This is a genomic window from Anaerocolumna aminovalerica (genome assembly GCF_900115365.1).
Lineage (GTDB): Bacteria > Bacillota > Clostridia > Lachnospirales > Lachnospiraceae > Anaerocolumna > Anaerocolumna aminovalerica.
In genome coordinates this window covers 4048-61718 of the sequence record NZ_FOWD01000005.1, presented here as the reverse complement: position 1 = coordinate 61718, position 57671 = coordinate 4048, and the positions used below count along the sequence as shown (strand labels likewise).

At 36.3% G+C, this 57671-nt stretch carries 48 protein-coding genes, 2 tRNA genes and 1 other annotated feature (1 of these 51 running past the window's edge); of the genes, 43 read left to right on the top strand and 7 right to left on the bottom strand.

Features of this window, described 5'->3' with window-relative positions; translation table 11 throughout:
• Positions 1-142, top strand: partial view of a response regulator transcription factor gene (locus BM183_RS04360; protein ID WP_091684705.1) — the end only. Its footprint begins 566 nt before the window's first position; only the last 142 of its 708 coding nucleotides appear in the window; its start codon lies off the left edge, out of view; the stop codon is at positions 140-142.
• Positions 135-1547 carry an ATP-binding protein gene (locus tag BM183_RS04355; RefSeq protein WP_242960853.1) on the top strand — a complete coding sequence of 471 codons (1413 nt, stop codon included), beginning with the start codon at positions 135-137 and terminating at the stop codon, positions 1545-1547. The genes BM183_RS04360 and BM183_RS04355 overlap by 8 nt, the downstream gene beginning before the upstream one ends.
• Before the next feature lie 402 nt (positions 1548-1949).
• On the opposite strand, the gene abc-f is transcribed toward BM183_RS04355, so the two are convergent.
• Positions 1950-3440 carry a ribosomal protection-like ABC-F family protein gene (abc-f, locus tag BM183_RS04350; RefSeq protein ID WP_091684701.1) on the bottom strand — a complete coding sequence of 497 codons (1491 nt, stop codon included), beginning with the start codon at positions 3438-3440 and terminating at the stop codon, positions 1950-1952.
• A gap of 924 nt (positions 3441-4364) precedes the next feature.
• Here abc-f and BM183_RS04340 point away from each other — a divergent pair.
• From BM183_RS04340 to BM183_RS04305, 9 genes are all read left to right on the top strand, one after another.
• The gene (locus BM183_RS04340) at positions 4365-5363 is read left to right on the top strand and encodes a biotin--[acetyl-CoA-carboxylase] ligase (RefSeq protein WP_242960847.1); all 999 of its coding nucleotides are present in this window, start codon (positions 4365-4367) and stop codon (positions 5361-5363) included.
• A 168-nt stretch (positions 5364-5531) separates the two neighbouring features.
• Positions 5532-6122: a biotin transporter BioY gene (locus BM183_RS04335; RefSeq protein ID WP_091684696.1), complete on the top strand. Its 591-nt coding sequence runs from the start codon at positions 5532-5534 to the stop codon at positions 6120-6122.
• Positions 6123-6693: 571 nt separating this feature from the next.
• The gene (locus tag BM183_RS04330; protein ID WP_091684695.1) at positions 6694-7713 is read left to right on the top strand and encodes a LacI family DNA-binding transcriptional regulator; all 1020 of its coding nucleotides are present in this window, start codon (positions 6694-6696) and stop codon (positions 7711-7713) included.
• A gap of 22 nt (positions 7714-7735) precedes the next feature.
• The gene (locus BM183_RS04325; protein ID WP_091684693.1) at positions 7736-9535 is read left to right on the top strand and encodes an alpha amylase N-terminal ig-like domain-containing protein; all 1800 of its coding nucleotides are present in this window, start codon (positions 7736-7738) and stop codon (positions 9533-9535) included.
• A gap of 1 nt (position 9536) precedes the next feature.
• On the top strand, positions 9537-10850 hold the full coding sequence (locus BM183_RS04320) for an extracellular solute-binding protein (RefSeq protein ID WP_091684691.1): 1314 nt from the start codon (positions 9537-9539) through the stop codon (positions 10848-10850).
• Between the two features lie 49 nt (positions 10851-10899).
• A complete protein-coding gene (locus BM183_RS20670) occupies positions 10900-11067 on the top strand; it encodes a hypothetical protein (protein WP_170847884.1) in 168 nt (55 codons plus the stop codon).
• Positions 11060-11947 carry a carbohydrate ABC transporter permease gene (locus tag BM183_RS04315; RefSeq protein WP_091684690.1) on the top strand — a complete coding sequence of 296 codons (888 nt, stop codon included), beginning with the start codon at positions 11060-11062 and terminating at the stop codon, positions 11945-11947. Before BM183_RS20670 ends, BM183_RS04315 begins: the two co-directional genes overlap by 8 nt.
• Positions 11948-11953: 6 nt before the next feature.
• On the top strand, positions 11954-12805 hold the full coding sequence (locus BM183_RS04310) for a carbohydrate ABC transporter permease (protein ID WP_091684688.1): 852 nt from the start codon (positions 11954-11956) through the stop codon (positions 12803-12805).
• 66 nt (positions 12806-12871) lie between these two features.
• A complete protein-coding gene (locus BM183_RS04305; RefSeq protein WP_091684686.1) occupies positions 12872-14743 on the top strand; it encodes an alpha-amylase family glycosyl hydrolase in 1872 nt (623 codons plus the stop codon).
• A gap of 533 nt (positions 14744-15276) precedes the next feature.
• On the opposite strand, the gene BM183_RS04300 is transcribed toward BM183_RS04305, so the two are convergent.
• The 3 genes from BM183_RS04300 to BM183_RS04290 all read right to left on the bottom strand — a co-directional run bounded on the left by BM183_RS04300 (position 15277) and on the right by BM183_RS04290 (position 19308).
• The gene (locus tag BM183_RS04300; protein ID WP_091684684.1) at positions 15277-16782 is read right to left on the bottom strand and encodes a UxaA family hydrolase; all 1506 of its coding nucleotides are present in this window, start codon (positions 16780-16782) and stop codon (positions 15277-15279) included.
• Positions 16783-16895: 113 nt separating this feature from the next.
• Positions 16896-18371 (bottom strand): tagaturonate reductase, encoded by a 1476-nt coding sequence (locus BM183_RS04295; protein WP_091684683.1) that lies wholly within the window; start codon positions 18369-18371, stop codon positions 16896-16898.
• 262 nt (positions 18372-18633) lie between these two features.
• Positions 18634-19308 (bottom strand): GntR family transcriptional regulator, encoded by a 675-nt coding sequence (locus BM183_RS04290; protein WP_170847883.1) that lies wholly within the window; start codon positions 19306-19308, stop codon positions 18634-18636.
• Positions 19309-19780: 472 nt separating this feature from the next.
• Here BM183_RS04290 and BM183_RS04285 point away from each other — a divergent pair, with 472 nt between their 5' ends.
• The 23 genes from BM183_RS04285 to BM183_RS04175 all read left to right on the top strand — a co-directional run bounded on the left by BM183_RS04285 (position 19781) and on the right by BM183_RS04175 (position 46373).
• Positions 19781-20632, top strand: coding sequence for an AraC family transcriptional regulator (locus BM183_RS04285; protein WP_091684680.1), 852 nt, complete (start codon positions 19781-19783; stop codon positions 20630-20632).
• Between the two features lie 190 nt (positions 20633-20822).
• Positions 20823-22151: an MFS transporter gene (locus BM183_RS04280; protein WP_091684678.1), complete on the top strand. Its 1329-nt coding sequence runs from the start codon at positions 20823-20825 to the stop codon at positions 22149-22151.
• Positions 22144-24162 carry an alpha-glucosidase gene (locus BM183_RS04275; protein ID WP_242960845.1) on the top strand — a complete coding sequence of 673 codons (2019 nt, stop codon included), beginning with the start codon at positions 22144-22146 and terminating at the stop codon, positions 24160-24162. Before BM183_RS04280 ends, BM183_RS04275 begins: the two co-directional genes overlap by 8 nt.
• 692 nt (positions 24163-24854) lie before the next feature.
• Positions 24855-25904, top strand: a complete 1050-nt coding sequence (hydE, locus tag BM183_RS04270) for a [FeFe] hydrogenase H-cluster radical SAM maturase HydE (RefSeq protein WP_091684676.1) — start codon at positions 24855-24857, stop codon at positions 25902-25904.
• Positions 25905-26020: 116 nt separating this feature from the next.
• Positions 26021-27439 (top strand): [FeFe] hydrogenase H-cluster radical SAM maturase HydG, encoded by a 1419-nt coding sequence (hydG, locus tag BM183_RS04265; RefSeq protein ID WP_091684675.1) that lies wholly within the window; start codon positions 26021-26023, stop codon positions 27437-27439.
• A 30-nt stretch (positions 27440-27469) separates the two neighbouring features.
• Positions 27470-28660 (top strand): [FeFe] hydrogenase H-cluster maturation GTPase HydF, encoded by a 1191-nt coding sequence (hydF, locus tag BM183_RS04260; protein ID WP_091684673.1) that lies wholly within the window; start codon positions 27470-27472, stop codon positions 28658-28660.
• A gap of 233 nt (positions 28661-28893) precedes the next feature.
• On the top strand, positions 28894-29946 hold the full coding sequence (locus BM183_RS04255; protein WP_091684672.1) for an inorganic phosphate transporter: 1053 nt from the start codon (positions 28894-28896) through the stop codon (positions 29944-29946).
• A 107-nt stretch (positions 29947-30053) separates the two neighbouring features.
• On the top strand, positions 30054-30677 hold the full coding sequence (locus BM183_RS04250) for a DUF47 domain-containing protein (protein WP_091684670.1): 624 nt from the start codon (positions 30054-30056) through the stop codon (positions 30675-30677).
• Between the two features lie 161 nt (positions 30678-30838).
• Positions 30839-33553, top strand: a complete 2715-nt coding sequence (acnA, locus tag BM183_RS04245; RefSeq protein WP_091684668.1) for an aconitate hydratase AcnA — start codon at positions 30839-30841, stop codon at positions 33551-33553.
• A 194-nt stretch (positions 33554-33747) separates the two neighbouring features.
• Positions 33748-34938: an anaerobic nitric oxide reductase flavorubredoxin gene (locus BM183_RS04240; RefSeq protein WP_091684666.1), complete on the top strand. Its 1191-nt coding sequence runs from the start codon at positions 33748-33750 to the stop codon at positions 34936-34938.
• Positions 34939-35096: 158 nt separating this feature from the next.
• Positions 35097-35816, top strand: a complete 720-nt coding sequence (locus BM183_RS04235; protein WP_091684665.1) for a Crp/Fnr family transcriptional regulator — start codon at positions 35097-35099, stop codon at positions 35814-35816.
• Between the two features lie 295 nt (positions 35817-36111).
• Positions 36112-36801: an iron-sulfur cluster repair di-iron protein gene (ric, locus tag BM183_RS04230; RefSeq protein ID WP_091684663.1), complete on the top strand. Its 690-nt coding sequence runs from the start codon at positions 36112-36114 to the stop codon at positions 36799-36801.
• A 33-nt stretch (positions 36802-36834) separates the two neighbouring features.
• The gene (locus BM183_RS04225; RefSeq protein ID WP_091684662.1) at positions 36835-37065 is read left to right on the top strand and encodes a DUF1858 domain-containing protein; all 231 of its coding nucleotides are present in this window, start codon (positions 36835-36837) and stop codon (positions 37063-37065) included.
• A gap of 11 nt (positions 37066-37076) precedes the next feature.
• Entirely contained in the window at positions 37077-38279 is a 1203-nt protein-coding gene (locus BM183_RS04220) for a DUF438 domain-containing protein (RefSeq protein WP_091684660.1), read from the top strand.
• A gap of 100 nt (positions 38280-38379) precedes the next feature.
• Entirely contained in the window at positions 38380-38736 is a 357-nt protein-coding gene (locus tag BM183_RS04215; protein ID WP_207650128.1) for a YbaN family protein, read from the top strand.
• A 217-nt stretch (positions 38737-38953) separates the two neighbouring features.
• Positions 38954-39823 (top strand): glucose-1-phosphate thymidylyltransferase RfbA, encoded by an 870-nt coding sequence (gene rfbA, locus BM183_RS04210; protein WP_091684656.1) that lies wholly within the window; start codon positions 38954-38956, stop codon positions 39821-39823.
• Positions 39824-39871: 48 nt separating this feature from the next.
• Complete coding sequence (gene rfbC / locus BM183_RS04205) at positions 39872-40417, top strand: dTDP-4-dehydrorhamnose 3,5-epimerase (RefSeq protein ID WP_091684654.1); 546 nt, start codon at positions 39872-39874, stop codon at positions 40415-40417.
• Between the two features lie 13 nt (positions 40418-40430).
• Positions 40431-41306, top strand: a complete 876-nt coding sequence (gene rfbD / locus BM183_RS04200; protein ID WP_091684652.1) for a dTDP-4-dehydrorhamnose reductase — start codon at positions 40431-40433, stop codon at positions 41304-41306.
• Positions 41307-41382: 76 nt separating this feature from the next.
• Positions 41383-42456, top strand: coding sequence for a dTDP-glucose 4,6-dehydratase (rfbB, locus tag BM183_RS04195; protein WP_091684650.1), 1074 nt, complete (start codon positions 41383-41385; stop codon positions 42454-42456).
• 331 nt (positions 42457-42787) lie between these two features.
• On the top strand, positions 42788-43570 hold the full coding sequence (locus BM183_RS20480; RefSeq protein ID WP_139221478.1) for a cell wall hydrolase: 783 nt from the start codon (positions 42788-42790) through the stop codon (positions 43568-43570).
• Between the two features lie 210 nt (positions 43571-43780).
• On the top strand, positions 43781-44386 hold the full coding sequence (locus BM183_RS04185; RefSeq protein WP_091684648.1) for an HAD family hydrolase: 606 nt from the start codon (positions 43781-43783) through the stop codon (positions 44384-44386).
• A 72-nt stretch (positions 44387-44458) separates the two neighbouring features.
• Positions 44459-45466, top strand: coding sequence for a nucleoid-associated protein (locus BM183_RS04180; protein ID WP_091684647.1), 1008 nt, complete (start codon positions 44459-44461; stop codon positions 45464-45466).
• 175 nt (positions 45467-45641) lie between these two features.
• Complete coding sequence (locus tag BM183_RS04175; protein ID WP_091684645.1) at positions 45642-46373, top strand: hypothetical protein; 732 nt, start codon at positions 45642-45644, stop codon at positions 46371-46373.
• A 140-nt stretch (positions 46374-46513) separates the two neighbouring features.
• On the opposite strand, the gene BM183_RS04170 is transcribed toward BM183_RS04175, so the two are convergent.
• The 3 genes from BM183_RS04170 to BM183_RS04160 all read right to left on the bottom strand — a co-directional run bounded on the left by BM183_RS04170 (position 46514) and on the right by BM183_RS04160 (position 50085).
• Entirely contained in the window at positions 46514-47794 is a 1281-nt protein-coding gene (locus tag BM183_RS04170; protein ID WP_091684644.1) for an O-acetylhomoserine aminocarboxypropyltransferase/cysteine synthase family protein, read from the bottom strand.
• A gap of 295 nt (positions 47795-48089) precedes the next feature.
• Positions 48090-48527, bottom strand: coding sequence for an RrF2 family transcriptional regulator (locus BM183_RS04165; protein WP_091684642.1), 438 nt, complete (start codon positions 48525-48527; stop codon positions 48090-48092).
• 151 nt (positions 48528-48678) lie between these two features.
• Positions 48679-50085 (bottom strand): MATE family efflux transporter, encoded by a 1407-nt coding sequence (locus BM183_RS04160; protein ID WP_091684640.1) that lies wholly within the window; start codon positions 50083-50085, stop codon positions 48679-48681.
• A 234-nt stretch (positions 50086-50319) separates the two neighbouring features.
• On the opposite strand from BM183_RS04160, the gene BM183_RS04155 reads away from it, so the two are divergent.
• The 9 genes from BM183_RS04155 to BM183_RS04115 all read left to right on the top strand — a co-directional run bounded on the left by BM183_RS04155 (position 50320) and on the right by BM183_RS04115 (position 57118).
• Positions 50320-50392: transfer RNA gene (locus BM183_RS04155), tRNA-Val, on the top strand.
• A 24-nt stretch (positions 50393-50416) separates the two neighbouring features.
• Positions 50417-50490: transfer RNA gene (locus BM183_RS04150), tRNA-Met, on the top strand.
• 302 nt (positions 50491-50792) lie between these two features.
• Positions 50793-51356 (top strand): 2-C-methyl-D-erythritol 2,4-cyclodiphosphate synthase, encoded by a 564-nt coding sequence (gene ispF / locus BM183_RS04145; protein ID WP_091684639.1) that lies wholly within the window; start codon positions 50793-50795, stop codon positions 51354-51356.
• Between the two features lie 106 nt (positions 51357-51462).
• Positions 51463-52641 carry a GNAT family N-acetyltransferase gene (locus BM183_RS04140; RefSeq protein WP_091684637.1) on the top strand — a complete coding sequence of 393 codons (1179 nt, stop codon included), beginning with the start codon at positions 51463-51465 and terminating at the stop codon, positions 52639-52641.
• Between the two features lie 117 nt (positions 52642-52758).
• Positions 52759-52980 (top strand) — a binding site (T-box leader).
• 102 nt (positions 52981-53082) lie between these two features.
• Positions 53083-53757, top strand: coding sequence for a serine O-acetyltransferase EpsC (epsC, locus tag BM183_RS04135; RefSeq protein ID WP_091684635.1), 675 nt, complete (start codon positions 53083-53085; stop codon positions 53755-53757).
• 186 nt (positions 53758-53943) lie between these two features.
• A complete protein-coding gene (gene cysS, locus BM183_RS04130; protein WP_091684634.1) occupies positions 53944-55341 on the top strand; it encodes a cysteine--tRNA ligase in 1398 nt (465 codons plus the stop codon).
• A gap of 44 nt (positions 55342-55385) precedes the next feature.
• The gene (locus BM183_RS04125; RefSeq protein WP_091684843.1) at positions 55386-55790 is read left to right on the top strand and encodes a Mini-ribonuclease 3; all 405 of its coding nucleotides are present in this window, start codon (positions 55386-55388) and stop codon (positions 55788-55790) included.
• A gap of 20 nt (positions 55791-55810) precedes the next feature.
• Positions 55811-56554: a 23S rRNA (guanosine(2251)-2'-O)-methyltransferase RlmB gene (rlmB, locus tag BM183_RS04120; protein ID WP_091684632.1), complete on the top strand. Its 744-nt coding sequence runs from the start codon at positions 55811-55813 to the stop codon at positions 56552-56554.
• A gap of 42 nt (positions 56555-56596) precedes the next feature.
• Positions 56597-57118 (top strand): NYN domain-containing protein, encoded by a 522-nt coding sequence (locus tag BM183_RS04115; protein ID WP_091684631.1) that lies wholly within the window; start codon positions 56597-56599, stop codon positions 57116-57118.
• Positions 57119-57671 lie beyond the last annotated feature (553 nt).

Below are 57671 nucleotides of genomic sequence, written 5' to 3'. Positions count from 1 at the left end.
TTTTGAGGATGATTATCTGGGATACGACAGAACCATAGACTCTCACATTAAGAATTTACGTGCCAAAATAGAAGATAACTCAAAAGAATGCAGGTATATATTAACTGTACGAGGTATTGGTTATAAATTTGGAGGTGAATAAACTGGGTTTCTCATTAAGAAGTAAGTTAACAATATCCTATATGTTTATTGTGGTTACAGTTGTGGGTCTTATAAGCTTAATGGCCAATATCAGCGTACAGAATAAATTTCAGGATTTTGTAATACACAAACAGAAAAAGCAGACACAGGAGATTCTGGATCTGATTTCTCTAAGCTATGAAGATACTTTGGGCTGGGACACCAATAACATTGGGGTTGTGGGAATGAATGCATTGCAAAACGGTCTGATTATTAAAATCGAGGACGAGAATAATAGGAGCATTTGGTCAGCCAATGAACATAATCATGGCTTGTGTCAAGATATGATAACCAATATGTGGAGTAATATGAACCAATATTCTGGTAAATGGGAAGGCAGGTACCAGGAGAACACCTATCCGATCATCAGTAAAGGAGAACGTATTGGTACCCTAACTACGGGATTTGTAGGACCTTATTATTTTACCGATGAAGAATTAATTTTTATCGAAGCATTGAATCGTCTCTTCATAGGAATTGGAATAGGCTCTTTGGCATTAGCCTTTTGCTTAGGAATACTTATGTCCTATCGGATTAGCAGGCCTCTTAAGAAAGCCGCCAATAAAGCTGTATTATTAGCAGAAGGTAAATACAAGGAAAGGCTGACGGATGCATCCAATACGAAAGAAATATATATTTTAATGGATACCATTAATAATCTGTCCGATGCCTTGGAACATAAAGAGCAGTTACGAAAACAGCTTACTCAGGATGTTGCCCATGAACTACGGACTCCTCTTACTTCTGTACAGGGTACCATGGAAGCTATGCTAGATGGAATATGGGCAATGGATAAAGAAAGATTGGCAAGCTGTTATGATGAAATCATGCGAATCAAACGGTTAATAGGAAGTATTGAAGACTTATCCAAAATGGAAAATGAAAATGTACTTCTGCAAAAAGAGAATTTTGACATATCACATTTAATCATAAGACTGTTAAATAATTTTGAAAGGGAGTTGACTTCCAAGGATATAAGAGTGGATTATGACCGGCAATCTGTATTCCTTTATGGAGATCAGGATAAAATCAGCCAGGTATTCAGTAATCTGATATCCAACGCAATCAAGTATTCTGATAAAGGCGGTAAAATTCATATCCATATTTCAGATTATCCTGAGAAAATTGAAATTAGAGTAAAAAATACAGGAATGGGGATTAGGGAAGAGGATCTTCCCCATATATTTGAACGTTTCTATCGGTCAGATAAATCAAGAAGCAGAGAGACCGGAGGTGTAGGTATAGGTCTAACAATTACTAAAACTATTATTGAAGCTCATGAAGGTAACATATATGCTGAAAGTAGGTTGGGAGAAGGAGCTCAATTTGTCATAGTACTTCCCAAGATCATTCATAAACTAATATAAAATAAATTTAATATAATTCACAAAAACGAAATTGTACGAATGCTCATAAAAATTATTATTTTATAGGGACCGTTTCAAATTCTGTGTCATCATTGAGCCCCAGATGAGATGTTCTGTAAAATGAATTTACACGAAACTATAAACAGACCTATTTTATGTAAAATAGAAATATAATAGATTTGATTTTTTAATTATTTGTATCATAGTTCTTAATATATGTATTTTTAAGGAATATTTCAGGAGATATCCTTTCCTTTTGGTACAGAATATCTCCAGAAAAGTTCCATAAAAGACTTTGCCGGCTTTCAGTCTTCTAGTGGTTCTCTATCCCAATTCATATAGTACACTATCACGTGACGTGAGAGTAAATAATATTTTTAGGTTTTAAAATTTCAGGATTTTTTAAAATTCAACGAATTTCGTTCCAATATTCTCTGTAAAGACTTTATCATGTTCCACTAACAGCATAGTTGGCTGAAATTCATTGATTAGCCGCTCAATTTGCATACGTGAGAAAATGTCTATAAAGTTTAAAGGCTCATCCCATATATACAAATGTGCCTGCTCACAAAGGCTTTTTGCAATTAAGACTTTTTTCTTTTGGCCGCCGCTGTAGTTTTCCATGGTTTTCTCAAACTGTACGCGCTCAAAATCCAGTTTTCTAAGAAGAGCCTTAAACAAGGTTTCATCTAATCCATTGTTATAGATGAAATCATCTAAAGAGCCTTTTAAGTGGGAGGTATCCTGAGATACATAGGAAATTTTGAGGCCCCTTGCTATCTCTAAAGTACCGGTGGTCTCAATGTTCTGACCTAAAATCTTCTTAATAATACTGGATTTACCGCAGCCGTTCCGGCCTTGCAAAATAACACGGTCACCATTACCAATGGAAAAATCCAAATCTTTGGTTATCTTTTTGTCATCATAATAAATTGCAAGGTCTTTTGCCATTACCAACACATCTTTGTGATGACTTAATGGAATAATCTTTAAATCATCAACGGTTTCAATGTTTTTTAATAACTTAGATTTTTCTTCTATTGCCTGGTCCTGTCTCCGTTCCAAGTTCTTTCGCCTTTGCTGCATTCGTCTTGATTTTTCTCCAATATAGCTGCGAAAACCAATATTTTTTTCTGAGTTAGGATCCCGTCCTATCTTGGTAGATTCTACTTTATCTGCCCAATCACCGGAAGTTTTGGCAGATTGATTCAAGCGTTTGATTTCCTTCTTTAATTTTTCATTTTCAGACAGTTCAAACTCATCCTGTCTTTTTTTATTCTCCCACCAGCTGCTAAAATTACCTTGTTCCACTGTTATATTTTCTTTATTAATAACCAATACATGATTAATACAGGAATCTAAGAAATGCCGGTCATGAGATACCAGGATAAAACCCTGCTTACTGTTCAGATAGTCTTTTACCACATCTCTTGTGGGCATATCCAAGTGGTTGGTTGGTTCATCTATCAGCAAAAATTGATTTTCTCTGGAAAATAAAACAGCCAGCATTACCTTTGTTTGTTCCCCATTACTTAGTGTAGAAAAGGGGCGGTATAAAACCTCAGCATCTACTTCAATCAGTGTCAGCTCCCTGCACACTTTCCATAATTCATAATCGGGATAAAGTTCTTCTATAATATCTATGGTATTATGATTCTTATTTTCTTCCGGTATAACAAAAGGAAAATAATCAAAAGTCACACTGGCACTAATATGGCCATTGTATTCATATTTACCTAAAAGTAAGTTTAAAAAGGTAGTTTTACCTCTTCCGTTACGTCCGATAAATCCAAGTTTCCATTCCGTATCTATCTGAAAAGAAACATTTTCAAAAATATTATCATAACTGCCTTCATAGCAGAAAGTTAAATTGCTTACATTAATCTGTGACATTATAACCTCGATTCTGGTGCTTAACACCTTTTATTTTATTCTGATGATTATTAGAATAAAAAATAGGATGCAAGAAGAATCTGCATCCTAATAGGGTTAAATCCACGTTAAGGTTTCATAAAGTGATTTACATGGAGCAATATAAAATAAATCATTAATCCATGTAAATTACAAAACTATATATTGTAAAAAATATATTTATTTATGAAAAGATTAGAAGACAGTTTCTTGCAATAAGCATAAAAGGATAAGCAGCGTATTCAGTCTGCTAAGTCATATATGCTCCTATATTTCATTCATTATTTGCAAGAAGTATTCTCCATCTTTTCATCTCCAATCATTTTATATATTATTATAGCCATTTTAGCAAAGAATAATTATGAAGTCAATATAATTACAAAATTTAACGTAATTCTGATTACAAAATTTAATGTAATTCTGAAAAATCATGTAATAAGAACAATCAGTACTAAGAACTTCATGGAGTCCCGAACCATCCAGTTCCTTGAACTTCGGCGTGATTCGGTCAAGATTACCATGGGCCATTATAAATTAACATTATATTCTTCATATACTGCTAAAGCCTGACTACGCTAATAAACCGGGCAATAAACCGAACTGCTTTCTCCAGGTCTTTTTCATTAGAACGTCCTTTATGAGCGCCGCCGACTATTTTGTAAAGTCCCATAAGATCATATCCTTTACAAGAGAATTCACCAATAATTTCTATATGATTATTTTCTAATTCTTTCTTTAATTTGTTGTGATATTTCCCTAAAAAAGGACTGCCGTGAGTGGAAAAAAGGAATACTTTTTGATTATTTTTCCAGAGACTAAAAAGGTAAGAATGTATTGTAAACCAAAATAAAAAAACAGTTTACAATTAATTTTTTTAGTGCTATAATTTGCTCATTGGAGGAAAAAATGATGTCAGTAAAGAGCAGAGTGTTAGAGATAATGGAGAAGAATCGTTCCAAAGCTATATCGGGACAAGAACTGGCAGACTACTTGTCGGTATCCAGAGCAGCTATTTGGAAAGCGATTCGTTCCTTAAAAGAAGAAGGCTATCAGATTGAAGCTACAACCAATAAGGGTTATCTTTTAATGGATAACAACGATATATTATCAGGGGAAGGGATCAAAACTTATTTGCAGCCGGAGTATCAAAATAATCCGGTTATTGTGTACAAACAGATTGATTCAACCAACCTGGAAGGGAAAAAAATAGCTGCTGTTGGTACAAGGCACGGAACCGTTATATTGGCAGAAGAGCAGACAGAAGGAAGAGGCAGGCTTGGAAGAAGCTTTTATTCTCCTGCCCAAACTGGAATTTATATGAGTATTATTCTAAAACCGCAAAAATCTCTTAATGATTTTTTATTGATCACAGTGGCAGCAGCGGTAGGAGTGTGCAGGGTAATAAAGAAGTTGACTGATAAAAAACCTCAAATAAAGTGGGTTAATGATATATTTCTTGATAATAAAAAAATATGCGGAATTCTTACGGAAGCAGTCAGTAATTTTGAAATTGGCATGGTGGAAAGTGTTATATTGGGAATAGGAATAAATGTTAAGACCAATGAGAATCAATTCCCGGAAGAATTGCGAGAAATAGCCGGATCACTATTTTCGGAAGGAATAACCCGCAATCAGATAGCAGCAGAGATTATCAATGAAATCATGAAGCTATCGGAAAACCTTGAAGTTAAAACCTTAATAGAAGAGTATAAAAAGTATTCCTTAGTGCTTGGGAAAATAATCAGTTATAATAAAAATGGAGAGATTTATACAGCTAAAGCCATTGATATAAATAATCAGGGCAATCTGGTTGTAGAAAATGAACAGGGAGAAACCTATATTATACAATCCGGTGAAGTTAGTATAGGCAGCGGTCAGATCTTGGGAAATTCAAAACATTCATAGAAGATTTAGAAGATAGAATCTTATAAAAAATATTATATCAAAGATGTAAACAAATTGAAAAGGAAATGTAAAAGTTCATAACAAGCAATATTCATACAAAACAGAAACCTTAAGAAACAAAATAGCAATATTGGAAATTGAGAAAGAACATAGAATTGGAGCTGTAAAATGGAACATATAGAGAAAAAGAACAGAGGTCTTACGAATAATAAGAAAAGCAGTAATAGAAACCGAAATGTTACATTAAACTTAGTTATGACAGGCATGTTTTCTGCTTTGTTAATTGTACTGTCACAGTTATCCATTCCATCGCCTACTGGTGTACCCATTACATTACAAACCTTTGCAGTAGCTATTACCGGTGTCATATTAGGATGGAAGTTTGGTCTTGTATCAACTTTAATTTATATTTTGTTAGGCATTGCCGGACTGCCGGTGTTTGCGAATTTTAAAGCAGGATTACAGGCTATTGTGGGTCCTACAGGCGGATTCATTTATGGATTTATTTTAATGGTAATACTTTGCGGAATAGGTGCAAAAAGAAAAAATATACTAGTGGGGATACTAATTGGGATAATTGGACTTCTTGGATGTCATTTATTAGGGATAAACCACTACGCTTTTTTAAGCAATATATCCTTTTGGAAATCAGCCTTACTGGTTTCTATTCCATATTTCATAAAAGATGTAATATCTATAGTGTTGGCATTTGTTATAGGACGGCAAGTGAAAAAATCTATTGAGAATTATCGCCTATAGGTGAAAAATACAAAAGTGACACATATATATTTGATGTTCTATCTTGTTGCTGTTCTACTAGTCAAAATATTTATTCTTAAAATGGTATGGAATGATTACATGGCAGGGCTAATTGTAATTGCAGGTGTAGATTTGTATAGCGATTAGAAACATAGATACCTTTAACAAGTAGAAATTATTTTTTAACCTTTATGTCATACTTCCATAGGCAGCACTGAAAATCAGTGAGAAGAGCGCTGTTTTTATGTTCTTCCGGTAGAAACCTTAGAAATTCTTAGACACTGTTTGGGTTCTTTGGAATTTCTTTTCATGTTTCGTTCCTGTCAATGTCTTTCTATGTATATTTCGGACGGGAGTGACTTATGTTATAAAATAAGAAAAGCCAAAATTAATTAAACTACATTTCCCAAGAATTGTGAGGAGCACATCCTTTGCATTTTGAGGGAATTTTTTTTGAGTATGAAGGAAATATTGTAAAGCATGAGAAAATTTAGTAGAGCTCTTGACAGAAATAGAAAAAAAGGGTAAAATAAGTTTATGCAAACGGTTGCATAAGGAGACGGAGGATAAAATGGCAGTTACAATTAAAGATATTGCAAAGAAAGTGGGAGTTTCCCCTTCCACGGTATCACGAGTGGTAAATGGAAACACCCTGATATCAAAAGAAACGAGGGATAAGATTTTTGCGGCGATGAAGGAGATGGACTATCATCCAAACAGCCTCGCAAGGAATTTAGCCAACGGCAGTACTCATACAATAGGACTGGTGATTGACGCACAGGATGATAATACATTTTCAAATGCTTTTTTTAATAGAAGTGTATATGCAATAGAAACAGTTCTGCAGCAAAATGGGTATAACCTGTTAATTACCAATGATAGGGAGGACAAAAATTGTTCTCCGGTAGAAAAGTTAATTTTGGAAAAAAGAGTGGACGGAGTTATTTTGCCAAGCTCCAGCGTGACACAAAAGCTCATTAATTTGCTTCAGAAAAATGACTTTCCCTTCATTATCCTGGGAGAACCAGAGATTGAAAAGGATGAAACCAGCTGGGTTGATGTAGACAATCTGCTGGGAGGCGAAATGGCAGCAAAACATCTGCTGGATCAGGGATATGGGTCCATTGCCTTTATACTGGAGAATCAGGCTACCATATTTGCCAGGAACCGTGTGCAGGGGTATAGGAAAGCCCTGGATGAGAATGGCTGTAAGGTGCATACGGACTATATCATTGACTGCAAAGGAAATTGCGAGGCAGCCTATGGGGCAGTCAGGGAATTGATGTCCTTACAGGAGAAACCGGATGCGGTTTTATGCGCAAATAATGTGATTGCTTACCAGGTATTACGTGCACTCCGGGATAGCTTAATTTCGGTGCCTGAGGATATGGCAGTTATGTCCTTTGATAATTATCCCTTTGCGGAATATATGGATCCCCCTCTTTCTGTGGTGGATGTAGACACATTCCGCCTGGGTGAACAGGCTGCTACGGATTTGATAAAAAAGATTCAAAATGCAAATTATGAAAATAAGCAAACCATGATTGCAACCGAATTAATCTTTAGAGAATCCACGAAAAGGAAAAAATAAGGATGTAAAGAAAGGATAGGACATGTTAAAAGAAGCAATTTTTCATGATAATACCATACGCTTTGTACATGCAAAATCAAGAGAGTGCCTAAATTTTCGTATCCGGGTAGGAAGGCAGGATATGAAACGATGTCAGCTCATATATTTTTCGAGAACCAATCCGGATGAAAAAAAACGGGTAGATATGGTTTGGAAGTACCGGGACCGGTGGTTTGATTACTATGAGGCGGAGGTTTGTTTTAAGAAGGTTGCAAGGTACCAAAAATATTATTTCTGCCTTAAAGACAGAAGGGGTAAAGTGGAGTACCTGGGAGTGAATGGCTTTACCGCCACGGAACCGGAGGATGGAGTGTTTGAGTTCCTTTATGCCAATGAAGGAGATATTTATGAGATTCCAGGTTGGGCAAAGGGGCAGGTTTTCTATCAGATATTTCCGGAACGCTTTGCCAATGGCAGGAAAGAGAATGACCCGGAGGGCTGTGTGCCCTGGGGCAGCACTCCAACCAGGGAAAATTACATGGGAGGAGATATTGCCGGAATCCACCAGCATTTGGACTATCTAAAGGAACTGGGAGTTGGGTGCATTTATTTCAATCCCATATTCCAGGGTGACTTTAACCATAAATATGCTACCACGGATTATTATAAGATTGATCCCATGTTTGGAACGGAGGAAGAATTCCGGGAGCTGGTAGCAGCCTGCCATGAAAGAAAAATCAAAGTAATATTGGATGGGGTTTTTAACCATACAGGGATTCATTTTGAGCCCTTTCAAGATATTTTAAAGCATCAGGAGGCCTCCAGGTATAAAGAGTGGTTTTATATCACGGAATACCCGGTCAGTATTTCCCACCACAATTATGAGTGTGTGGGAGCTTATAAATGGATGCCCAAGCTAAATACCTCAAACCTGGAGGTGGCGGAATACATATTAAAAGTGATGGAGTACTGGATCCGGGAGTATCATATTGACGGATGGCGTCTGGATGTAGCTGATGAGGTGGATAAGAGGGTATGGCAAAGAGCAAGGGCCTGCTTAAAAGCGAAATACCCTGATTGTCTTCTACTGGGAGAAACTTGGGGATATGGACTGAATATGATGCAAGGAGATCAGATGGACAGCGTGATGAACTATGTGTTCCGTGACTTTACCAGGGATTTTTTTGCATATGAAGCCATTGATGCAAGGGAGCTTGACCACAGGATAAACCAGATGCTCTCATCTTATTTTGGGGAAGCAAAGCATGGGCTGTATAATCTGCTGGACAGCCATGACACGGAACGTTTTTTGACTATGAGTAAGGGAGATAAGCGGAGATTGAAGCTTGCCGCCGCGTTCCAATTTTTATTTCCGGGAGCTCCGGCCATTTATTATGGAGATGAAATCGGCATGACAGGGGAAAATGATCCTGATTGCCGGAAGGCAATGAAATGGGAGCAAGAAGAGCAGGATAGGGAGCTTTATGGCTGGTACCGCTGGATGGCAGCACTTAGGATGAAAGAGAAGTGCATTCGGGAAGGAAATTATGTGACGAACCTGTGCGGAGAAAAAGAGGGAGTGTTCGGGTTCATCCGTTTTGATGTAAAAGACTGCATTTATGTTGTTTTTAATCGCAGTGAAGAAGAAAACCGGAGCTATATTCCTGTCAGGGAGATGGGGGGTTACCAGGAACTGGTTACCGGCCAGGAGGTTGTATCTGAGGAAATCCTTAAGGGAGAGCATTTCTACAATGGGGATGTTATGGTGTATGAGGGAAAGATAGGAATATGTCTGGAACCATATGCTGTTAAGATCATAAAAAAAATTAATGGAGGTAGGTAATATGAAAAAAGGGAAAAAAATACTGGCAATTATAATGACAACTGTAATAAGCTTGGCGGCACTCACAGGTTGCAAAAAATCACCAGTAATATCTGAAACTGGCCAGACGACCAAGGAATCAGCGGAAACAAAAAAATCAGGACAAAAAGAAGTTACAATTAACTTCTGGCATCATTATAGTGCCCAATCAGCTGAAAATGCAACTCTTGAGACGGTTTTAATTCCCAAGTTTGAAGAGGAGAACCCAGGGATAAAGGTAAACCCGGTATCTCATGAATGGGCTGATCTGCATGAAAAAATATTAATCAGTGCAAAATCAAATACATTGCCGGATGTTGCAAGGCTTGACAGCGCATGGATTCCGGAATTCCAGAAAATGGGAATCCTTGTACCGTTGGATGAAGAAATGAGCGACTATTCATCCGTGGCAGATGGATTATTGGAAAGTGCCATGGCTACAGCAACCATAGGCGGACATGCATATGGGCTGGCGTTAAATACAAATACAAAAATATTATTTTATAATACAGAAGCCTTCCGAAAGGCGGGGCTGGATGCGCCCGGAACTATGGAAGACTTTATGAATACCATAAAGACATTATCAGGCACCAACGAAAATGGGCAGACAGTATGGGGTTATAATGAACCAGCACTTGCAGGCTGGAATCTCTGCCCCTTTATCTGGAGCTTCGGCGGTGAGTTGACCAACCCGGAACAAACAAAGGCCAACGGATATATCAACAGTGATAAAACCGTAGCAGCAATCCAGATGCTTGCCGACCTTTATAAAGCAGGGGCAATTACCGGATGGAACAGCGGGGATATCCCAATGACCGATGGGTTTGGCACCGGCCGGTATATGATGATGCTGGAAGGCCCGTGGAAAATCGCAGAGCTGGCAGGAGCATATCCGGATATGGAGTATGGAACTGTTGATATGCCGGCCGGCGATGGGGGTTCACACTCGGTACTCGGAGGTGAGGATATTGCTATGTTTAATTCGGCCAACAAGGAAGCTGCATGGAAATTCATGCAATTTATGACGGATGAATATGCTCAGATAGCGATGGCAAAATGCGGACAGATTCCTGTCAACAAAAAGGCATTGGAAAACGATATGGTAAAACAGGCCGATTTTGCTCCGTTCCTGGAAGCCATTAAAAATGCAAAATCACGTCCTACCGTTGCAAGCTGGTCTGAAATCGACAATGAATTGTCTGTCACAGTCACAGCCGTTATGAACGGAGAGAAAACCGCAAAAGAAGCAATGGATGAACTTGCTGTAAAGGTGGATGCATTGCTTGCAGCTGAATGAACATGAGTTTTCTCATTTCATTATACTATGATAAAAACCTCAAGTCAATGTGAATTGGAACAAACATAATGGGCAGAGAAGGGAACAGAAGTGTAAAATAGAAGGAGTAATAAACATAGATAGACTAAATGAAAGAGGCAGAACAGATGCAACAGACAGAACAGGGCAGCAAGTAAAACTGATGCATAAGAAATGGAGAAAGAAAAAATATGAATAAGACAGCGAAGGGGAAGCAGTGGCAGATTGGAATGCTGCTCCTTCCCGGGTTATTGGTTTTTGGGGTGTTTACAGCATACCCCCTCATAAAGCTTTTTATCATGAGTTTTTTTAAATGGGACTTCGGTTCTATGCTGGAGCAGCAATTTATCGGGGTGCAAAATTATAAAGAGGTTATATCGGATTCCTATTTTCGCATTTCCTTTGTGAATACGCTGGTATATACCCTTGTAACTGTACCGGCACAGATGGCACTTGGTCTTTTAGTAGCACTTTGTATCAACAGCATTACCCATCTAAAGGTGACCTTCCGGGTTCTTTACTATTTGCCGGTAATTACCTCCTGGGTAATTGCATCCCTGGTATTTAAGTATATTTTCAACACCGAAGGCATGCTTAACTATATCCTATTTAATGTCCTGCATCTTACGGAGCATAATATCCGGTGGCTGGACAGCAGATGGGGAGGGTTAAGTGTTGCCATGCTGCTTGGGACATGGAAAGGAATCGGTTGGAATATGGTGGTTTTTCTGGCAGCCTTACAGACCGTTCCCACGGAACTTTATGAGGTTGCAGGAATTGATGGCGCAGGAGCTGTTAAAAAATTTTTTCATGTGACCATTCCAAGCATCCGGGGAACCATACTGTTTGCCCTGGTCATGCTGACTATCGGAGGTTTTAACGTGTTTACCTCCATTAAGATGATAACAGGGGGCCAACCGGGGCATCAGACCGACACCATACTCACCTGGATGTATTACAAGGCTTTCAGCACAGGTAAGTTTGGCTATTCGGCGGCGCTTTCCTTCATTGTTGCGGTTTGCCTGGCTATTTTAGCGGCAGTTCAGTTCCGGTTAATGAAGAACAGGGAAGAGGGGTAGGAAGAAATGAAAAGAAAGTTAAAACGAAAAATAGTAAAAGATATCATCCTCTTCCTTTTTCTTACTGCGGGACTCCTTATCGTTGTGATGCCGATGGTATATATGGTAAGTACCTCTTTAAAGCCAAATGGAGCCTTATATGAATTTCCTCCGCGGTTTTTCCCGAGAATTAAGGAGGTAACCGTAGAAAATTATCAGTATATTATCGGAGAAGGAAAATTCTACATAAATTTCGTCAACAGCATTGTTGTTTCAATCACGACGGTGGCAGCGGCAGCTTTAATAGCAGCAGCCTTTGGATTTTGCATTGCCCGGTTTAATTTTTTAGGAAAGAACTTGTTGTTCGTATTCATCATGCTGACTATGATAATCCCTGGTATGACGCTGATTGTTCCCCAATACGAATTGGCGGTATGGCTTAAGGCAATAGGTAAGCTTACGGGGCTGATTCCCTTTTATATTGCATGGGTGATCCCATATTCCACATTTATGATTAAAGGATTTGTTGAAACCGTACCGAGGGAGCTGGATGAAGCAGTTTATATTGATGGAGGATCGGTTTTTACAGTGTTCTTCCGGATCATACTGCCTTTGACAAAGCCGGGGATTGCTTCCGTTTCCATCTTCAACTTTTTAACAGCCTGGGAGGAGTTCCCCTGGGCAAATACGGTAATCAATGACAATGCAAAGCGGACATTGCCTATTGCAATTGCAGGCTTCTTTGGGCAGCATCAATTTACCCAGTGGGGATTTGTTTTTGCTCTTTCTGTTCTTAGCTTAATTCCAATTTTAATGGTTTTTATCTTTTGTCAAAAGTTTTTTGTAGCCGGTCTTACAACCGGCAGTGTAAAAGGGTAACGTATAATCCCGCAGAAAATATGCGGGCCAGAGAAAAATCCCATATTTGGGTGGAAAGGAGCTTTTATGAACTTAAGGAAAAGAATATTAGCCGCTTTAATGGTAGCGGTACTTTCATTGTCGTCCTTGCTTATCAATCCTTCACCAATCAATGCAGTAGCGGGAGGCGCGGCTGTATCCGCACAGACCTTAGGAGTTACCGACAGAAGTGCTTTAAATGAGACAGATATTGTTTACATGGTTTTAACAGACCGTTTTTATGATGGGAACCCAGCCAACAATGGAACACTGAATGCAGAATACCGCCCGGGTGAGTTAAAATATACTCAGGGAGGGGACTGGGTAGGATTAAAATCAAAGCTTAACTACATCAAAAATCTTGGTGTGACGGCAATCTGGATTTCACCGCCATCTGAAAATGAGCTGTTAAGCCGGGATGGAAGCGAATCCGGTTACCATGGATATTTTACAAAGGACTATTACAGCCCGGATCCTCATTACGGAACTAAACAGGATCTGATTGACCTGGTAGATGAGGCACATAATTTAGGTCTTAAGGTGATTTTGGATGTGGTACCAAACCATATGGCAGATTATCTGGAACCTTATGCTTCTTCCTATTCATCTCCCAGCTATCAGCCTGCGGCGCCCTTTAATAATCCATCCTGGTTCCATCAAAACGGAGATATCTTAGATTGGAACGATGAGTGGCAGGTACAGAACTGTGATTTGGGTGGACTTGATGACATCGACCATTCGAATCCGGCTGCACGGGCGGCAATTAAAGATGTGTATAAGATGTGGGTTGACGATACAGGAGTGGATGGCGTCAGAGTAGATGCGGCAAGATCGGTGGACAAAAACTTCCTGAGGGAGTTTGAGGAATATCTTGGGGTTCCAAGCTTCGGAGAAATCTTCGTGGGAGATGTTGACTATGTCAGCGATTATCAAAATTATGAATGGGGTGTACTTGACTTTCCACTGTTTTTCCAGGCACGGGAAGTATTTGCAAATGATGCAAGCTTTTATAATGTGAAGTCTATTCTAGACCAGGATTACAAATATAATAATGTGAATCGTTTAGTAACATTTATTGATAATCATGACAGGGACCGTTTTTTATGCCTTGCAAATGATAATTACCAAAAGCTTCGTCTGGCCCTGACCTTTTTGTTCACCACAAGAGGAATTCCGGATGTATACTATGGCACGGAGCAAGAGTGCTACGGTGGAGGAAAGCCAACGGAATGGGCTGGAATCGCAAATAAGGAAAACAGGGAGATCATGCCAGGATTTTCAGAGGATGGAGAAATTTTCAAGTATATCCAGAAGCTCACCAGCATCAGGAAGGACTATGCCTGCTTAAGCAACGGAACCCAAAGGGAAATGTGGGTGGAAGATAATATTTATGCATATTCCAGAAGGGATGATAGTACAGGACAGGAAATCATTACTGTAATAAATAATGGGACAAGCAATGAGACAAGAAACATTCCGATTCGGGCAGAAAGCTCTATTTCCATCGGAACAAAGCTTACCAACTTGTTGGATACTGCTGTCACAACAAATGTCATAAGCGGCTCTGTTACCGGAAAACAGATTTCATTGACCATCCCGGCAAAAACAGCTTATGTGTTTACTATAGACAATGTATCACCTTATACACCGCCGGCAAAAACAATTACGACCATCCGTGTGCATTATGATGTGGGGCTTGGCAATACTATGTACCTTAGAGGAGGCAGTTATCCGCTTTGGTGGGATAAGGGCAGGTCGATGCTTAATATTTCTTCGGATGTTTGGGTTTATGAAATTGAGCGTTACGCTGCAGGGGAGGTCTTTGAGTTCAAGCCATTAATTAATGATACCACCTGGTCAAGCGGAAACAATTTCATTGGAGTAGGTGGACAAACAATTGATATTTATCCGAATTTCTAGGGGAGTTTTTATAGTTGTGTCACGCTAAAATTAACTACCTGTTATGCAGGAGTGTCCCCAAATAGAGTTAGCCTCAAGTATAAAAACCTCCTATGTTATACTGGGTGTAGGTTTGCCAACCACACAAAAATCGCATAGGAGGTATTCTTATCCATTTTGTATACTTCCAAAGTACAGTATAATATAGGGAAAAGTTCGCACTTGATATTTGAAAGGCATCCCAATATGGTTTTTGTAATGACTTTCTATAAAATAAATTAGGATAACTTGGTGAATATAATAAATTTTGCGTCATCCGACCGAGAAGGCTGTTCATGGACGACTAGAGCCTCAATGGCAAGTATCGCTTTCTGCGATACTTGCCATTGAGGCTCTACCAAGGACATGCCGTACGAGGGAAAGGTAGCAAAATTTATTATATTCACCACGTTATCCTACAAAATATAAATTTAGTCATTACAAAAACCCAATTAGCACTTTCTGAGTTCTTTACAACCTACCAGGCAAAGCGTCCTACTGCGATAAGTTTAATACTACAATATTACACCATCTCTGAATATGGATATATCTTTATAACCATAAATTTCATTCTTTGTTTTTTCTCCGGAAGCCACTTTTAGTAAATAATCAAAAAAGTCTTCGGATACTTCATCAAAATTCTTCCCTTCTACAAGCTTACCTGCATTATAATCAATCCAGTGCTGCTTTTTCTCAAAAAGTTTGGAGTTAGAGGATATCTTTACAGTCGGGACAGGGGAACCGAAGGGATTTCCACGTCCGGTTGTAAATAAAATCATTTGAGCGCCGCTTGCAACTAAATTGGTACAGGATACCTGATCATTACCGGAGCCGGTAAGAAGGTTAAGCCCATTTTCCTTTTTGGGCTCGCCATAATTTAGAACACCTACTACCGGTGCGTTTCCGCCTTTTTGAATACAGCCTAAGGACTTATCTTCTAAAGTGGTTATGCCGCCTTTTTTGTTCCCTGGTGAAGGGTTTTCATAAATGGTCTGATTATATTTTTTAAAGTAGTTCTTATAGTTATTTATCAAATGAACTACGTCTTCAAAAACTTCCTGGGATACTGCCCGTTCCATTAATAAAGTCTCTGCACCAAACATTTCAGGAACCTCAGTGAGGATGGTAGAACCCCCTTGCTTTACCAGGATATCATTAATTTTACCGCAAAGAGCATTGGCAGTAATTCCAGAGAATCCATCGGATCCCCCGCATTTAAAACCAAGAACTAATTTATCTGCGGATACTTTTTCGCGTTTCATTTTAGAAGCATAGTCCGTAAGTTCTTCCAGTAATCTTAATCCTTCCTCGTATTCATCCTCAACCTCTTGGGTAACTAAGAATTTTACCCGGTTGGTATCATAGTCTCCTAAGACTGGTTTAAAATTGTCTAAATCATTATTCTCACAGCCAAGGCTTAATACTAGAACAGCCCCTGCATTGGGGTTATTGATAATACCCTTTAAAAGCTCCTGGGTAGTTTTAAGGTCATCTCCTAACTGGCTGCAACCCATATTATGTGTATAAGCAAAGATACCATCGGTCTTTCCGCCATATATAAGATTTCCTTCATCCGCTAACAGTTTGGCAGTGTTATTAACGCAGCCAACTGTCGGTATGATCCAAACCTCATTACGTATTCCTACACTTCCATCGGGACGTACGTAACCATTAAAATACTTGTCCTTCTTTATTTCAGAAAATTGTTTGAATATTTCTTTATTAGGATGATATTCGTATTCCAGCAAATCACTTAAATTGGTTTTGACATTGTGGGTATGAACATGTTCCCCTTTTGTTATATCGGCAGTGGCATGACCGATGGATTGACCATATTTAATAACATGTTCTCCTGCTTTTATATCCTTTAAGGCAACTTTATGTCCAAAAGGTATATCTGTACTTAAGGCTATGGTAATAGAACCAAGGGTATAAGTTTCGCCGGCTTTTAAATCTTTTACAGCTACAGCTACACTATCTGTATCTGATATTAAAATTAATGCATTCTCAGATTGTGCCATATTCATTCTCCTATTCCTCATTCTTTTTGCTGTTTCTTAATTTACTCGTTTTTATGTTCAATACTGCTTTTAAAAACTTTTGGATAGTTCTTGTAACGTTGAAATAATCAAAATTATTTTGAAACAATTTCTTTTACTATGTCACGAATGTTTCCATTTTCGATTTTCACTAAATAATCAGTAACTTTCTCTGTAAGACCGGTAATCTTAGTTAAATCTTTTCCGCTCCAGAAAGCAGTATTAGAAAGTACAGCTTCCGGTATGTCTTTTACGTCCTTCTTGGTCCAGATATCATAGAAGAAATCAATTACTTCACCATCATCTTTTATTTGATATTCAGTACCATCCGCTCTCTTGCCCCAATATTCCATACCGCGTTTTTCTCCCTTATAGAATTTAATAAATGCAGCCAGAGAGAAGCATAACGCTTCCGGTAATTGGGATTTACGTTCAACATATTCCAAGATAGTTGGAAGACATCTGGCGTTAAATTTGGAGCAGGAGTTTAATGAAATATCAAGGAGCTTATGTTTAATATATGGATTAGCAAAACGGGCCCCTACTTCATTTGCAAAGGATACCAATTCTTCTTTAGGAAGATCCAAAGTTGGAATTACCTCATTAAAAATGACTTCATTTAAATAAGCTTCAAATACTTCGTCATTCATAAAGTCCCCAACGAAATTATGTCCGGAAAGGTAAGCTGCCAAAACAGTAGAAGTATGAGCACCGTTTAATATACGGACTTTTCTCATTTTGTAAGGGGTAACATCTTCAGTCCAAAGTACATTGGCATCTGTTTTATGAATTGGAAGAATGTCAGCCCATTCTTTTTTACCTTCAATTACCCATAGGTTAAATACTTCACTGGTAGTTATAATCTTATCCTGGTATCCTAATTTCTCTTCGAAATAGTCGATTTGATCCTTTGGATATCCGGTAACTATACGGTCTACCAAAGTATTGGTAAACTTGTTGGCATTCTCAACCCAGTTCATGAATGCTTCACCTAAGTTCCAATCCTTTGCATATTGCAGAACAATACGTTTTAATTCATCTCCGTTATAGTCGATTAATTCCACCGGAAGGAATAATAAACCTCTTTCCATATCCCCATTAAATGCTTTGAATCTTTCGTAAAGAAATACAGTAACTTTTCCGGGGAAAGAAGAAGGGGGAGTATCCGTTAGTTTATCTTCCGGCTTATAGGCAATACCTGCTTCCGTAGTATTGGATATAACAACTTCAAGGTCTTTGCTTCTGGCAAGTGCTAAAAAGTCTTCATAATCGTTGTAAGGGCTGATGCATCTGGAAACAGAAGTGATTTGCTCGATTCTTTCAACAGGTTTACCATTCTCAATACCTCTCATGGCAAGGGTATAAATTCCATCCTGGCTATTGATAATATCACACAGACCATTTCCGATTGGCTGACAAAGGACAATGCTTCCCTGATATATACCATCTCTGTTGGCTTTATCAATCATCCAGTCAGCAAAGGAACGTAAGAAGTTTCCTTCACCGAATTGAAGAATTTTTTCAGGATAATTACCATATACCTTTTCTGTTGTTTCGTTAATTTGTTTCATTTCTAAGATCCTCCTATATGAAATTATGATTACCTGTATTATAATGTTGATTATACACCATGTATACATTGTTGTATACAACAAAATGCAAAAAAATATAAATTTGTAGAAAAAGTGTTATTCTTAGCTGAAAGGGAAGAATTAAATAATATTTCTTAACTTTCAGCTAAGAATAACACTTAACAGAACTTATCTAAATAATACTTGTCAAAAGACTGCTTGCGGGAAAATACTTATTATTATAATTTAGAAAATAATAAAATTATAATTCAAACCCACCGGACAGTATAACATTAAAGGCGGCATCTTTACTTGCCATCAGATGTGCTTCCAAAGTGTCAGCAGCTTTCTTATAATTTCTTTTTATAATCTCATTAGCAATTTCAATATGTTCTATCTGGGTTTTTTCTAAACGATCTTTATTCAAACTACCGCTTAAGATTCTAAGCCTTGTATTTTGTGCACTCATATTTTTATAACACTGTATAAAATATGGGTTCTCACTTGAACAGACAATTAATTTATGGAAGGCATCGTCTAACTCGTGAATCCTAGTCAGATCGGCGGAACTGGAAGTGGTAACCAACTTAATTAGGGAATCGCTTTCTGAAATTATATTTTTTAGTTTATTAAAATGATCATCATCTATTCGATTGCCATAAGTTGCAAGAATATAAGGTTCTAAAAGAACTCTTGTCTCATAGATCATGTTAATTTCATTTATATTTAAAGGTGCAACAACAACTCCCTTTTTGGGAAGGATCTTAATCAGGTTTTCCTGCTCTAATCTGCTTAAGGCATCCCTAACAGGAGTTCTGCTGACATTTATCTCCTTGCATAACTGCTCCTCATTTAAATAAGAATTAGGAGCATATTCACAGTTTAATATTTTGGTACGAATGGTTTGATAAGCCTGCTGCTTTAAACTTACTTTCACTTTATCCTCAATTCTGGCGCTATAATGCCTTTTTGATTTCAATTAATTTTTTAAATTAAGTTATATTGAAATTTTATAATATCATATATGTATACATTTGTGAATATAGGATTTTAACAATATTATTTTAATTGTTTCTATATCAGTACCGGTAAAAAGCAATAGATGTATACAACATTAATAGCATTGAATAAGTATTTGGAAAAAGCTATAATAAAATTTAAAAAGATGTCCCAGGAGTATATTTGTATTGAGAGTATAAGATAGATTGATTAAAAGATACCTATGGCAAGCCATATTTAAGATATTAATCCACTATTTTTGGTGGGTACATTGGATATGGCTGTAAAAAAGAATATTCCTGTCAGGAAGAAGTATGGACAGACAGTTTTCAGACAAATGAAAGCACTTGATGACAAGATTACAGATTAAAATATTGCTATGCTATTACCACAAGGAGATGATATAAAAGATGGAATGGTTACAATCATTAAATCGTGCAATTGACTTTATGGAGGAACATTTAACAGATAATATTACCTGTGAAGATGTAGCTGAACACATTTATATTTCAAGCTTTCATTTTCAAAGAACCTTTAATTTACTGACCGGATTAACGATTGGTGAGTATCTTAGAAACAGACGGTTATCATTGGCAGGACAGGATTTGCTAAAGGGTAATAATAAGGTAATTGACGTTGCATTAAAATATTGTTATGAAACGCCGGAAAGTTTCTCGAAAGCATTTAGCAGATTTCATGGAATAACACCAAATCAGGCCAAAAAGGAAGGCTCCGTTTTAAAATCATTCAATCCCCTTGTTATAAAAATTAAATTAGAAGGTGGTAGTACAATGGATTACAGAATTGTTAAGAAAGATTCCTTTAAGTTAGTAGCAAAAACAAGATTATTTTCTAATGAGACTTCTCAGACAGAAATACCAAAGTTTTGGAGTGAATATTATAATACCGGTTTGGCTAATAAAGTGTGTGGTATGATGGGAATTTGTTTACAGTCTAAGAATGATGCAAGGACTTGGAGCTATGGTATCGGCTGTGAGGAGAAATATGTAAAGGAGATACCGGAAGATTTTGAAATACTGGAGATTCCTGCCTATACATGGGCAATCTTTACCTGTGTGGGACCTATGCCTGATGGGATTCAGAATATGTGGGAAAGAGTTTATAGTGAGTGGCTTCCCCAGGCTGATTATGAACTTATTTCAGATTATGATATTGAGTATTATACCGAGGGAGATAACACGAAGGAAGATTATGTTTCTGAGATATGGATACCTGTAAAGGAAAAAAAGAACCGGATTTAGAAGGGATATATCAGATAATATACTGATGTAAAGTATGAAAGAGGACCGATTAAATTGGTCTTCTTTTTTTGCAATTAAAGTTATCAATTCGGATAATTTTATTGTTATTAGTAAATTTTGGATATATAATATAAGTAGGTATTTTCAATGAAAGATAATACTAAAATAGCTGAAAGGATTGGATAATGTAATGGAGAAGGGTAAGTTTCAAACCAGCAGATTTGAAAGGTTGTCCTATGGGGGATTTTTCTTGGGGCAGAATATTATTTATGTAATACCATTTCAATTTTTAGCTTATTTTTATCTGGAATATGTAGGATTGAAGTTAGAAGATGTTACCTTTATGCTTCTGATAGCAAAAGTATGGGATGCTGTAAATGATCCTATTATGGGTGCCATCGTTGACAAGTGTAATTTCAAAAAGGGCAAATATCTTCCCTGGCTTAAGGTTGTGACCTATTTATTACCTTTATCTTTAGTTCTCATGTTTATAAATCCCGATACATCCTACACTATAAAATTATTCTATGCTTATGCCACTTACATATTATTTGATATGATTTATACCATATCGGATTCACCTTTGTTCTCTTTGTCTACAGTTATGAGCAGTCTGCCTTATGAAAGGGATATACTTATGTCTTATGGCAGATTTGCAGCGGCAGTTGCTGCAATACTCAGCGCTGTCTTTATGAGTATCAAAGAAAAAGCGGACTGGACATTAACGGTGGTAATTTACTACTTTGTGGCATTTCTATTTATGTTCCCCTTACAATTTAAAGCAAAAGAACGTGTGGAATATTCTCGGAATAAGGACATTACATTTAGAGAAATATTCAAATATCTTTTTAAAAATAAATATTTATTAATCTATTATCTTGGTTATATGGCAATTGGCTCCACCAACTCTCTTCAAATTATGGCGGCCATCTTTGCCAATTCAAATCTTGGAAGCGATACCATGGTAACGGTTATCATGGGTGTTTCCATTCTGCCTATTATTATCATTGCTCCATTTTTACCAAAGCTTATTAATAAGTTTGGTAAGAAAAAGATTACTGTGTTTTGTTCCGTTGCTACCATTATTATGTGTGTAATTCAATATGCTGCAGGATATGATAATCTAATTGTCTTTTTGATTCTTTCAGCTATCCGTGTGGTATTTATGCAGACTCCCCTGATGTTATACGGAATGTTTACAGCAGATTGTATTGAATACGGTGCTTATATTAATGGAGAAAGAACGGAAGGTATTGCTTTCTCTTTACAAACCTTTATAACAAAGCTTTCCGCCGCCGTATGCCAGACTTTGTGCCTTGCTTTACTCAGCGTATTTGGGTATGCAGAACAGGCAGCAACGCAGTCTGCAAAAAGTTTACACGGCATATGGATAATTTTGAGCCTGATGCCTATTGCAGGATATGCCATTATGATTATAATTATGGGAATCTATAAACTGGATGAGAAAAAAGTAGAAGAAATGTTGGAACATAATAAGAGGAGGGACGGCAATGTCTGATAAAGAAAATCTTCCTGCAAAAGAGCACCGGGAGTATATAAAACCGGAAAATCTAAGTACCATAAAGGAAAGGGCAGAAGAATTGGTTTCTCAAATGACTGAGGATTCTTTCTATATGAAACAGAATAAGCTTAATTACAACAGCAAAATAAAAGATATTTACGCTAACCCCATTGGTCATGACGTACTTTATAAATTACTGCTGCAATTAAATAAAAGTGAAAAGTTAATTAGGAATCCTATCATAAAAAATCTTCCCTTAAAAACAGTAGTAGCTCTTACAAAGAAATCCCTGGGAAAAGATTTTTTTGATGTTCTGCTGGAGCTATTAAACATTGAATCGGAGCATCCTTATACCCTGCAAAAAGGTATTGAACCAAAATGGTGGAAGGAGGTAGTTTTTTATCAGATATATCCCAGAAGCTTTATGGATTCCAATGGTGATGGTATCGGAGATCTAAAAGGAATTATTTCGAAGCTGGATTATTTAAAAGAACTGGGAGTGGATGCTATCTGGCTTTCACCTATTTACGATTCTCCAAATGATGATAATGGTTATGACATTAGAGACTATTATGCCATTATGGGTGAGTTTGGCACTATGGAGGATTTTGACCGTCTTTTGGAGGAGGTACATAATAGGGGTATGAAACTAATCATGGACCTGGTGGTTAATCACACCTCAGATGAACATCCTTGGTTTCAGGAAGCTATTAAGAATCCGGGATCAAAATATAAAGAGTATTATTTATTTCAAAAATCAAAGGATAAAAATCCTCCTAACAACTGGACTTCCTTTTTTAGCGGCCCTGCATGGAATTACTATAAGGAATTGGATGAATGGGCCCTTCATTTGTTCTCTAAGAAGCAAATGGATTTAAATTGGGATAATGAAAATGTAAGAAAAGATATTCAACAGATGATTAGCTGGTGGCTATCAAAAGGAGTGGATGGCTTCCGTTTGGATGTAATTAATTACATTTCAAAAAGGGAAGGCCTGCCATGGGGGAATAAAACGGTTGGAGAATTAATGGGGTACTACGGAATTGAAAACTACTATTATGGACCAAATCTACATAAGTATTTAAAGGAAATCAGGTCAGAAGCCTTTGAACCTTTTAAAGCTTTTAGTGTAGGAGAGACACCGGGAGTTGGAATGGAAATGAGCAAGCTGCTTACGGCTGACTACAGACAGGAATTGGATATGGTATTCTCTTTTGACCATCTGGAAACACCGGGACATGTCCGTTTTAATGACTATGAGTACGATCTAAATTATTTAAAAGAATATTTCATTCATTGGATGGAGGATTATGGAGATGCCTGCTGGATGTCCTTATTCTATGAAAATCATGATAATCCCAGAATGATATCCAAAGTAAACAAGAATCCGGCTTATCGCAAGCCATTGGCAAAACTGCTGGCAATGATACAATTAACTTTAAAAGGAACTCCGTTTATCTTTCAAGGTCAGGAAATTGGTTCTGTAAATAAGGCATTTCAATCCGCCACAGACTTAAGAGATGTGGAAAGTATTAATTTGTATAAGGAATTAATAGAAAAATCAAGTGCCGAAGATGCTTTCCGGGAAGTATTAAGTGGCAGCAGAGACCATGCAAGAACACCGATGCAATGGAGTGATAAAAAGAATGCCGGTTTCACTGAGGGAATCCCTTGGATAGTAACCGATGAAGACTATAAACAATGGAATGTGGAAAAACAGCTGGAAAATGAGGATTCCGTTTTAAACTTTTACAGACAATTAATACAGTTTCGAAAAGAGCATAAGGCACTTATTTATGGAAGTTTTGAAGCCGTCAATAAGAAGAGGAAAGATAGTTTCACTTACTATAGAAGAGGAGAAAAGGAAGAGTTTTATGTAGAATGTAATTTAAGCAGTAATACTATAAAAAGGAATACCTTAGCATCAGGATATGAATTGATTTTATCCAATTACAGTGAGCCGGCAAAAGATTTAAGACCTTATGAGGCAAACTTATATAAAGTGTAAAGGAAAACCATCTTCTCAGATGGAAGACCATATCTACCATTCTGAAGAATTCCAACATGTGAATCCATTGGAATTCTCATGTTGAACTTCTTCATCTATTATTTGAGTTGCCAAAGCCACATCATGTTTGGAAGTGTGAAACAGAGAAATCAGTTTCTAATAATAATGTTTAAATAGGAGGGGCTAGTTATCATAGTCCCTCAATCATTAAAACATCAGGACTGTAAACCGCTGTTATTATTTAATTTGTATTTACAATGGGGTGAATTCAGTGTATAATAAACGTGGTGAGTTGTTAAGAAAATAACAGAGTTTTCTAAGAACGAACCACGTTAATGTGAATGAGTAAAGCTAGATTGAATTAAAAAAGTTATCGTGCTGAGCACAAGGATACTTTCCGAGTGAAAAGGCGAGAGTATATATAGGAATAGCCCCTGTAACAAATTTTTATATTTACTACAGGTAAGGCTATTATATCTATGATACCCAATCCTTGTGCCACCCCGGCCGAGGATTTTTTTATTTAACCTCATCAGGTAAGGACTTGCCTGTTTCAGCAGGAGTTTAAGCTCCTGCTGAAATGCCACGTAGTGGCAATGAGGTTATAAAGCAAGCAGCGAAGCGGATCACGAATATCCCCTTTGACGGTTTCTGATTCATACTACTACCAATTTTAAGAAAGCGAGCTGACTATGGCAAATATAAAAGCATTGATTGATACTTTAGAAGCACAAGGCTGTTTATCCAGAGAAGAATATATAGAATTGCTGTCTAATTACTCGAAAGAAGATGCAGAGTATCTCAAAGAAAAGGCCCGTAAAATTGCAAATAAATATTATGATAATAAAATCTATACCAGAGGTTTAATTGAATTTACAAATTACTGTAAAAATGACTGTTATTATTGCGGTATACGGCGAAGCAACAGGAATGTAGTCCGTTACCGCCTGACCAAAGAAGATATACTAAGCTGCTGTGAGCAAGGATATGATTTGGGTTTTCGTACTTTTGTGCTGCAAGGCGGAGAGGATGGACATTTTACAGATGATATGCTGGTTGACATCATTACAGCTATTAAAAAAGGTTACCCTGATTGTGCCCTGACCTTATCCCTTGGAGAAAGAAGTTATGAATCGTATAAAAGATTTCGTGAAGCGGGGGCAGACCGTTATTTGTTACGGCATGAAACTGCCAACGAAGAACACTTTGGGAAGCTCCATCCGGCTAATCAAACCTTACAGAATAGAAAGGAATGCTTAAGAAATCTAAAGTCCTTAGGTTTTCAAGTTGGCTGTGGGTTCATGGTAGGTTCCCCTTATCAAACTATGGAGAATCTGGCAGAAGATTTACTTTTTGTAAAAGAATTATCCCCTTCCATGATTGGAATTGGGCCATTTTTACCTCATCATGAAACGCCCTTTGCAAAGGAAAAAGCGGGTTCTTATGAGCTCACGCTGGTATTATTAAGTATATTACGATTGATCGCTCCAAACGCATTAATACCGGCAACTACCGCATTGGGAACCATTAATCCTTTAGGAAGAGAGAATGGCATATTATCCGGAGCCAATGTAGTTATGCCAAACTTATCTCCGGTTTCTGTCCGTAAACAATATGAACTTTATGATAATAAAATATGTACCGGTGACGAAGCTGCTGAATGTAAATTCTGCCTGCAAAACCGCATGAACCGGATCGGATATGAAATAGTAGCAGAACGGGGAGATATGAAGCCTCTATAATAAAATCAGTATAATTATTATAAGGATACTTATAAGTTTGAAAACGGTTATAAATATGAATTTTTAAATATAGATTTAAGCAATGTTAACGAAAGTATAGTAAGGAGATGCAGATTATGTATGATGTAAAATCAAAAAAGGCTGAGGAATTTATTAGCCATGAAGAGATACTGGAAACTATAGAATATGCAAAAGAAAACAAGAGTAACCGTCCGTTAATTGAAAGCATTATTGAAAAGGCTAAATTAATGAATGGAATTTCCCACCGGGAAGCCGCAGTTTTATTGGAGTGTGATTTAGAAGATGAGATTCAGAAGATTTATACACTTGCTAAGGAAATTAAACTAAGATTCTATGGGAACCGTATTGTTATGTTTGCACCCCTTTACTTATCCAATTATTGTGTGAATGGCTGTGTTTACTGTCCTTATCATTATAAAAATAAGCATATTACAAGAAAGAAACTGACTCAGGATGAGATTCGTGAAGAAGTAATTGCATTACAGGATATGGGACATAAGCGTCTTGCATTAGAAACCGGAGAAGATCCGATAAACAGTCCCATTGAATATGTTTTGGAAAGTATTAAGACCATTTATTCCATCAAACATAAAAATGGAGCCATTCGCCGGGTTAATGTAAATATTGCGGCAACAACAATTGATAATTATAGAAAGCTGAAAGAAGCAGGAATAGGAACTTATATATTATTCCAGGAAACTTATCATAAAGAGAATTATGAAAACCTTCATCCAACAGGGCCAAAGCATAACTACGCTTTCCATACAGAAGCAATGGACCGTGCAATGGAGGGTGGAATTGATGATGTAGGATTAGGTGTATTATTTGGATTAAATATGTACCGTTATGATTTTGTAGGTTTGCTTATGCACGCAGAGCATTTAGAGGCGGCTATGGGAGTAGGCCCTCATACCATAAGTGTTCCAAGAATTCGTCCTGCAGACGACATTAATCCGGAAGACTTTAAAGACGGTATCTCTGATGAAATATTTGAGAAAATTGTAGCAGTACTTCGAATCGCGGTTCCTTATACCGGAATGATCGTTTCAACCCGTGAATCCAAGAAAACAAGAGAAAGGGTATTGGAACTTGGAATCACCCAGATTAGCGGCGGCTCTAAGACCAGCGTAGGTGGATATGCAGAACCGGAATTAGAGGAAGAAAATTCAGCTCAATTTGATGTAGATGATAAGCGTCCTCTGAATCAGGTAGTCAACTGGCTGTTAACCTTAGGTTATATTCCAAGTTTCTGTACAGCATGTTACCGTGAAGGAAGAACAGGAGACCGTTTTATGAGTCTTTTAAAATCCGGACAAATCGTAAATTGCTGTCAGCCAAATGCATTAATGACTTTAAAAGAATATCTGGAAGATTACGCAGACCCGGATACCAAAGTTAAGGGAGAAGGGGTTATTGAAAAAGAGCTAGAACATATCACCAATCAAAAAGTAAAGGACATTGCTAAAGATTATCTTGTACAGGTACATGAAGGAAAGAGGGACTTCCGTTTCTAAAAATATAACTCGAGAAAGGTAGATGCAAGTATGAGTCTAAATGATACACCAAGGGCGAACCGCCTTCATATTGGAATATTTGGAAAGAGAAACAGCGGAAAATCTACATTAATTAATGCCATTACGGGACATAATACGGCATTGGTTTCCGACGTAGCAGGAACAACCACAGATCCGGTGTATAAAACCATGGAGATCTGCGGAATTGGGCCTTGTGTATTGATTGACACCCCAGGATTTGATGATGAAGGCCATTTAGGGCTTATGCGTGTAGAAAAGACCAGACTTGCAATGGAAAAAACGGATATTGCACTTATTGTCTGTTGTGATGAGGACATTAGGGAAGAATTATATTGGATTGATTTATTTAAGAAGAGAAAAACCCCTTTTGTAATCATAATTAATAAAGCTGATCAAATTATCAATGCAGAATATATTGCCCGGATATTTGAGGAATCATGTAAAGAAAGGCCTTTAATCATCAGTGCAAAGAATAAAACTGGGATTGAAAATATCCGGGAAGAAATTATGAGAAAACTTCCTGAGGACTATGATGCTGCCAGTATTACAGGGAATCTTGCTGGAGAAAATGATACCATATTACTGGTCATGCCTCAGGATATTCAGGCACCAAAAGGACGGCTAATACTGCCGCAGGTACAAACATTGAGGGAGTTGCTGGATAAAAAGTGTATTGTTTCAAGCTGTACCACAGATAAATTAGACCAGGCACTGGCTAATTTTGTGAAGCCCCCAAAATTGATCATTACGGATTCCCAAGTGTTTAGAATTGTCTATGATAAAAAGCCAAAAGAAAGCATGCTCACTTCCTTTTCAGTACTATTTGCCAACTACAAAGGAGACATTCACTACTATGCCGAAAGTGCGGCAGCCATTGAACAATTAACTGAGAATTCGAAGGTATTAATTGCAGAAGCCTGTACCCATGCACCTTTGACGGAAGACATAGGAAGAGAAAAGATTCCACATATGCTTAGAAAAAAGGTTGGAGAGGGATTAACTGTTGATATAGTAAGCGGTTCAGATTTCCCGGCGGATCTGTCCCCATATGATTTAATTATCCAGTGTGGTGCCTGTATGTTTAACCGAAAGTATGTATTGAACCGTATTGAACAGGCACAAACCCAAAAAGTTCCTATGACAAACTATGGTGTAGTAATCGCTTATTTAACAGGCATATTAGACAAAATAGAATATTAACATTTTAATACTAAGTGTATAGAACTATTATAATTGAGCATATTATTTAAATTCATAAGTTTTAAAAACAATGTCATTCTAAAATAAAAGGTATAATAGCTTTGCATTTACTTTATAAGGTTTTAAATTATTACCAAAACAGTAATTTTAAAAAATTCTTTTATTGTTGTAAGTTTCATGGTATTATAATTGAGGCACATTGAAATTCATATACATTATGGAGGTATTAAAAAATGACAATTTCTTTGTTTGAATTTCTGGATCAGCTGGCATCTAATTTGCCGTTGTTGATTACAGTTATTCTTACACTTGGTGTTATTCTGGTGAATGGTTGGACAGATGCTCCCAATGCAATTGCAACCTGCGTTTCTACCAGATGCTTAAGACCAGAAAAGGCTATTTTATTAGCTGCTGTTTTCAATTTCTTTGGAGTATTATTTATGACCATTGTTAATGCTACAGTTGCAGAAACCATTTATAATATGGTAGATTTCGGAGGTAATACAAAGGATGCATTAGTTGCACTTTGTGCTGCATTGTTTGCAATTGTTTTATGGGCAACTGCTGCCTGGGCATTTGGTATTCCAACAAGTGAGAGTCATGCACTTATTGCAGGAGTTTCTGGTTCTGCTATTGCTCTTCAAGGCGGCTTAGGTGGTATTAATGGTGGCGAGTGGATCAAAGTAATAATTGGTTTGATCTTTTCCACGGTAGCTGGATTTGCAGCAGGCTATTTTGTTACTAAAATAGTTGAAGTGATATGTAAAGGTATGGATCGCAGAAAGACCAATGAATTTTTCAGCGGTGCACAAATTGCAGGTGCTGCTTCTATGGCATTTATGCATGGAGCACAAGACGGACAAAAGTTCATGGGTGTATTCTTGTTAGGTGTATTTTTAGCAAATGGACAGGGAAACGTTACAAATTTTACAATTCCTGTTTGGCTAATGATCTTATGCTCTGTAGTTATGGCTTTAGGAACTTCCATTGGAGGATATAAGATTATAAAATCAGTTGGAATGGGAATGGTTAAGTTAGAAAAATACCAAGGTTTTGCAGCAGATATTGCAGCTTCTTTCGTATTACTAATATCTTCCGTCAGAGGTATTCCGGTTAGTACAACCCACACAAAAACTACCGCCATCATGGGAGTTGGCGCATCTAAAAGGCTCTCTTCTGTCAACTGGGGAACCGTAAAAGAAATGGTTTTAGCATGGGTACTCACTTTCCCGGGTTGTGGCATTATTGGTTATCTAATGGCACTTTTATTTATGCGGTTATTTTAACGGATTGATATTATAATAATATGAAATTTTGGTAAACATTATGTAAAAGGTTTGTAAAGGAAAACTGAATCGGTTTGATTTCTATATAAGAAAGGATATAAAAAACAATGGCTAAAAATAAAGATTATAATTATTTTAAGAAATTTGTAGAATTAATAGATTACTCCTGTCAGTCCTCTAAAATCTTAGAAGATACCTTAGAGAATTTTAATACAAAAACTATTGAAAATAAACTGGAAGAACTTCACAAAATTGAACATACTGCCGACTTGGCAAAACATGAATTAATGCATCAATTAGCTGTAGAATTTATTGCACCCCTTGAAAGAGAAGATATTGTAAGCCTGTCTCAAAAGATTGATGATATTACCGATACCGTAGAGGACGTATTAATTAAAATTCATATATACAATGTGCAGACTATGAAGTCCGATATATTTCAGTTTACGAAATTAGTTTCCAGATGCTGCCTTGCTCTTAAGACAGCTTTAGAAGAATTCCATAATTATAAGAAATCAACTTCATTAAAAGCAAAACTGATTGAAGTAAATGATTTAGAAGAAGAAGGAGATCGTTTATACTACAAGACCGTTGCCAGACTTTACCGTGAATCTAAAGATCCGGTGGAATTATTAGTTTGGACTGAGATTTATGATCACCTGGAAAAATGCTGTGACGCATGTGAAGAAGTGTCCGATGTAATCGAGTCGGTTATCATGAAGAATTCCTAATAACAATATCTTGAGCTTAAGTTCAGTCATTCTGAATTATAAGCTCATATTTTTTTACCTAATAGTAAGTTTTTACACATTTATGGTATAATCATATTATATTGGTTATCCTAAAAGGGACAAAAGAGAGGACGTAAATTCGGATCTAAGGAGGTATATTTATGAATCAAAACTTAAAAGAGAAAGCACAAAAGCAATTTCAACTACAGGGGAAAACCTATCATTACTATAGTCTGGCTGTTTTGAAAGAGGAAGGCTATGACATCAATCATTTGCCATACTCAATAAAAATTTTGTTAGAATCCCTCTTAAGACAATGTGATGGATTTGGAGTTCGGGAAGAGCACATACGTAATCTGGCAGATTGGGCAAGGGAACATAAGAAACAAGGGGAAATCCCTTTTAAACCATCACGGGTTATCTTACAAGACTTTACTGGTGTTCCCGCAGTTGTAGATTTGGCCTCTATGCGGGATGCCATGGCAAGTATAGGCGGTTCTAAGGATTTGATTCATAAAATTAATCCGGAAGTTCCGGTAGATTTAGTAATTGATCATTCTGTTCAAGTAGATTGCTATGGTACAAGAGAGTCTCTTAATGAAAATATGAAATTAGAATTTGAACGTAATAAAGAAAGATACGAATTCTTAAACTGGGCAAAGAAAGTATTTAATAATTTCAGTGTAGTTCCTCCTGCTACAGGAATTATCCATCAGGTCAATTTGGAGTTTCTGGCTAAAGTAGTCAGTACTAAAATAGAGGATGATAAAACTGTGGTATTTCCAGATACCTTGGTTGGAACGGATTCCCATACTACAATGATTAATGGTCTTGGAGTACTTGGATGGGGTGTTGGTGGAATCGAAGCAGAAGCAGGAATGTTAGGGCAGCCTTCTTATTTTCCTGTTCCGGAAGTTATTGGAGTTCGTTTGACAGGAAATTTACCGGCAGGTGCAACAGCTACAGATCTTGCCCTATACATGACTAAGATATTGCGTGAGAAAGGCGTAGTCAGTAAATTTGTGGAGTACTTTGGAGAAGGAGTAAGTAACCTTCCTTTGGCAGACCGGGCAACCGTTGCCAACATGGCTCCTGAGTACGGTGCTACCTGCGGATATTTTCCGGTGGACGAAGAAACCTTGGCTTATCTTAAACTAACAGGACGAGAAGAAGAACATATTACATTAGTAAGAAGATATTTACAGGAAAATGGAATGTTCTTTGAGGAAAAAGAGGAACCCATCTATACAGAGGTAATAGAGGTAGACTTATCAAAGATTGAACCGTCACTGGCAGGGCCAAAACGTCCTCAGGATAGAATACTTCTAAACCATATGAAGGAAGAATTTCACAAGTCTGTTACTGCACCTTTGGGGAATAAAGGACATGGACTAAGTGATGAGGAATTTAATAAAAAACCGGAAGTTGTATTAAAAGATGGAAGAAAGAGTACTATGGAAACCGGAAGTATTGTTATTGCTTCTATTACTTCCTGTACAAATACCTCTAACCCATATGTATTGCTGGGAGCCGGGCTCCTTGCTAAGAAGGCAGTGGAGAAAGGTCTTTCTGTACCTGCTCACGTAAAAACCTCTTTAGCGCCGGGTTCTAAGGTTGTAACCGATTATTTGGAGGAAGCAGGTTTACAGAAATATTTAGACAGGCTTGGATTTTATACCGTTGGTTATGGCTGTGCCACCTGCATCGGCAACTCAGGACCTTTATTGCCGGAAATTGATGATGTGATTATTAAGAATGATTTATTAGTAGCTTCTGTATTGTCCGGAAACCGTAACTTTGAAGGGCGTATTCACCAACTGGTAAAAGCAAACTATTTGGCTTCACCTATATTGGTGGTGGCTTATGCCTTAGCTGGAACCGTTAATATAGATCTTCAAAAAGAACCTTTAGGCAAAGACCAAGATGATAATCCTGTATTCTTAAAAGATATTTGGCCGGAAGAAACAGAAATTCAAAAAGTATTGATCCAATGTGTAAAACCGGAATTATTCAGCAAAGAGTATGAGACAGTTTATGAGAATAATGAAGTATGGAATCATATGAAAGCAGGAGATAGTCCATTATATAAGTTTGATGAGAATTCAACCTATATTCAAAATCCCGATTATTTCACCAATCTATCCAAAGAGCCGGGTGCTTTAAAACCACTTATAAATATGAGGGTATTGGGAAAATTTGGTGACTCCATTACGACAGACCATATATCTCCCGCCGGTGCTATCGGTAAGAATACTCCTGCTGCAAAATATTTACTGGAACATGGGGTAGAACAGGAAGACTTTAACACTTACGGGGCAAGAAGGGGCAATCATGAAGTAATGATGCGAGGAACCTTTGCTAATATCCGTATACGCAATCAACTGGCTCCTGGTACAGAAGGAAGTTTTACCACCTATTGGCCAACCAATGAGATAATGTCTATCTATGATGCAGCTATGAAATATAAAAAGGAAAACATAGGATTAGTGATTCTTGCAGGAAAAGATTACGGTATGGGCTCTTCCAGAGACTGGGCAGCCAAAGGGCCAAGCCTTCTGGGAGTAAAAACCGTTATAGCAGAAAGTTATGAGCGTATTCACCGCTCTAATCTGGTTATGATGGGAATCCTGCCCCTGCAGTTCTTACCCGGTGAATCAGCTGACAGCTTAGGATTAACAGGGGAAGAAACAATCTCTGTAACAATTGATGAAAATGTAAAACCACATGATAAAATAATGGTAGAAGCAATGGGAACCCATGAGCATAAGAAAAGCTTTTCTGCTATTTTGCGGTTTGATTCTGAAGTGGAAAAGGAATATTACCGGCATGGTGGAATCCTGCAGATGGTATTAAGAGAAAAATTAAAAACATCTTAATTTCTTCACCAGACAGATTGGTAACAAGATGCTATATGAATGACAGTTTTTATTTTGCAGCTTTCTCTTTTTATGATTGAATTTCCATTACTCAAATTAGATAGAATCATAATATTAAAAAAGTGTGATTTGAATCATAGTTTAGAGAACAATATATTGTTATATTATTGTCATAAAGATTGGAGGTAATAAAGATGGGAAAGAGAATAACAGACAAAGTAACCTGGGTTGGTAAAGTAGATTGGGAGTTAAAAAATTTTCATGGACAGGAACTTTCTACAAAAAAAGGTTCATCATATAATTCGTATTTAATCAGAGATAAAAAGACAGTATTAATTGATACGGTATGGCAGCCATATGATAAGGAGTTTGTATCAAGATTAAAGAAAGAGATTGATTTAAAAGAAATTGATTATATCGTCGCAAATCATGGAGAAATTGATCATAGCGGTGCACTTCCGGAACTTATGAGAGAAATTCCAAACACACCAATTTATTGTACTGCCAATGGTGCCAAGATTCTAAAAGGCCATTATCATGAAGACTGGAATTTTGTAACGGTTAAAACCGGTGATTCCCTTGATATTGGTGAAAGTAAGCTGGTATTTGTGGAAGCTCCTATGCTTCACTGGCCGGACAGTATGTTTACGTATATGACCGGTGAAAATATACTTTTTAGTAACGATGCATTTGGACAGCACTATGCCACAGAAACCATGTATAATGACCGGGTTGATAAGGAAGAACTTTATGCGGAAGCATTAAAATATTATGCTAATATTCTTACTCCATTCAGTTCATTGGTAATAAAGAAGATAAAAGAAGTTTTAGCCCTTAATTTACCGGTGGATTACATTTGCACCAGCCACGGAGTTATATGGAAAGAGAACCCTGCTCAAATCATTGAACATTATTTAAAATGGGCAGACAATTATCAGGAAAATCAGATTACATTAATCTACGATACTATGTGGAACTCTACCAGAAAAATGGCGGAAGCCATTGCAGAAGGCATACAAGAAGCTGATCCTGCAGTTACCGTTAAATTATTTAACTCTGCTATAGAAGATAAAAATGATATTTTATCTGAGGTGTTTAAATCCAAAGCAATCCTTATAGGCTCACCGGAAATAAACGGTGGATATTTACATTCCATTGGCGGACTTCTGGAGATGATAAAGGGGCTGAAATTTAAGGAAAAAAGTGCAGCTGCCTTCGGAAGTTATGGCTGGAGCGGAAAAGCTGTAAAGTTATTAACGGAAGAATTAGATAAATGCGGATTTAAGATAGTAAACGATGGACATAAATCCCTGTGGGTACCTGATAATGCTGAAATAGAAGTACTAAAGGAATACGGGAAGGACTTTGTAAAGGCTATACAATAACACCTGTTCACAATAGGCTAAGATTCATTTACCGGTAAATTTTATATATAGTAATTGATCAAAGAAGAATTGAAATATAATATACTCTTCGTAAACTGTCACTTTGCTTTACAAAGTGACAGTTTTTAAGCTATAATTTAAAAAAAGGAGGCGAAAATATGAACACCATAAGTAAAAACTGCACACATTGCCAAAATCGACTGTGCATACATAAAGTACCTATTTTTTCATCGCTTACTCATGAAGATATCATGAAAGTAGAAACATTAATTCACCATAGAGAATACCGCAAGGGAGATTGTATCTATAAAGAAGGTGATAAATTAGACTCTATTGTTATTATTAATGAAGGAAGTGCAAAAGCATTAAAATATACAGCAGACGGAAGAGAACAAATCTTATATGTGTTCTCAGAAGGAGATTTTTTCGGAGAGCAATATTTACTTCGTGATCAAATCGCAACCTTTACAGTAGAAGCGTTAGAAAAAGTTAAGGTTTGTATGTTTTCAAAAGAGAACTTTACACAGCTGATTCTCAATTATCCTAATATAGCCATGCAAATTATCGAAGAATTAGGGGAAAGAGTAACCCAGCTTCTAAATACCATTCAAAATATTGGTGCAAAGAGTGTGGATGCCCGTGTCAGTTCTTTATTGCTGGATTTCTCTAAAAAGTACGGTAAGAAAGTTCCAGAAGGAATTCTCATTCGTTTGCCTCTTAGCCGTGAAGGAATGGCTAATTATCTGGGACTTGCAAGAGAAACTGTCAGCCGTAAGCTTGGGCAGTTTGAAAGTGAAGGATATATTCAATCGGTAAGTAATAAATCTATATTGCTGAAAGAGGAAGATGTAATAAAGGAAATAGCGGGAGATATCTAAATTACCAGAAGAGTAAATTAAATAAAATAATAAAATCAATAATATTAATAAAGAATAGTGAAATAGAAGGAATGACCGGTTATAGAGATGAACATCGAAATATAGCCGGCTATTTTTCTTTTGTCAGCACATAAAAATAAAGCCTCTGAAATGTTATGAATGAAATAATTATTAATTTTAATATCTTTATAAATATGATTAGAATCACAGAAATCCATCTGTTTTCAGGTTATACTTAGGTCAGAAATTAATAAAGACGCTGTAAAAACAGCTATAACTCAAAAGGAGGATTCTTATGAATATAAAAGATAGAAATAACACAATTGGAGCAGTAGTAGCTGAGTTACCAAAGGCAACGGAAATTTTTAAAGAATATGGAATTGATTACTGCTGTGGAGGACATCGTTTGCTTGCTGATGTGTTAAAAGAACAAAATATATACGAAGATGAAGTATATGATAAATTACAGCAGGCAGAAGAAGAACGGAGGAATCTTTATTCCGGTGAAGGAAATAATTTTAAAGAAATGAGCCCGGAAGTATTATCCGCTTATATTGAAGATACCCACCACAGTTATCTTCGTAAGGCATTACCGGAAATAGCAGAGCTCCTTAGTATTGTTTTAAGAGCACATGGCAAAAATCATAAGGAACTATTCGATGTTTATCGTTTATTCGGTCAATTAAAAGCAGATCTTGAACAGCATTTACTAAAAGAAGAAACTTTGGTCTTCCCTATTGTAGGAGAGGCAGAGGAGAATTTAAAGGAAATAAAAGATCTTACTCATGAAATTATTACGGAGCATGAAGCTGCCGGAGAAGTCCTTAGAGAACTTAGAAGTATAACGAAAGATTATCAATTACCGGAAGACGCTTGTAAAACCTTTGAGAAAGCATATGAAAAGCTGGAAGAATTGGAACAGGATTTACATCAGCACATCCATTTGGAAAATAATATCTTATTGATTCAATATTCTGACAGATAATTAGATATACTAACCTAGAAAGGCTTGGTGCTTATGGGTGAAAAAGTAATTGATCTAAATAAAACAGTTTATGAATTGTGTAATAATAATTATGAGATATCTGATATTTTAAAAGAACTTGGGTTCAAGGACATAACTAACCCGGGAATGTTAAACACTGCAGGCCGGTTTATGACCATACCAAAAGGTTCTGTTATGAAAAAGATTCCTATGGAAACCATTAAGGAAAGTTTTATAAATCATGGATATGAAATAAAAGAATAGGAGGATTGCCTATGAGCGAAAGTATTAATAACAGAGAATACCGGAAAAATGTAATTAAAGAGGTTATTAAGCAATTACATGAAGGAAAAACTGTTGAAGAAGTAAAACAGCAATTTGAAGAAGCATTTTCAGGAGTGTCTGCTTCTGAAATATCCGAAGCAGAAGGTGCTTTAATTGCGGAAGGGCTGCCGGTTACAGAGGTCCAAAGATTATGTGATGTTCATGCAGCAGTATTTAAAGGCTCTATTGAAGAAATTCATCAGCCCACAGACCAGAAGCAGATACCGGGACATCCTGCCAATACTCTGATCCGGGAGAACAGAGTCATTGAAAAAATTCTTGAAAAAGAAATAAAACCATATTATCATGATTTAAAGGATAAAAATTTAAAAGAATTAATCAAAGGTATTGAAAGTTTATCAAAGATTAACCTTCATTATCAAAGAAAAGAAAACTTATTCTTTCCTTTCTTAGAAAAGTACGGAATTACCGCCCCTCCAAAAGTTATGTGGGGAGTGGATGATGAGATTCGCGAACAGATTAAAGAAATAAAAGGTTTATTGGTGGAAACACCAGATGATACCAATGTTATAAAAGATAAGATAAATACACTAATTGATAAAATAAATGAGATGATTTTTAAAGAAGAAAATATTCTTCTTCCAATGCTTCTTGAAAAGTTAACCCAGGATGAATGGAAATCCATAGCAAAGGATGGAGATGAAATCGAATATCTAGTAGATAAAGTACCTATATGGAATCCTGCAAAAGAAGCTAAAGAAGAAATAAAGGAAGAGGCCAAAGAACCGGGAGCAATTAACTTGCCCTCAGGAGTTCTAAAGGTAGAAGAATTAACATGTATGTTAAATACACTTCCTTTTGACATAACCTTTGTGGATAAAAATGATGTGGTAAAATACTTTTCACAAAGTTCAGAGAGAATATTCCCCCGTACAAAGGCAATCATCGGACGAAATGTCTCCAACTGTCATCCCCCTTCAAGTGTTCATATTGTTGAGAAAATCGTGGAAGATTTTAAGTCAGGTAAGAAAAACCATGAAGATTTCTGGATTAATGCAGGGGAGAAATATATATACATCCGCTATTTTGCAGTGCGCAGTCCGGAAGGAGAATATCTGGGAGTGTTGGAAGTAACACAAGATATAAAACCAATACAGGAGATAACCGGAGAGAAAAGATTATTATCTGAATAAAGGTTATGGAGTAAATAGGAAAAGGTTTAAAGAAATTAAGTATACTAAACTGCAAGAAAAATCACAACTGCAAGAGATATTATATGCAATGGGGGTAAGTATGAAAAATACCATTTTATTAATAATAGGGCTGATTTCAGTTATACTTGGAGCAATCGGTGTATTCGTTCCTGTTTTACCTACCACACCTTTCGTGCTGTTAGCCGGCGGCTGTTTTTCCATAAGCAGCCCCAGGCTTTCGGCATGGCTAAAGAAAAGTAAATTCTTTGGTAGTTACATAGAAAACTACGAGAATAATACTGGTATTCCGAAAGAGGTTAAAATAAAAGCTATAATAACTCTGTGGGCAGGAATTATTCTGTCTATGTTTTTAATTCAAAATATAATATTAAACAGTATTTTATTGATCATTGCTGTTTGCGTATCCATTTATTTGGGCAGAATGAAAACCAAATAGATAATTGTATAAAATAAGAAACATATATAAACCCCAAAAGCTAACCATTGCTAAGAAACATTCTATGCAAGGTTAGCTTTTTACATATTTTTATATTTGTAAAAAAGAAAAGACATTTATATGAATGTGTGGTAAAATAAGCTAGAATGCTAGTACAATGTGAGTACAATGTTATTACAATATATACAATAAAGTAAGAACAACACAGGAGGCTATTATGAAAGGAATTATTCTGGCAGGTGGTTCCGGCACAAGACTTTATCCGATTACCAAAGCAGTGTCAAAACAAATACTGCCAATTTATGATAAACCAATGATATACTATCCATTATCCGTATTAATGCTAGCGGGTATCAGAGAGGTGTTGATAATCTCCACTCCAAGAGATTTGCCGGTTTTTGAACAATTATTGGGAGACGGCGGCAATATTGGCATGTCATTTTCCTATGCTGTGCAAAATGAGCCAAGAGGTCTTGCAGAAGCATTTATTATTGGGGAACAATTTATTGGAAATGACAGGGTGGCATTAATTCTGGGAGATAATATATTCTATGGACGAAGTTTTACTGCTACTTTGGAAAGAGCAGTTGCAAGAGAAACAGGTGCGACTATATTCGGATATTACGTAAGAGATCCGAGAGCGTACGGTGTGGTAGAGTTTGATAAAGAGGGTAAAGCAATATCCATTGAAGAAAAGCCAAAGAATCCCAAGTCCAATTTTGCAGTTCCCGGTCTTTATTTTTATGATAATCGAGTTATTGGGATTGCAAAAGATGTGAAACCGTCTGCAAGAGGTGAAATTGAAATAACCACTGTGAATAACGCTTATTTAGAATCAGGTGATTTAAAGGTGGAGACTTTGGGACGCGGTATGGCTTGGCTGGATACAGGTAATCATGATTCCTTATTGGATGCAGCTAATTATGTAGCTTCCATTCAGAAAAGACAGGGACTGTATATTTCCTGTATTGAAGAAATTGCATATAAGAAAGGCTATATCAGCAAGGAGCAATTGCTTAAGTTGGCAGAGCCACTTTTACAAACAGATTATGGTAAATATTTAGTTGATGTATCCAAAGGCTTATAGCTTGGATAAATCACATCATAGAAGAAATGGATTTATAGGAGATATAAAATGGGACAATTTAATTTTATTAAACTGGATATAGAAGGGCTGTATGTAATAGAACCGAAATGTATTGGGGACAATCGGGGTTACTTTATGGAAACCTATAATTATGAGGATTTTAAGAATGCAGGGCTTTCTCAGGTGTTTGTACAGGATAATCAGTCGTTATCTAAAAAAGGCGTTCTTAGGGGACTGCATTATCAAATAAAGCATCCGCAGGGTAAATTGGTTCGCGTGCTAAAAGGTGAAGTATTTGATGTGGTAGTAGATATTAGACCCGGTTCGAAAACCTTTGGGAAGTGGCACGGCGAATATTTATCTGAGGAAAACAAAAGACAATTCTACGTTCCGGAAGGCTTTGCACATGGCTTTTTGGTACTGTCGGAAGAAGCTGAATTCGCCTACAAATGTACAGATTTTTATCACCCGGAGGATGAGGGAGGTATTATCTGGAATGATAAAGACTTAAATATAGACTGGCCTATAAAGGATATGGATATCATAATATCAGAGAAGGACTTAAGACAAAAAAACTTTAGGGAGATCATATAAGGAGATAGTTACAATGAAGAAAAGTATTTTAATAACCGGTGCCAACGGACAGTTAGGACGGGCACTGAATTCCGTATTAAAAGAACAGTTAGATTCAGACACTATAATCCTTAACACCAGCAGTAGAGAGCCCACAGCTTATTGTCCCGTACTTCTGGATATCACCAATCCACTAGCAGTTACCAATATAGTACAAGATTTAAACCCGGATATTATCGTGAATTGTGCTGCTCATACAGCAGTAGATTTATGCGAAAGCGAGAAGGAAAAGGCATATGAAATGAATGCTTTAGGGCCAAAGAATCTGGCTGTTGCTGCTCATGCCATTGATGCAAAATTCATCCATATCTCAACAGATTATGTATTTAATGGCGAAAAGAAGACTCCATATACAGAAGAAGATGAGACCAATCCCCAAACGGTGTATGGCCAAACTAAATTAGAGGGGGAAAGGTTGGTACAAAATCACTGCGAAAAGTTCTTCATTATACGTACTGCCTGGTTATATGGTGAAGGAAAGAACTTTGTAAATACCATGCTTCGATTGGCAGAGGATAAAGTGGAAGTTGGTGTAGTGAGAGACCAGTTCGGAACTCCAACCAGTGCACAGGAATTAGCCAAAGCCATAGTATTCTTAATGAACACAGAAAATTATGGGCTTTATCATGGAACTTGTGAAGGTATTGCAACCTGGTATGAATTTGCTACAGAGATATACCGGTTAGCAGGTAAAGCAGTGAAAGTAAAATCCCTTACCACGGAAGAATATCCAACACCGGCAAAAAGGCCAAAGTACTCAGTTCTTGAGAATAAAAAATTAAAGGAACTGGATTACTACATGAAACCCTGGAAGGATGCTTTACAAGAGTACATGAAAGATAAGATATAATAGAAAGGAAGGGAAAGTTTACAAGCTTGTAACCTTTGACCTTTTGGATAAAGAATAAAACAACAGGAGGACAATTGTGAAAACATATTTAGTAACCGGAGGCTCCGGGTTTATAGGTTCCAACTACATTCATTACATGTTTGAAAAATATCAGAATAACATTCACATTATAAATGTGGATTGCCTTACCTATGCAGGAAATCCTGAAAATCTGACTGCTATAGAGAACAGATCTAATTATACATTTATAAAAGAAGACATTTGTAACAAAGATGCTATTCATGAAATCTTTCAAAAGTATGATATTGACAGAGTTGTTCATTTTGCGGCTGAAAGCCACGTAGACCGCAGCATACGTAATCCACAGGTATTTGTTAGTACCAATGTAATGGGCACTTTAAATCTTTTAGATGCAGCTAAATGTGCCTGGGAAACAGAAGAGGGATATAAGGAAGATAAAAAATATCTTCAGGTTTCCACAGATGAAGTATATGGTTCTCTGGATGATGAAGGCGGGTATTTTTATGAGACAACACCACTAGATCCCCACAGTCCTTATTCCGCAAGCAAAGCATCTGCAGATATGCTGGTAAAGTCTTACATAGACACATTCCATTTTCCTGCTAATATAACGAGATGCAGTAACAATTATGGGGCTTATCAATTTCCTGAAAAATTAATTCCTTTAATAATTAACAATGCATTGCTTGGAAAGAAACTTCCTGTCTATGGTGACGGTAAAAATGTAAGGGATTGGTTATATGTGAAAGACCATGCTAAGGCAATTGATATGGTAATGGAACAAGGAAAACCAGGTGAAGTCTATAATGTAGGCGGACATAATGAAAAGCAGAATATTGAGATTGTTCATTTGATTATTCAAACATTGTCTGAACTTTTACCGGAGAATGATTCCCGTAGGGAACATCTGAATCAGAATCTGATTCAGTATGTAGAAGACCGTAAAGGCCATGACAGACGATATGCCATTGCTCCTGACAAAATAAAAGCTGAAATTGGCTGGGAACCGGAAACAATGTTTGCAGAAGGTATCCGCTTAACTATACAATGGTATCTTGAGAATCAAGAATGGATGGCTCATGTAACAAGCGGAGATTATCAAAAGTACTATGCAGAAATGTATAAGTAGCTAAAAATCCCAAATAAATGTATGCAGGTAATAATTTTATAAACGAAAATATGGCGAAGAATTTTGAATAAATGATTCTTCGCCATTTTTATGTTTTCATGTTCTTGAAGAGGTTGACACATAATTATACAAACACAGTATTTATGCAATACTAGCGCCAAAAAATTAAAATACCAAAAATAACTTGATTTTTTACAAAAAGGTGTTATAATTATTACATAATTATTAAATAATTATTACTTGATTTAAATATTTTATCCTAAATTATTAATTATATGAAATATAATTTTAGGATATGACTATCTTTATCAGGCTTTAAAAGGAGATTAATATGAGATTCAGAAAGTTAGTATTGTGTATGGGTGTAGGAATTTTATTATGTGCATTTCCTAGTATCAGCACATATGCAACAGAAGAAGTAACCGTTAATACAGAACAAGTAGAAGCGACTGAGACAGAGGTAATAGATACAACAGAAGCAGCAAAAGTAATTGAAGCAGCAAATGTTGTTGCACCCGTAACAGAAGAAGATGCATCAAAAACAGAAGAGGCTGCTCAGGAACAAACAGAAGAAGATAATAAAGAAACAAATAATATAGAAAAAAAATCAGAAGACAAAGAAGCTAAGGAAGTAAAAAAAGCCAAAGCAGAAGATTCTGATAAAAAAGCAGAAGTTAAAGCAAAAGAAAAAAAGGCGGAGAAAAAAGAAGAGAAAAAGAAAAAATATTCTGAAGCAGATCTTAGATTATTATCCGCTATCATATATTGCGAAGCAGGAAGTGAATCCTATAAAGGAAAAGTAGCAGTTGGTATTGTAATTATGAATCGTGTAAAATCTGGTTCATTTCCTGATACAGTTAAGGGAGTTGTATATCAAAGCTATCAATTCAGCCCTGTAAGAAATGGTTCACTGGATAGAGCGTTAGATCAATACGATAAGGGCAGATTTACATCAGAAGATGAAAAAGAATGCATACAGGCTGCTAAAGAAGTATTAAGCGGAAAAACAACCATTACCTTAGATGGTAAGGAAAAAGATTTTAGTAAGTATTTATTTTTCAGCGGAAGATTAAAGGGTCATACTCTTACAATAGGAAATCATCAATTTAAATAAGTATAATAGGTTGTTGTAAAACTGTCATTTTGAGCCGTTTAGGCGAAGAATTTCACTGAGAATGTGAGATTGTTCGGGAGAATTCAGCAAAGCTGAATTTGAACTCTCAGAATGGCAGTTTATTATTTTATTAAGGATCTAGTAAAGCGAAATTATGTTTGAAGGTTGTAAGAATTTTATAATTTCAACCTATGAAAGGAGCATTTATTAATGATAAATACAATTATTTTAGATATTGGACAAGTTATGGCACATTTTCGTTGGAAAGAATACTTAACAGATTGCGGGTATGATGAGGAAACTATAAAAAGGGTAAGTAAAGCGACGGTATTAAGTAAAGAGTGGGGTGAAGAGGATAGAGGGATCTTAAGTGATGAGGAACTTATCGCCGCATTTATTGCCAATGATCCAGGTGTTGCTGAGGAAATCAGAAAATTAAAAGGAAGCCCTGAAAAGCTTGTGATGGAATATGATTATTCTGCAGACTTTGTAAAAAAACTTAAGGCAAATGGTTATAATGTATATCTGTTATCCAATTATGGAAAGACCAATTTTGCCTATGCCAGATCACATTTTAAATTCATACCCTATGTAGATGGGGGAGTAATTTCTTATGAAGTAAATCACATTAAGCCGGAACCCGAGATATACAGGGCGCTTATTGATAAATATCAATTTGATCCCAAGGAAGCGGTTTTCCTTGATGATTCCCTGGCAAATCTTGAGGGGGCAAAAACCTTTGGATTCCATACCATTCATTTTACAGAGTTTGATAAAGCAGTGGAAGAATTAAAAGCCCTTGGTGTTAATATCTAGACAGAAAGAAAGATTTCATTTAAAATAACATAATGTCTTAAATATTTAGACCAGGGAAGGAATAAGTCAAAAATGGAACGTGATGAAATTATAATTCGAAATGCTATCGTACATATATTGGATTCTACTTTAGGAATGCCGGTATTGTCCGATTATTTACTGGAAATGGGCCCGGATTTAAATGAATTTTTACGAGGCCATATTTACCGGATTGCTGTCAGCGATGATATGAAAAACTGTAATTTTAATAAAGAAGAGTCCTATGTATATAAATGTATTGAGAATTTTTCAGAAGATAACTTGATACCAATCAGCCAGGAAATTGCACAATACTTATACACCATTATGAATCAAAATATAGATATAACCCCTGCGGATTTATTGGTTGTAACTTATCAGGTCAATAGTACCATCCATTTAGCTCTGCTAAAAATGAATTACAAAGAAACCTATATTCATTATGCCCAAACAGTGGAAAGTGGTAACTATAACGATATTATTAAACAAAAGGTGACCCTGCCAAATGAATCTGCAAAACTGACGGAAGCAGTTCTAATTAATCTAAGTGATTATTCCATTCAGTTGGTGGAAAAGAAATATGAAGTGAATGGAGTGAAAACCAATTATTTATCCCAAGTTTTTTTGCAATGTCAAACTAAATTATCCCAAAAGGCTAAACTAAATATTATTACCAAAGCGGTAGACCAAATCAATCAAAAGTATTTTGAGGAAGATTTAGACAGACAGATGGAAACCAAAGCTGCCATTTATCAGGAATACGTGGATCAGGGATCTATTAACGTGGAAAGTATCAGTGAGAAACTCTTTCAGGATCAGATAGAATTAAAAGAAGAATTTACAGAGAAATTAGAAAAGTACAATTTGCATACAGAAGAAGTGAAACCTCAGAATAAACAAACCACTAAAAAGTTTGAAAAACAATTTTTAAAAACAGATACAGGAATTGAGATTAATATACCTATGGAGCAATACAACGATAACAGTGTTGAATTCATTAATAATCCGGATGGAACTATTTCTGTCCTTATTAAAAATATTAATCATATATCATCAAAATAGTGGAAACGTATTATTACAGCGGATTTCTTATTGGGAAATAATCCTTGTCTAACTTATTATATTCATATATAATGGTGTTAAATCTAATCAGTTTGTATGCCCTATGAATAGGTTGGAAGTCTGGCTCTCGATTATGTAAGATTCTACTGGTAACATAGAGAATGGAGTGATTCATATGAAGAAAAGAAAATATACGATATTATTTATATGTATAATAACAGCTTGTGTTGCTTTGGCAGCATGCGGAAGGAAGAGAGAAGGGGATAATACAGGGGAGTTAACGAACACACCCAGTCCTACACCTACACCAACCCTTACCCCCACACCAACTGTAACACCAACTATTACGCCTACACCGGAAGAACCGGATTATATTAGTGAAGCAGACGCCATTAAGAATATCCAAAATATAATCGGTGAGCGGGGTTATACCATTGAATTATTGGAGGATAACTTAATGGTAGAAGGGAAGCAATATTATAAATTCCAGATAAGTGATAGTTCAGCCGTTATAGATCCAGATGTTATTGTTGATAAAGTAAAGGGTGAGATATTTTGTTATTATAAGGATGGAACGGTAAATCCTTTTGATGAACATCCTTTATTCGCCCAGCCAACTAAGGCTCCTGATGAGACAAATCAAAAATTTACCAAGGAAGATGCTCTTGCCAAATTAAGTGAAGTTCCTGCAGAAATACTTAATCTACCGGTGGCTTTATCCCAATATACCATTATTTATGATGATTGGACAACCATGGTAAATGGAGTTGAATGCTATGGAATTAATGCATTTGCTGAAGTAAAAGACAATAAAAGAGTAAATATGGGTGTGTATTATGTAGCTGTAGATGGAAGCGCAATGTTTCAATTTGATAGTTTAAGTGACGATTTTGTAGAAATCAAATAAAATAAGGGCTGTTGCAAAAAGTAATGGAGATACCGGATATAAGGATTAGGCGATTTTATATCCGTAAAGAAAAATTCATTTTGCAGCAGCCCTTATAACATTATTTAAAGTGTTGAATGTCTGAAATATATCTATTTTTTCTAAAAAGCTTGATTCAGATCATTGATAATATCATCAATATGTTCCGTACCGATAGAAAGACGGATAGTATTGGGTTTGATTCCAGAAGTAAATAATTCTTCTTCTGACATTTGAGAATGTGTAGTACTTGCAGGATGAATGACTAAAGACTTAACATCCGCTACATTAGCCAGTAAAGAGAATATCTCCAGTTTATCGATGAATTCTTTTGCCTCCTTAGCACCGCCCTTGATTTCAAAGGTGAAAATAGAACCACCCCCTTTAGGGAAATACCGGTTATATAACTGGTGGTATGGATTATCCGGTAGAGATGGATGATTCACTTTTTCTACCTGAGGATGATTGTTTAAATACTCTACGACTTTTAGAGCATTTTCCACATGTCGTTCAACACGTAATGAAAGAGTCTCTAATCCCTGTAAAAAAAGGAAGGAATTAAAGGGACTTATAGTGGAACCGGTGTCTCTCATTAACGTTACGCGGATTTTTACAATATAAGCGGCTGCACCTAATGCTTCTGTAAAACTAATACCGTGATAACTTGGATTAGGTTCTGTGAGAGATGGGAATTTACCGGATGCAGCCCAGTCAAATTTACCGGAATCAATAATAACCCCACCGATTGAGGTGCCATGTCCCCCTATGAACTTTGTGGCAGAGTGAACAACAATGTCAGCACCGTGTTCAAAAGGACGAAGTAAATATGGAGTAGCAAAGGTGTTATCAACTATAAGTGGTATTCTGTTTTTATGAGCAATTTCTGCAACTGTTTCCATATCAATTATACTTGAATTGGGATTTCCAAGGCTTTCTATAAAGATAGCTTTTGTATTGGGCTGTATTGCCCTTTCAAAACTTCCTTCTTCATCCGGATTTACAAAGGTAGTAGTAATCCCAAAATCAGTGAAGGTATGGGCAAACAGATTGTAAGTCCCTCCATAAATTGTATTTGCAGAAACAATATGATCCCCGGCATGAGCAATATTTTGTATTGCATATGTAACGGCTGCTGCCCCGGAGGAAGTAGCAAGAGCAGCAATACCTCCTTCCAATGCGGCTATTCTTTGCTCAAACACATCGGAAGTAGGATTCATAAGACGAGTATAGATATTACCGCCTTCTGTTAAACCAAAACGGCCTTCTGCCTGAGCTGAATTTGCAAAAACATAAGAGGAAGTTTGATAAATAGGTACACAACGGGCATCTGTTGCAGAGTCCGGTTTTTCCTGACCGGCATGAAGCTGAAGTGTTTCGAACTTAAGATTTCTTTTTTCCGCCATAAATAAATACTCCTTTCAAAATACACAGTATATATACTGCATTCATATTGTAATACTATGATTTAGGTAAATTATAGGAAGTATAATCTATAAATATAAAAAAGTCAATAATTAAATTAAAAAGCCAAAATAGAAACCAAATATTAAAAAACCAAATGGAAACAAAGAGTAAAAATAAAACACCATTAGATTGATAACGAATAATCTAATGGTGTATAGTTGTTTCAAAAGAGAGTACTGCAAATGTTTATAAAGATTTTTACATCCTTTCAGCTTACATGACAGGCATTGGTTTTTATATAATGTAATCATTGCCTAATAAGCTATTATGATGGTCCACCAAATCTGCGAGCGTGATATTATCTATTACCTGATCAATTGCATCATTAAGCTTTTCCCAAACCATAAGGGTGGCACATTGATTGGCACGGTTACATTGGTTTGGAGAATCATCCAGACAGCTGACAGGAGTAAGGTTACCTTCGATTAATCGAAGAATCATTCCCACTGTATATTCTTCCGGTGCCATAGCCAATCGGTAACCCCCTTGGGCACCACGGGTACTTTTAACATAACCTGCTTTACTAAGCTGGGTAATAATCTGCTCTAAATACTTATCTGATATTTCTTGTCTGGCTGCAATACTCTTAATAGTAATATATTCACCTGTATTGTTTACAGCTAAATCTAACATTAAACGCAGTGCATAACGTCCCTTTGTTGATATTTTCATAAGAGCCTCCTTATATATTACGTTGTCAGCGGAGGATTTTATCCGCCGGTAATACTTCTATACAATATAATACCATAGGGAATAGTATGATTTCAAGTGTTTTAGAAATTGTAACAATAAAAAGGATAATATTTACTAATTTTAGACATTTTTATAAAGTAATCTTCGTCCAATTTCCTCTGGAGAAACGAATAAAATTCGCAGTAAACCGAAATGCCTGGTCTATAAATAAAGCAATCCAGGCCCCTTGTAATCCTAAGCCCACAGGAAAAGCTAAAAACCATGTAAGGGTTGGGCGAATTATCATAATGCTGATCAATGAAACAATTGCTACAAAAACAGTATCTCCAGCACCTCTTAGGCAGCCTGAAAATATAACCTGTGAAGTTTGGAAGTGGGTGGTAAAAGCAATAATGATTAAAATAGTAGAACCAAGTGCAAGTACTTCAGGAGTATCACTGTATAAGGAAACTAAAAAGAATCTTCCAAATATAAAGACTGCAAAAAGAATGGAAGAAACAATAAAGGCCAGGCGTTGACCTGTCTTTCCATAAACTATTGATAAATCCGGACGGTTGGCCCCTAAATTCTGTCCTACTAATGAGGAAGCCGCAATTGCAAATCCATCACCGAAACAGAAGGATAAATTCAGGATATTCATACAGATAAGATGGGTGGCATATGGCATTTGACCAAGCCTTGCAACAATAACCGAATAAGCCATGAATCCAATTCTCATAAAAACCTGTTCCACAAAAGCACTGCCGCTTACCCGGACTATTGGGGTGATGATTGTATTGGTAATCTTCCAGCTGGCTTTATACCGAAGACTTAAGAAAGCATCTTTACTAAACAGGGTAAATATAGAGATAAGACAGGCTGCAATGGTACCCAACAGGGTAGCTATAGCAGCACCTTTTACTTCCAGTCTTGGAAATCCGAATTTACCATTAATCAGCAGGTAATTAAATATAATATTAATTACATTTGCAACAACATTTGTTCTCATGGAGATTTGTGTTTTACCGCTACCCCTTTGGGCTGCATTAATGGTGAGGTTTAAGGCGGTAAAGAATATGCTTACCATAATAACTCTATGATAATCCAATGCATCGGACATATAGGAAGCTTCTGCACCGGCAAATTCCAGTATGGGTTTTGCATATATGTATCCCAGCAAAGACATAATAAGAGAAATACAAGAACTTAATATAATACCAATCCGCAGAGTATGATTAGCTCCTTCTCTGTCCTTCTGGCCTTTTCTGCGGGCAACAATTGCTGTAATACCAACATTCAATGAAAAGACCATGGATAACAAGATGAATTTTGGCTGATTGGTTATGCCAACTGCGGCAATAGCGCCATCTCCCAAGCCACCAACCATGATAGTATCTACGGAACTTACCAAGGCTACCAATAAAGCTTCTAAGGCAGATGGCCATGCAACCTTAATGAAATTTTTGTAAACAGTTTTACTTTGGGGAATGGAGCCAACAATTTGCTCCGGTTTTAACATACTTTTTACTGAAAATATGTTAGTTAATTGTTTTGTCATTTTTATAACCTTCATCCTTATGTAATAGTAATATCTTAGAAAAAGAACCTTAGAATTGGTACCACCTCTAAAAAAGGGCACACAAACTAGTATACCAACTATAAATATTATTTCAATGGGCTTTTTGAATGGTTTATGAATTATTAAACAAAAATGAAAAAAATAAGAAAAAGGCTTGACAAAAATAAGCTTCATAAATATAATGATTAAGTACCTGTTAAGTACAGTGTGTATGGGATCTTAGCTCAGCTGGGAGAGCATCTGCCTTACAAGCAGAGGGTCACAGGTTCGAGCCCTGTAGGTCCCATTTAAACAAAATATATTTAAATATGGCGAAGTAGCTCAGTTGGCTAGAGCATGCGGTTCATACCCGCAGTGTCGGCGGTTCAAATCCGTTCTTCGCTACTTTACAGATTGTCTTAGGACAATCTTTTTTTTATGGAAAAAACAAATGTTAAATAATTGTATAAGTTTTAATATGGAATAATGTAAAATATTAGTTAATGATAAATTTTACTATCATATATAGGTTATTATGTTATATAATAGTTAAGAGTCCATGTTTAACGGGTACTCGATTAAGAACAAATACATTAATTATCTTTACGGTTTAATTTTAAATATACTGGGAAGTACAGAAAATATAGAAAGAAAGGATGTCGTAGTATCATAACTGCAAACAGTTATGATATGCAATGGGTATAGATATGAGAATTGGACAGGGATACGATGTACACCGTTTGGTTGAAGGCCGTCCATTGATAGTGGGAGGCGTTAATATTTCATATGAGAAAGGTTTATTAGGACATTCTGATGCAGATGTTCTGTTACATGCAATTATGGACAGCTTATTAGGAGCAGCAGCTTTGGGGGATATAGGAAGACACTTTCCCGATACTGAGGAAGAATACAAAGGAATCTCCAGTATGGAACTATTAAAGAGAGTTGGTAAGTTATTGGAAGACCATTTTTATTTTATAGAAAATATTGATGCTACCATAGTAGCCCAGAAACCTAAGATGGCGCCGTATATACCGGAGATGGTTTCTAATATAGCCCAAGCATTAAATATTAAGGAAAATCAAATTAATGTAAAGGCTACCACAGAAGAAGGGCTTGGTTTTACCGGCGAAGAAATGGGAATTTCAGCGAAGTCAGTATGCTTATTAATATCGGTAGAGAATTTCAGCTATTACGATTCTGGTGAGGAAACCGGCGGGGCAAGAAATTGCAGCTCCTGTTCAGGCTGCACGGGATGTCCTAAAAAATAAGTTATTAATTACTGGACAGAGGAGTATTTACGGCCTTTGAGAATCATAATAATTTAATAAGAATTATGACTCTTGTATACGAGATTGAGAAAGGATTAGTATACTTATGAATATTACTTTATATGATAATATAAATGAGATACATGGAGATGAAAAAAAGGATCGTGCCAAAGAAGAAATTTATGGTCTTTGGCAGGAGTGTTTTGGGGATTCTAAGGAGTATACGGACTTTTACTTTAAGTGGAAAGTAAAAGATAATCGTATTTTAACCATTTATAAAGAAGAAACCCTTTGCTCTATGCTGCATTTAAATCCTTATCTGCTTTCCTTAAGAGGTGGGCAGATTCCTGCTAACTATATAGTTGGAGTTGCTACCAAAAAAGAAGAACGCAGACAGGGACTTATGAAAATCCTTTTAGAAAAAGCCCTTCATGACATGTATCTGGAGAAAATGCCATTTACCTATCTAATGCCTGCAGCAGAGACTATTTATTCACCCTATGATTTTCGCGTGGTATATGAACAGGAACCTTGGAATGAAATTATGAAAGCAGTGACACAGGATGTAAAAGAGAAGAATAGAACAGGTTATAAAAATATAACTGTGAAACCTTTAGATCCGGAAGAAAAAGACAGCGTTAAAAATCTAACTGCCTTTTGCAATGATCAGCTTTCAAAAAACTATGACATATATGTACATCGGACACCTTATTATTATGAAAGACTGATCCAGGAAATGAAAAGCGGCTATGGTGAAGTTTTGGTTTGTTATAGGGAAGATCAAATCCTGGGCTGTCTTTCTTATATGGCAGAAGATGCAATTTATATTACGGAAATGATAACTAATCCAAAGGATAAAGAAGTTTTAGAAGCATTTGCAGTGTATTTTAATGAGAATATCCATAAAGGGATGTATGAAAATAAGGAGCAAAAAACTACAGCCATTATGGCGAGAATAGTAGATTTTAAAGCCTTTGTTAAAGATATTTCTGCAACAGAAGAGATAGGAATAGTTATGAAAGTGACGGATACTATTTTGGATGAGAATAACGGTATCTATCAATTAAAGTTTACACAAAAAGGATGCCATATTTCAGAAACCACACAAGAACCGGATATAACCTTGGATATAGCAGAGGCAGCAGAACTATTCTTTGGCAGATTCCAAAGGGATAAATTTATAAATTCAGGTAACATAGGAACGGCTGTTCGCAGGGAAGAAGTTCTTGATAAATTAGATAAAATAAATAGCTATTCCAAAGTATTTATCAATGATGTTGTATAATATACTATATAAATACCGAAAAACTGTTTCAGGATGATACAGCACTTGGATAAAAGCAATGTAGATGTGTTGACAAATGGAGATATTTTGCATACAATATGAAATAAAATATTATATAAAAAAGCGTTGAGCAGAAGAGTAGTTTATAGGAAGGCAACAGAGAGAGAATGTCATCGGCTGAAAGCATTCTTAACCGGAATATAAATGAAGTGCATCTGGGAGCTGATTAAGTGAACCAAGTAGCTTGATCCGGGGCAGCCGTTACCTGTGGAAAGATTATACAGAACAATTTGTTCTGTATAAAATAGAGTGGAACCGCGGATAAACTTCGTCTCTTATTTGAGACGAAGTTTTTTTTACTGTTAATATTCATATCATATGTATGAGTCTGTTAAAAATGGATATGAAATTTGTATGAAATATGTAATGGAGGTTGAAATAATGGGTTTTATAAGATATATTAAAGAAGAAATGCAAATCATAAAAGAACGTGATCCGGCAATAAAAACTCCTTTAGAAGTATTTTTGTATCCAAGTTTTAAAGCTATTATAAGATATCGCATTGCCCATAAACTATATTTAAAAAAGCACTATTTTTTAGCAAGATGGTATTCTCAAAGAACGGCAAGAAAAACCGGAATTGAGATTCATCCTGGTGCTACCATCGGCAAGGGATTATTTATAGATCATGGCATTGGGGTAATTATTGGAGAAACTACAATAATTGGTGATAATGTAACCTTATATCAGGGTGTAACTTTAGGCGGTACCGGAAAAGAGAGCGGAAAGCGGCATCCTACCATAGGAAATAATGTTATGGTCAGTGCAGGTGCTAAAATATTAGGCTCCTTTACTGTTGGTGAAAACTCCAAGATAGGTGCCGGATCGGTAGTATTATCTGAAGTCCCACCCAACTCTACTGTAGTTGGTGTTCCGGGAAGAGTAGTGAAACGGGATAATATAAAGATTCCAAGAGAAGATATGGATCATATACATTTACCGGATCCTGTATTTAATGATATTTCAAAATTACAGGCTGATAATGTTAAGTTAATGGAAGAATTGAAGAAAATATCAAAGAAGTTAAAACAGTTGGAGAAACAAGTAAGTAAATAGTAAAAAATTAAAAAGAAAAACAGCTCTAAGGGTAAAAAGTATGGATATATGAACAAAAGAGTAGTTAATATATTTACAAAATGGTAATGTCTTATGTAAAATTAAATTGAGAATATATAGTTTTAAATATATCCATGAATAAGAACGAAAGGACAGAACATAGGAATTTCTGTAAAGAGGTAAATTATGAAGATATACAATACGCTTACAAAGAAAAAAGAAGAGTTTGTACCTATTGAAGAAGGAAAGGTTCGTATGTATGTATGCGGTCCTACTGTATACAATTATATTCATATCGGAAATGCCAGACCGATTATTGTATTTGATACAGTAAGAAGATACTTTGAATATAAAGGATATGAAGTGAACTTTGTATCCAACTTTACGGATGTAGATGACAAAATTATTAAGAAAGCAAATGAAGAAGGCGTTACTGCCCAGGAGGTATCAGAGCGTTACATTAAGGAATTCAAAAAAGATACGGAAGGACTTAATGTAAAACCTGCTACTTATAATCCTAAGGCAACAGAAGAAATCAGCAGCATGATAGACATGATTTCCACCCTAATTGAAAAAGGTCATGCCTATGAGAAAAATGGCACCGTATATTTTAAAACAAGAAGCTTTAAAGAATATGGCAAGCTATCTAAGAAAAACATAGATGATCTGGAAGCCGGAAGCAGAATCGCAATAAGTGAAGAAAAAGAGGATCCAATGGATTTTGTATTATGGAAGCCAAAGAAAGAAGGAGAACCTTCCTGGCCTTCTCCATGGAGTGACGGAAGACCAGGCTGGCATATTGAGTGTTCCGTTATGAGTAACAAATACTTGGGAGAACAAATCGACATTCATGCAGGAGGAGAAGATTTAATATTTCCTCATCATGAAAATGAAATTGCACAAAGCGAATGCTGCAATGACAAAGAATTTGCCAGGTACTGGATGCATAATGGTTTCCTGAATATTGATAATAAGAAAATGTCCAAATCTGACGGTAATTTCTTTACTGTCAGAGAAATAAGTGAGCAATACTCATTACAAGTATTACGTTTCTTTATGTTAAATGCTCATTACAGAAGTCCTATTAATTTTAGTAAAGACTTAATGGAAGCTGCTAAGAACAGTCTGGAACGTATTACAACTGCTACGTATAATCTGGAGTTTTTGTTAGAATCAGCAAAAGATATAGAAATGACAGAAGAAGAGCGATCCATTATGGCAGAGATACAGGAATTAACGAGGAAATATGAAGCTGCTATGGAGGATGATTTTAATACAGCAGATGCAATAGCTGCTATATTTGAAATTGTAAAAGTTGCGAATTCCAAAACATCTTCTGATAACTCCAGGGAATTCATTAGTAAAGTTTTAGAACATATCGTTAAATTATGCGGTATTTTAGGAATCAAAGCAAAAAAAGAAGAAGAATTGTTAGATGAAACTATCGATCAATTAATTCAGGAAAGACAGGATGCCAGAAAAAATAAAAACTTTGCAAGAGCAGATGAAATAAGAAATCTTTTGATAGAAAAAGGTATCGTTCTTGAAGATACAAGAGAAGGGGTAAGATGGAGAAGGAGCTAGGCGGTAACGGACAAAAAGAAAATTCGGAGGATAGCTGTAATGTGATGAATTTCATCAAATCTTACATGAACCTGCCTGAAACGGATATAAGAACCTATTCTCCTTTAACTCTAGCATTTATCGGCGACGTTGTTTATGATTTGATTATACGGACCATTGTTGTTGAAAAAGGCAATGCGCCGGTAAATAAATTACACAAAAAAGTCAGTAGTCTGGTAAAGGCTCCTGCCCAAATGGAATTTTTCCACAAGATTGAGGGAGAGCTGACAGAGGAAGAACTGGGAATATATAAAAGAGGTAGAAATGCGAAATCCTTTACCTCTGCTAAGAATGCAAGCATTACAGAATATAGAACTGCAACCGGATTGGAAGCATTGATAGGATATTTATATCTGACCGATCAATTTCCAAGGATTCTGGAATTGGTAAAACTAGGGCTGGATGAATAGCCGCGAAAGGAACTAAATTTATGAGATACGAAGAATTTACTATAGAAGGTCGTAATGCAGTACTGGAAGCCTTTCGATCTGGAAAAACCATAGACAAGCTTTTTATATTAGATGGATGCCAGGACGGACCAATTAAGTCCATCACCAGAGAAGCCAAAAAGGGTGATACCCTTATTACCTTTGTAAAAAAGGAGAGGCTGGATCAATTATCACAGACCGGTAAACATCAGGGTGTTATTGCATTTGCGGCAGCCTACGAATATGCAGAAGTAGAGGACATGTTAAAGGCAGCAGAAGAAAAAGGAGAACCTCCATTTTTGATCTTGCTGGACAGCATTGAAGATCCACACAATCTAGGAGCCATCCTGCGAACTGCAAATCAGGCAGGTGCTCATGGAATCATCATTCCCAAAAGAAGAGCCGTAGGCTTAACGGCAACGGTAGCTAAAACCTCTGCAGGTGCTATTAATTATACTCCTGTAGCAAAAGTAACTAATCTGGCTGCAACCATGGAAGAACTAAAAGAAAAGGGATTATGGTTTGTGTGCGCAGACATGGACGGTGAAACCATGTATAATCTTGATTTAAGGGGACCAATTGGCCTTGTAGTGGGCAGTGAAGGGGAAGGGGTAGGAAGATTAATTAAAGAAAAATGCGATTTTGTTGCAAAGATTCCTATGTTCGGTAACATCGATTCCCTGAATGCATCAGTTGCCATGGGTATTTTATCTTATGAAATAGTAAGACAAAGACTGAGTAAATAAAGGTTTATTGAATTAATATAAATAACAAAGGATGATTTCATATTGGCTAAAGAATTTCTTTTAGTAGACGGTTATAATATAATATTTGCATGGCCAGAATTACGGGAAATATCCAAATACGACTTAGAATCGGCAAGAGTAAAACTTGCCGATATTCTATGTAATTACCAAGGATTTCGAAAGAACGAGGTGATTTTGGTATTTGACGGATATAAATCAAAAGGCAATCCAGGCAGTGTGATTCATTACAATAATATTGACATTGTATATACCAAGGAAGCTCAAACGGCAGACCAGTTCATTGAAGCCGTATCCTGGCAAATGGGTAAAGATTTTCAAATCCGTGTAGCCACTTCTGATGCTACTGAGCAAATGATTATCCTGGCCGGAGGTGCTGCAAGAATGAGTGCAAGGGAATTAAAAAGAGAAATTGAAGCAGCTGATAAAGAAATTAAAGAAACTTACCACAAGAAGAAAGATAATAGCAGAAACCGCTTAATGGACAATCTGTCCCCTGAAATGGCGGAACTGCTGGAGAAGATGAGGCTGGATGACAGGAATTAAGGACTGTAATAAATATGTCATTTTCAAAGTAAAATCAGCATAGTAAATTTTAAGTCAGGAGTCTTTTTATGAGAATAAGATTTTCTGAATGTTTAATTTGACTATGCTGATTTTATTGTTATAAAAGATGACTTATTTAATACATGATTGATAATTTGAAAGACACTTGATTTTTAATATTGGCACTTCTTTTAAAAGATAAATATATTTCGGACTTTAATTAATTTTCTTATTATTACTATATTATAATCATATGAAAAATATAAAAATATAAAAAAGAGATATATGATTTGCAAAAATTTATTTTATATCTTAATATATCTTTATGTATAATTAAAAATCCTTGCAGTCAAGAAGACGCAAGGATAGAAATCTACAGCCCTGTTACTGTTAATATAGATTCGCTATTTATAAACAGCAAGTGAAAAAATCGAAATGGCAAGATTTGAACGAATTCAAATCTGCTATGCAGCCCCTGACAGAAATATCTTTATTATAAAAAATCGAGGCGACAAGATTTGAACGAGTTCAAATCTGCTATGTAGCCCCTGAC

Excerpts from the sequence above, each read along its gene's own strand:
- abc-f (WP_091684701.1), bottom strand. The coding sequence starts at position 3,440 with ATGTCACAGATTAATGTAAGCAATTTAACTTTCTGCTATGAAGGCAGT.
- BM183_RS04340 (WP_242960847.1), top strand. The coding sequence starts at position 4,365 with ATGATGTCAGTAAAGAGCAGAGTGTTAGAGATAATGGAGAAGAATCGT.
- BM183_RS04335 (WP_091684696.1), top strand. The coding sequence starts at position 5,532 with ATGGAACATATAGAGAAAAAGAACAGAGGTCTTACGAATAATAAGAAA.
- BM183_RS04330 (WP_091684695.1), top strand. The coding sequence starts at position 6,694 with ATGGCAGTTACAATTAAAGATATTGCAAAGAAAGTGGGAGTTTCCCCT.
- BM183_RS04325 (WP_091684693.1), top strand. The coding sequence starts at position 7,736 with ATGTTAAAAGAAGCAATTTTTCATGATAATACCATACGCTTTGTACAT.
- BM183_RS04320 (WP_091684691.1), top strand. The coding sequence starts at position 9,537 with ATGAAAAAAGGGAAAAAAATACTGGCAATTATAATGACAACTGTAATA.
- BM183_RS04315 (WP_091684690.1), top strand. The coding sequence starts at position 11,060 with ATGAATAAGACAGCGAAGGGGAAGCAGTGGCAGATTGGAATGCTGCTC.
- BM183_RS04310 (WP_091684688.1), top strand. The coding sequence starts at position 11,954 with ATGAAAAGAAAGTTAAAACGAAAAATAGTAAAAGATATCATCCTCTTC.
- BM183_RS04305 (WP_091684686.1), top strand. The coding sequence starts at position 12,872 with ATGAACTTAAGGAAAAGAATATTAGCCGCTTTAATGGTAGCGGTACTT.
- BM183_RS04300 (WP_091684684.1), bottom strand. The coding sequence starts at position 16,782 with ATGGCACAATCTGAGAATGCATTAATTTTAATATCAGATACAGATAGT.
- BM183_RS04295 (WP_091684683.1), bottom strand. The coding sequence starts at position 18,371 with ATGAAACAAATTAACGAAACAACAGAAAAGGTATATGGTAATTATCCT.
- BM183_RS04285 (WP_091684680.1), top strand. The coding sequence starts at position 19,781 with ATGGAATGGTTACAATCATTAAATCGTGCAATTGACTTTATGGAGGAA.
- BM183_RS04280 (WP_091684678.1), top strand. The coding sequence starts at position 20,823 with ATGGAGAAGGGTAAGTTTCAAACCAGCAGATTTGAAAGGTTGTCCTAT.
- BM183_RS04275 (WP_242960845.1), top strand. The coding sequence starts at position 22,144 with ATGTCTGATAAAGAAAATCTTCCTGCAAAAGAGCACCGGGAGTATATA.
- hydE (WP_091684676.1), top strand. The coding sequence starts at position 24,855 with ATGGCAAATATAAAAGCATTGATTGATACTTTAGAAGCACAAGGCTGT.
- hydG (WP_091684675.1), top strand. The coding sequence starts at position 26,021 with ATGTATGATGTAAAATCAAAAAAGGCTGAGGAATTTATTAGCCATGAA.
- hydF (WP_091684673.1), top strand. The coding sequence starts at position 27,470 with ATGAGTCTAAATGATACACCAAGGGCGAACCGCCTTCATATTGGAATA.
- BM183_RS04255 (WP_091684672.1), top strand. The coding sequence starts at position 28,894 with ATGACAATTTCTTTGTTTGAATTTCTGGATCAGCTGGCATCTAATTTG.
- BM183_RS04250 (WP_091684670.1), top strand. The coding sequence starts at position 30,054 with ATGGCTAAAAATAAAGATTATAATTATTTTAAGAAATTTGTAGAATTA.
- acnA (WP_091684668.1), top strand. The coding sequence starts at position 30,839 with ATGAATCAAAACTTAAAAGAGAAAGCACAAAAGCAATTTCAACTACAG.
- BM183_RS04240 (WP_091684666.1), top strand. The coding sequence starts at position 33,748 with ATGGGAAAGAGAATAACAGACAAAGTAACCTGGGTTGGTAAAGTAGAT.
- BM183_RS04235 (WP_091684665.1), top strand. The coding sequence starts at position 35,097 with ATGAACACCATAAGTAAAAACTGCACACATTGCCAAAATCGACTGTGC.
- ric (WP_091684663.1), top strand. The coding sequence starts at position 36,112 with ATGAATATAAAAGATAGAAATAACACAATTGGAGCAGTAGTAGCTGAG.
- BM183_RS04225 (WP_091684662.1), top strand. The coding sequence starts at position 36,835 with ATGGGTGAAAAAGTAATTGATCTAAATAAAACAGTTTATGAATTGTGT.
- BM183_RS04220 (WP_091684660.1), top strand. The coding sequence starts at position 37,077 with ATGAGCGAAAGTATTAATAACAGAGAATACCGGAAAAATGTAATTAAA.
- BM183_RS04215 (WP_207650128.1), top strand. The coding sequence starts at position 38,380 with ATGAAAAATACCATTTTATTAATAATAGGGCTGATTTCAGTTATACTT.
- rfbA (WP_091684656.1), top strand. The coding sequence starts at position 38,954 with ATGAAAGGAATTATTCTGGCAGGTGGTTCCGGCACAAGACTTTATCCG.
- rfbC (WP_091684654.1), top strand. The coding sequence starts at position 39,872 with ATGGGACAATTTAATTTTATTAAACTGGATATAGAAGGGCTGTATGTA.
- rfbD (WP_091684652.1), top strand. The coding sequence starts at position 40,431 with ATGAAGAAAAGTATTTTAATAACCGGTGCCAACGGACAGTTAGGACGG.
- BM183_RS20480 (WP_139221478.1), top strand. The coding sequence starts at position 42,788 with ATGAGATTCAGAAAGTTAGTATTGTGTATGGGTGTAGGAATTTTATTA.
- BM183_RS04185 (WP_091684648.1), top strand. The coding sequence starts at position 43,781 with ATGATAAATACAATTATTTTAGATATTGGACAAGTTATGGCACATTTT.
- BM183_RS04180 (WP_091684647.1), top strand. The coding sequence starts at position 44,459 with ATGGAACGTGATGAAATTATAATTCGAAATGCTATCGTACATATATTG.
- BM183_RS04175 (WP_091684645.1), top strand. The coding sequence starts at position 45,642 with ATGAAGAAAAGAAAATATACGATATTATTTATATGTATAATAACAGCT.
- BM183_RS04170 (WP_091684644.1), bottom strand. The coding sequence starts at position 47,794 with ATGGCGGAAAAAAGAAATCTTAAGTTCGAAACACTTCAGCTTCATGCC.
- BM183_RS04165 (WP_091684642.1), bottom strand. The coding sequence starts at position 48,527 with ATGAAAATATCAACAAAGGGACGTTATGCACTGCGTTTAATGTTAGAT.
- BM183_RS04160 (WP_091684640.1), bottom strand. The coding sequence starts at position 50,085 with ATGACAAAACAATTAACTAACATATTTTCAGTAAAAAGTATGTTAAAA.
- ispF (WP_091684639.1), top strand. The coding sequence starts at position 50,793 with ATGAGAATTGGACAGGGATACGATGTACACCGTTTGGTTGAAGGCCGT.
- BM183_RS04140 (WP_091684637.1), top strand. The coding sequence starts at position 51,463 with ATGAATATTACTTTATATGATAATATAAATGAGATACATGGAGATGAA.
- epsC (WP_091684635.1), top strand. The coding sequence starts at position 53,083 with ATGGGTTTTATAAGATATATTAAAGAAGAAATGCAAATCATAAAAGAA.
- cysS (WP_091684634.1), top strand. The coding sequence starts at position 53,944 with ATGAAGATATACAATACGCTTACAAAGAAAAAAGAAGAGTTTGTACCT.
- BM183_RS04125 (WP_091684843.1), top strand. The coding sequence starts at position 55,386 with ATGAATTTCATCAAATCTTACATGAACCTGCCTGAAACGGATATAAGA.
- rlmB (WP_091684632.1), top strand. The coding sequence starts at position 55,811 with ATGAGATACGAAGAATTTACTATAGAAGGTCGTAATGCAGTACTGGAA.